The sequence below is a fragment of the Aliivibrio thorii genome (genome assembly GCF_057368585.1).
This window is the reverse complement of record NZ_CM170655.1, coordinates 115,344-173,014: the sequence shown is the minus strand read 5'-3', so window position 1 is coordinate 173,014 and position 57,671 is coordinate 115,344. Positions and strand designations below refer to the sequence as shown.

Genomic DNA, 57,671 nt, shown 5'->3' with positions numbered 1-57,671 from the left:
AGGGTCGCTAATTAACACGCTCAAAACATCATTACTTTTTTGAAGATGCTTGAGTAATGAGGTGTCTTTTTCTGTCATGCCAAGCCAGTCACTAAAGATAATAATGACACTGTCTTTGAGTTTTCTTCGATTAAGCTCATGAAGGGCGTCAGATAAAGAAATAGGGTGGGGACTATTTGTTTTTGTGCTTAATTGCTGGTTAGCGAAAGTAAGCTGTTTGAGATAATGTAATACATCAGCTTGACTGCGTTTTGGTGACATCCATTGTGTATTGTCGTCTTTAATTAGAAACAGTCCCACACGGTCACTTTCTTTAATTACACGCCATGCACATAAGCTCGCAAGCTCTGCAGCAACAACGGATTTCATGGTATTAACGGAAGAGAAAAACATGGTTGAACGCTGATCAACACAAAGAATAATATTGTGATCTTTTTCTTCTGTATACGATCTTACATGAGGTTTACCGGTTCTTAAGGTGACCTTCCAATCGAGGTTGCGAATATCATCACCGAGATTATAATGACGTAATTCTTCAAAATTTAATCCTCTCCCGCGGTAACTTGAAAGATGGCGACCAGAGAGTTGACGACTGGTTTTCAAATGTGGGTAAAGAGAGAAGCCATCAATACGGGCTCTTAGTTTTACAAGGCGAGTATATTCACAGTGGACCCTAGGATCTACTGTGCTTTGAGGTGTCTGAATAGGAGACAAATTATTCATGGTGATAGTTACCCAATCACAACACTATTTAGTAGAACTTGTACGACATCTCTAGCTGTGATGCCATCAGCAAGCGCATCGTAGCTAAGGCTAATACGGTGACCTAGCACAGAATGAGCAACCGCTCTAATATCATCGGGAAGTACATGTTCTCTTGTTTCTAGCCACGCGTGAGCTCTAGAGCATTTATCTAGTGCAATAGAGGCGCGAGGGCTTGCTCCAACCTCAATCCATCGTGCGAGTTGGGTGTGCGGGTAGCGCTCAGGATGACGAGTCGCCATGACTAAAGCGACGATATAGTTTTCTGCAATGTCAGAGACATGTATAAAAAGCAGCTCTTTACGTCCTTCTAAAATAGTTTTTGGATCAATCGTTACGGTTTCTTTTTGTAATTGATTCTCTTGCTCACTTTCTTCATAGCGAACTAAACGAATGATTTCTTTTTCGGCCTCATCATCGGGATAACTCACACTTACTTTCATCATAAAGCGATCCATTTGTGCTTCTGGTAATGGGTAAGTTCCTTCTTGCTCTACTGGGTTTTGTGTTGCGAGTACCATAAAGAGTTCAGGTAAGGTATGGGTGGTATCACTGACTGTGATAGTGCCTTCAGCCATGGCTTCGAGTAATGCTGCTTGTACCTTTGCAGGAGCACGGTTTATTTCATCCGCTAAAACGATGCTGTTAAAAATAGGGCCAGCTTGAAAATGCAGCTGAGGTTTGCCACTGATCTCTTGATAAACCTCTGTACCCGTTACATCAGAAGGCAGTAGGTCTGGAGTGAATTGAATTCGACCAAATGACGCATTTAATGCATGTGCTAGCGTTTTAATTGAGCGTGTTTTTGCCGTTCCTGGTAAGCCTTCAAGTAGGACGTGACCATTGGTTAACAAACCGATAATCAGAGATTTAACGACATGAGTTTGGCCAACAACCGATTGGTTTACATGATTAATTAATTTGGCAACCGCATCTTGAGCTTTGTGCATAATGACTCCAGAAGTATTCATATATTTATTGGTTAAGTGCGTCTTGCTGCTTTTTTAATAAAACAGATAATCCGGTAAGCATAGGGAGGCTTTCATCGAAGAAAGCGCGAATGCCACTGCACAAATAGTTCAATCCAAGTTCACCATCAGGAGATTTTATGAGTCGATTTTTAGGACATTCTCCCCAACATAAATTTAAATAAGGGCAGGCTTTACAGTAGGCAGGAAGACTGTCTCTTTTCGCCATTCCAAAACCATGCTGCCGGATTGAAAAAGCAAATTCGTTTAAGCCACGTTCGTTGATATTGCCAAGCTTATATTCAGGGTATACGTAATGATCACAGCTAAATACATCACCATTGTGTTCCATTGCTAGGCCTTTACCGCAGAACTCGGCAGTCACACATAATTGAGATTCTTTACCCATTACCTGAGCAACTGCGGTTTCAAATAAGTTAACTAACACACGACCTAAATCATTATTAACCCACTCCACAAATACGGTATTTAAAAAGGAGCCCCAGTCATCTGGATCGACAGACCAATCAGTGACGATTGACATTGGGTGTCCGGGTTTAGCTAACTCATTGCTTTTTTCTGGTGTCATTGATTCGTTCCAAAACTGAGGAGCAGTAGTGGCAAAATCTTTAGCTTCAACACAAGGAGTGAACTGAATGTAAGTAGCACCAAGCTCTTTTGTTAAGAATCGATAAACCTCGAGTGGGTGTTTTACGTTATGGCGATTTACGACAACCAGAGCGTTAAAAGGTATTTGATAAGCTTGCAGGCGCTCAACCGCCGCCATTACTAAATGAAAAGTAGGTTTACCACTACGAGTCACACGATACTTATCATGCAACTCTCTTGGACCATCAATTGATAAACCGACCAAAAATCCATGCTCTTTTAAAAATTGACACCATTCGTCATTCAATAAAATACCGTTGGTTTGTAAATCGTTTTCAATCTTCACTCCCGTAGGGCGGTGTTTTTGTTGCAACTGAACAATTTTTCTAAAGTAATCGAGACCGAGTAGAGTCGGCTCTCCACCCTGCCATGAGAAGACTATTTCATGGCCATCTTGACTCTCAATATAACTCTTTATAAAGGCTTCTAAAGTCGCATCATCCATTACGGGTTGTTTTGGTTGGTGAAGCAACTCATCCTTATGAAGATAAAAGCAATATTGGCAATCAAGGTTACATTTTGAACCACCGGGTTTAGACATTACGTGAAATCGACGTTGATAGTCTGTGTTTTTTGTTGCTGTTTTTAATGGAACAACGTCTAAGAACGTTGAATTTTTTACAGAAGAATAAGACATAGAATCACTTATATATTAAAAAGAGAGTGGCTCAGAAATGAGCCACTGCACATTACAAATCATCAATTAAAAATGATTAATCTTCTTTTGGAACAAAACTGCCGGCTTTCATACGAGGCGGGAATTTTTCAAAAGACTTATAGATCTTGCCAGCTTCACGTTTAGCGAGTGCAAGTACATAAGAGCGGTCATACATCCATTTGTCATAGCCCATACCGCCGTCACCACGTTCTAGTGGGTCGACTTTTAAATCAAAGATCAGAGGTACGCGAAGTTTTGTGAATGGGTATCTCCATACGTCTAATCCTGTCTCATGTTCTTGAATCATGAAGTGGAATTTCCAGCGATCGTAACGGATTGCGAGTAAGTCACCATCATCACTCCAGTAAGCAAACTCTTTACGAGCACTTTCTTCTGTTTTTCCAGTGATCATTGGTAATTGGTTATAACCATCTAGATGAACGTTATATTTTTTCCCTTGGATACGTTCGCCTTTTAGAAGGTCTTGTTTAACGTGATTATTACCTGCAGCTGCAAGCAGTGTTGGCATCCAATCTTCTAGTGACATCATGCCATTTATGTTTTTGCCTTTAGGGATATGGTTTGGCCATTTAACCATTGCTGGTACACGGAAACCGCCTTCCCAGCCCGTATTTTTCTCACTGCGGAATGGTGTCATTGCTGCATCTGGCCATGTTGCGATCATTGGGCCATTATCAGTGGTGTAAATAACAATCGTGTTATCTTCAATACCAAGGTCTTTGATTTGTTTTAGTACTTGGCCAACTTGTTCATCGTGTTGAACCATGCCATCGGCATAATCACCTAAACCGGTTTTGCCACGGGCTTTACCATCAATATGAGTATTGTTATGCATACGAGTGGTATTGATCCAAGTAAAGAATGGTTTATCTGCTTTTACTTGTTTTTCAATGAAGGTTTCAGCCATGCCTAAGACTTCAGTATCGATTGTTTCCATACGCTTTTTAGTTAATGGGCCCGTATCTTCGATTTTTCCATCCGCAGACGACTTAATTACGCCACGAGGACCATATTGTTTACGGAATTCAGGATCTTTAGGATAATCGACATTTTCAGGTTCTTCTTCTGCATTTAGGTGATACAGGTTACCAAAGAACTCATCAAAGCCGTGATTTGTAGGAAGCATATCATCACGGTCGCCTAAGTGGTTTTTACCAAATTGACCAGTTGCGTAACCAAGATCTTTCAATAGTGTTGCGATAGTTGGATCTTTTTCGCTAATGCCTTCTGGTGCACCAGGCATCCCAACTTTTGATAAGCCTGTTCGTTTTGGCATTTGGCCGGTGATGAAAGCTGAGCGGCCTGCAGTTGAACTTTGTTGTGCATAGAAGTTAGTAAACTTCACCCCATCTTTTGCAATACTATCGATATTTGGTGTTGAGTATCCCAGCATGTCTTGGTTGTAAGCGCTGATGTTCCAGTAACCGACATCATCGCCAAAGATAACGACGATGTTAGGTTGATCTGCAGCGTGAGCAACAGCTGAAGCTGCACCAAGTGCAAGTGTGCAAGCATTAAGCGCGAACTTCTTTGCGTTGATTTTTTTTACGTTCATAAAATCTCCATAAAATGTAGAGTACGTTTAATTAAAATGGTATTGCGATTAAAATTGGTAGTTATATTCGATACGGTGATCGCCTTTGGATATGTCGGTATATTCATTCCAATTGGCGAAGTATCGGATATTTGAACGTGGATTAATTTGGTAAGATATTGCGAATTCATGAGTTAAAATATCGCTGTTTCCTTTTCCATAGCTGTTTTCTTTATAATCGGTAGAGCCTGATAATGCCGACATGTACATTGGGTTGTAGTTAATCCAAATCTTGTCGGTTAATTGGGCTTTGGCATACATACCAATAAGGGCAAATGTGCCAGGGATGCTATATCCGTTAGCTCCGGTTTGATCGTTTTGAACAGTGACTCCTGCACCCGCAAGAGGGAAGAAGGTAAACATCCCCATTTTAGGTAAGGCTTGTATGATGCTATAAGAACTTGAGAGGGTTTCAGTCTCTACGTCATAAGTCATATCAATTTGATGTCCACTGCCATTCTTCATGTTTGCGCTAAAATTACGAAAACGAAATGAATCAATAGAATCATCAACTGATGGGTAGTCGTCTGAATTTCTTAGGTTAAGCAGCTCTCCGCCAATGCCTTTTATTTCAATTACGTTCATTGCTGTTGTGTCAGCATTACCTGTATCGTAGGTTTGACCTACTTTAAGGTTGATGCCTTTATCTGTTACTCCAAAACCTGCTTGAGTGTAAACCGCTAACGGATCAGACATATCTTGTGGAGCATCCTCAGCAACGCACGATAATGAAAATAGAGGAAGCGAAATTAGTAAAAATGTTTTTTTCATTATTTGCTCTTTTATATTTATCTTAATGAGTCAACGCACATTACTGTTATTGAGTAAGTGCGCAGTAAATATACCAGTGGTAAAGTGTAGATAAATAAGGTCAACTTATGCTGTTACCAAAATTCAATTTATGAATAGTGTTGGTTTTGGTGTTTTATTAGTCCAAAGTGAGTATTAACAAAGTAATGGATCTAAATTTAGTTCGTACGTTTATGGCGGTATACCAATGCCAGTCGTACACCAAGGCATCAGAGTTACTGGAATTAACCCAACCAGCGGTGAGTGCTGCGATTAAACGTCTTGAAACTGAGATAGATAAGCAATTATTTATTAAGAAAGGACGGGGCATAGAGGCAACGTCTAAAGCACATGCGTTAGCGAACAAATTTCAATTTGCTTTAGATACTATTAATGATGCAGTGAATGAGAAAAATACATTATCAGTTTATTGTGCGGAAATTATTCTTCATGCATTAGTAGGAATGGAACAAATCGATTTCTCCGAATCTCCTCGAAGCCAATCAATGATGTTTGAACACCTTAGAGAACAAAAAGTAGATTTGGTATTAGACGTTGTCACTATAAAAGATTCAGCGTTCATTATTGAAGATGTATACACCGAACCCTTAGTTGTTGTCTGTGCAAAAGATCATCCTCGAATTCAAGAACAATTAACGAAAGAAGATTATTATCGTGAATCACATGTGATTTATTCAGGACGTTGGCAGGGGCTTAGTGGGTTTGAACAAATTTCGCAAGAGCCAGTAAAAGAACGGAAAATAGCACTTAGTGTTTCTTCATTATCAAGCGTAATAATGTTCGTCTCTCATGGTGAATCGCTAGGTTTAGTTTCTCAATCATTTGCAAAACGTTGGCAACAACAGCTAGATTTAGCGATTTATCCTTGTCCTGTAAAGTTGCACTTAGCAGATTATAAATTTATTTATCATAAGCGTTATATTAATGACCCCCAGCATAAGAAAGTGAGGCAGCAGATTATTGATAAGTTGAGTAAGAATAAGCCATTAATGGAATGGATGGGGCTCTAAAAAGCCCCTCCGCTCGAGAGAGTTGAGCAGAAGGGCAAAGTGGAAGTATTTATAGCGAATAGAAGAAGTAAATTTGTGATTTCATTCGAATGATAATGCCGCGAATTACATCTAGAAAGGCCATGAAGCCAATTGGTTTTTCACCTGATATCCACGCTAAACCAACCGAGCCAACAGGAATATCATAGCCTTCGCCCTCTTCGAGTTTTAAACGCACAAAGTGGTGCTTATTATTAACGTTTAATCCTGTCGTTTGGCGAACGTTCGTTTCTCTACCCAAGAGGTTTGCTTGTGCCTCTCCTGTGGCTTCAACAATGCCTTCTACCTCCGCAATAAAGACTTTTCCAGGATATACAGCACTTGAAAACTCCGCAGGGCGACCCACTTTGACATTACGAATGGCTTGGTGGTTAACTCGCATTAAAACGTATTTCTCGTTGGTGTACATCTGCATTCGAGGAACCGCGCCAACGTATTGCCCTTCACGAAGAATGAAGTTGGTGACATAGCCATCTGCAGGTGCATAAACCTTGGTATTATCTAAGTTCCATTGTGCCTGAGTGACACTTTCTTGTGCGCTGGCTAGCTCACTTTCTTTTGCCTTTACGCCTAACTTGGCGTTGTCTAAATCTAAAAGGGCTTTTTCATTAGCGAGTTTTGCTTTGTCTAATTGAGCAATAGCACTGGCAACATCGATTTGCCCAATAGATACAAGTGTTCCTTGTTCATCTAATGCGCTTTGAGTAATCGTATTTTTTACTTTACGGTTTTGATCTACGTAGCGCTGTAGCGTGATCTGCTTGTATTTTAGATCTTGTTTTTTAGCTTCAATTTGTTTTTGACTAACCACAATATCACTTTCTGAAGCAGTAATAGCTTGGTGCGCTAGTTTTACATTTTGTTTAGCGACTTCAAGCGCCACTTCGCTGGCTTCTTGTGATACTTCCGCTTTGTTGAGTGCAATTTGATATAACTCATCGTCAATCTCATACACTAATTGTCCCTTTGTTACTTCTTGGTTCGGTTTTATATGAATGGCTTCCACTGTCCCTTTAATCTGAGTACTCGCAGGACGAAGTTGAATGTGTGGCGATTGAACGACAGAACCACCAGATAAGTCCATTGGGGTATAGTTTAATAAACCTGCCCATACAAATAACAACCAAGATCCGCCGCCAATGTAAGCAAAAGCCTGTGTAAATTTATTCCAAGGCATACCTACCATTCGAAGTAGATAAATAAACAGAGCCCATACGGCTAATCCCTCAAGCATTGTTGTTCTCCTCTTGAGTTGATTGCGTTGCAGTTGCTTCTGTTATTGGCGCTTGTGCCTGTAATTTTGAAGTAGGTTGATGCCAAATGTCGCGAATTTTAATTAATGCTTTTTCTGCATCAACAAAGGCACAAATCACGGCTAATACCCAAACCCAATGCCAGACAAAGCCTATCCAAGTGAGGGCGGTAATGAGTCCTATTTGTTGGTGTTGTTTGCTGTGTGCTTTGTTAATTGGTAATTCATGAAGTTTCCAAAAACCATAAGCAAGTGCAATGATACTTCCAATCATAACAACGCTTGCAACAACATGTAGCCCGAGATCCTGACCTGATCCAACAAAGGGCATACTGACTAAACTCATAAATGATTTACCTTCGAAAATAATGAAGGCTAAGCATGAGGTCTAATAGAGTATTTAGTCGATATTATAGGTTTGGTTATATCTATAATTTGCTTTTTATGATGCATTTAAACGCTTCTGTTTGGGGTAATTAACGTGCTTCTGTATTGGATGGGGGTGACGCCATACATACGCTTGAAGGCGACCGAAAACGACGCGGTATTTTTATAGCCCACACGTTGGGCTATATTGTACATTGATAAATTAGTACTCATCAGAGCGATGGCTTCATCACAAATACTATGATGAACAATATCTGTAAATGAAATACTTTGATCTTGTAGGCGACGTTGTAAAGTTAATGGACGCATGCCCATTTTGTCTGCGACAAACTTAAGCGTTGGATAACCAAAAAATAGAGAGTATTTCGTTAGCTCAAATACAATTTTTAAAATATCTTGAGGAAGAGGTATGAGCATATAACTCATGGCTTGCTCAATAGTAAACGCTTTTACTTGTGGTGTGGGTAATTCAAATTGCCTTGGGCAAGTAATGTCTTTTACGGGAAACCAGACTTGTGTATTTGGGCTGTTCCATACAATTGGGCAGTTAAAAATGGCTTCTATTTCACCTAATGTACCAATAGGGCCTCCCGCCAAATGAATGGCTATCGGCTGATAATCATCCCCATGAAATAATTGAAGTAAACGTAAGAAAGAGCCAGCAGCTAATATACTTTCATGAATACGAGCTTGCGGAATTAAGGTTGGTGTGAGTATTCGCCATTTAGCGATAGAGCCACTCAATAGCATATTTACTTGCACGCCTGATTGCAGCGCATTATGCACCGTATTCATACGCTTTATAGCCATTCCTAAATTGGTAGAGCTCGCAAGCAGTTGTATAAAAGGACCAAATATTTTCAAGCTATCTGATTTGGTTAGCTTTGCGGTATAGGTAGGGTCTTGGGTTAAGTGTTCAATCTTACAAAGTAGAGATTCTAGGTCTCTTAATGGCATCAACTTTAATTGATAATCTAGTAAATGTGGTGGGATATTAAAATCAGAATGAGTTAAGCCATAATGCTTCATAGCATGATCAATCAGTACTTTTGCGATATGAACGCGAACAAGATAAGTTGCACTGAGCTTTGCCATGAATTTCCTCAAATGATGATTTTGATAATTGAGTGTGATTATATCTAACCTTGTTGTAATTTATACTTATGTTGCTTTTTTATGTAGTGGTAAGTGAAGAAAGATAAGAAAAATCAATTTATCATGCTACTATTTTCAGTTACATATTGTGGTTGTTTCTTAAGAGGTTATCGTGTTTAAAGGTAAATGGAGTGATGATATTCAAGGGGCTGCATTACACCCTGTTATCATTGAGATCATTCAAAAAGTAAAAGAACAAACAATAGAAAATACAGAGGTAGGCAATTACCCATTACATGATGAGTCAGTCTATTTTATTGTGAATGATAAAACGGAATTGAAAAAACATCGTCGTTCAGAGATTCACCATAAATACCTAGATGTTCAATTAATTTTGGAAGGCACTGAGACGTTTGGTTACAGTGAATATCCATTACTATCGATTGAAGATGATTGCCTTGAAGAGAAAGACATCGCATTCAGTAATGATGTTCAAGATGAACAGTTTGTAACGTTAGAGGCTGGAGAATTTATTATCTTTACCCCTAAGCAACCACATCGCCCTCTAGTTGCGGTTAATGGTAAGCCAGCAGCTGTGAAGAAACTGATTATTAAAGTAAATAGTGCATTATTGGTGTAGTTAAATCAGTACTGTTTTCATAAAATAAAGCCCACGTCCTATACTAAATATAGGGCGTGGGCTTTTTTATGACGCATTATTTTGTTAGGTATTCAGACCATGTTGAGCCATCAAGAGAAACATAAGGTTTGCTGTTATATTTCATTACTGTCGTCCCTGAGTTTTGAGCAACCATTTTTGTTTTTGGTAACCCTTGAGTTAAGGCTTTAGGGTCAAACGTTTTTTGGCTATAAATATCTTGCTCTAAAATTCGACTAACTAATGTTGAAACGACTAAGTAACTTGATGCAGCATTAATATGAACCGTATCTCCTGTGCGAGTGATATTTTCACCAAAGATCTTCATACCAACAGGAGTGTGTACTATCGTAGATGATGGGATTTCACGCATACCTGCAATCTGCATTTTATCGCCGCGCATACCTGCACCATGCTCAGGAACAAGCATGACAACAACATTACGTTTTGAGGCTTTAAGCGTCTGGAAGAAATCATATAAATCATCCAATAAATTTTTCAACCTCAACTTATAACTGACTAAGCCGACTTTACCGCTGGCTCTAATAATGCGATTACCACCGTGTAATGAAATCGTATTATAAAGTGCGACAACAGAGTTATCTTGTTCCTTTTCTCGGTTCCCTAGCCAGCGAGTCAGTACTTCTTTATCCCGATAAATGGGTGAACCATCAAAGGCTGATTGATATTGCACTAATGCGGTTAGAGAGCATTGGGTACTTGATGTTAGTATGAATGAAGATGCGTGTCAGATATACAAGGATCATGGCGCAGAAAACGTATCTTGCTTGCGCCATATGAGTCTGAATATGCCCAACTAAACTCAGTATTATCGGAAAGCAGAAACGCTGCATGATGAATACTTCTATGTTAGAGGCAGTATTGAACGCTGGTTTTAATAGTATGGCTAAAAACTAAACACTCATGCGGTCGCCCTGGGTCATTTCAGTCATTGGCTTTTTTGATTTGTAATTTGAGATAAATTACTAACTATCATTTTTTAATTTCTGTTCTTGTAATAAATTTTCAATGTATTTACAAGTAAATGGTATTAAATCTGCTACTATTTTCGAAGCCAATATACTTTCAATATTCACAAGTATTTGGACATAGCGGTAACGTTTACCGAAGAGCTTTATGCCACCAAATTCAACTTCCTCGCCTTTCTTTATTACCTCAGTTGTTGTCATTTTATCATAGATATTAAATCCATCTTGATTATGGCAATTGATACAAACAGAATTAATGGAGGTGTTTTTACGTAATATATCTAGCATTGTTAATATAATAATAGAGCGGGGTTTTGGAATTATGCTGTAAGATGAAATGAAATATAGCACAATTTCTTGTTCTTGTTCTTGTTCTGGAGAGGATTCAATAAATTCACATTTATTTGGGTCTAATGAGGGCATTCCGTGTTCTACTGAAACATAACCATAGAGTAAGTGCCCTATCAATTCTTCTTTTTCACCCAGATATAAATCAACATAAACATTTTTTTTTGTAAAAAAGGCATCGTTGAGCTCTACACCAAGGTGGTGTAAATGGAATGCTTGCAACTTCTTAGATAATAAAGGCTCATTTTCTAACATATTCAATTTTATTAAATGGAAAGGTAGGTCATTATTTATATATGAATTTTTTACAGTGTTAATAATCTTATCTAAACTATTCTTTTTATTAGATGAGGGATTAGTCTCAGGATCTAAAAGGTGAGCTATATCATCATTCATTAATCGGGCGATAATAATTTGTTTTTCAAGTTTTGGTGTTGTTACTCCCCTCTCCCAACGGCTTAACGTTGTTAAGTCAAGTTTAGAAAATTGTTCATCAGAATTTATTAATAATTCTAACAGTGACTGCTGAGTTAGCTCTTGTTCGCTTCGAATTCTTTGTAAGTAGTTTGCAAACCTCATTGATTATATTCCTTTATCATCCTTTCTATTAAATATAGCTTATTAAGTTTCTTTTTCCATAGAATCTCTGGCAGGATAGTTGTTACTGTTAAAATTTAACCAGTTTGAGTAATAAAGAGCCTAGCTTTCAACCAAATCACGCATTGGTTTACTTTCTTTGGGTAGTAACCTTGTTGTCGTTTTTGCATCATCAGAGTGTTCAACATCTCCTAAAAAGTGAGCCAGAGTTATACTGGTATCGTTTTCTTGTATTGCTCGAAGCCCTGCACGCATTAACGTATGTTCAAGCTCTCGTACATTGCCTAACCACGGACTGTTCTCTAAATGAGTTAATGTACGTGGATGAATATGCAGGTTAGGTACGTTAAATTGGGTACGAACTTTATCTAATAAATAGCCTGCTAAAACAGAAATATCACCGTCACGATCACGAAGGGGAGGCACATTTATTGGGAACACATTTAAACGGTGGAATAAGTCAGCTCTAAAGCGTCCAGCTTCTACTTCTTGCTCTAAATTTCGGTTAGTTGCGGCGATGATACGCACATTCACCATTACGTTTTTATCGGAGCCAACACGTTGAACTTCACCTTGTTGAATAACACGTAATAATTTGGCTTGAATTAATAAAGGCAATTCACCGATTTCATCTAAGAAGATCGTACCGTTACCCGCTAATTCAAACTTGCCCGCTCGATGGTTATTTGCACCAGTAAACGCGCCTTTTACATGACCAAATAACTCACTTTCTGCGAGAGACTCTGGTAATGCAGCACAGTTTACATAAATCATTGCTTGGTCACTTCGAGAAGATTGCTCATGGACTGAATGCGCGACCAATTCTTTCCCTGAACCCGTTTCACCACTGATGAGTACTGCATAATCAGAATGCGATACTATCTTGATATTATTACGTAATCGTTCAATTTGAGGGCTAATCCCAATCAATTCACCTTTTTGATTTCTGGCTTGTTGGATTAAGGCTTGGTTGATCGATTTCTGTTGTTGATTGCTGTTTTTAAGCGTCTCAATTAAGGCTTTATTATGTAGGGTTGCAGCGGCTAATGCTGCGAAAGTTTCAATGGTTATATTATCTATCTTTTTAAAGGCACCAACCTCTAATGCATCTAGGGTTAGTAAACCCACTAAAGTATCTTCGACATATAAGCTACAGCCTAGGCAGTCATGTACTTCAATATTGACATGTTCATCAACCAATAATAAGCCATCAAAGGGATCTGGTAGGTCTGAGTTTGATTCGAATCGAACAGGGTGCTTGCTCTCTAAAATGGCTTGCAATCTTGGGTGTACTTTTGGAGGAAAGCAACGACCTAATACGGCGGTAGATAAACCCTGAACGGCAACTGGTTTTAAGCAACCATCATGGTCTAATACAAACAATGCACTAGCATCACAGGGAAACACTTGATGAATAGAAGAGATCAAACGTTGGTAATGTAAATCACTTGATAAATTAGAACTAAGATCCAATGCGATTTGAAGTAAGACTTTTTCGATAGAAGGTTTCATTGCATACACCGATAGAAAGCAGAGAGACTAGGGTATCAGTTGATGTTAAAAACACATCATTGAAGGTTTAATCTAGATCAATGAAAGGGTAATCAGTAGATAAATGATCTTACCAGAGATCGGGATAGCCCGTTTATTTAACTCTTTAGGAGTAAGAATGTCTCCGGTGAGAGGATGAATTGTGCACGAGTAAGTCACATTTAGCACTTATATTTATGATTTTATACGACCTAAATTGAGCACGCTTAAAATAAATAATCTACGCTTATTATTATTGTTGATCCATAAGGGTTTTAGATATGAATAAGTGGTTTGTCGTTTATTTTGCTTTTTTATTTAGTGGTTTTCTTTCTGCTGAAGAATCAAATCAGTTTGAGATTGGAAAACAAAAAGCCAAAGTATGCATGACTTGTCATGGTGCTGATGGCATTGCATTGATTGACCCCTATCCAAATTTACGAGGCCAGCGTGCTTCTTACCTTGTGTCTGCACTCAAAGATTATAAATCCCGCGAGAGAACCAGTGGGTTAGCCATTCTAATGCAGCAGCAAGCAGATACTTTATCTAATCAAGACATGAAAGACATTGCCTACTATTACTCGATGTTAGGTTCTGAGTCTAAAGATAAAATGGAGTAAAGGCGATGACAGATATCAGGGATTACGATACAAAAGTTGTACGCTATTTTATTATTGCTGCGGTTATTTGGGCTGTCATTGGTATGAGCGTTGGTGTGATACTTGCCGCTCAGCTGTATTGGCCATCGCTCAATTTTGATTCTCAATATTTTCAGTTTGGTCGATTGCGCCCGTTGCATACGTCGGGGGTTATTTTTGGTTTCGTCGTTAATATTTTAATGGGGACCTCGCTCTACATTGTTCAACGAACAAGTAAGATTGAATTATTTAATAAAAGTCTGTCTTGGATGGTCTTCTGGGGTTGGCAGTTTATTTTAATCCTCGCGCTAATTACCCTGCCATTAGGATATACAACGACCAAAGAATACGCAGAGTTAGAATGGCCAATTGATATATTAATCGCCTTAGTTTGGGTGCTCTATGCGGTCTTGTTTTTCGGTACTATTGCGAAACGAACCGTCAGCCATATCTTTGTTGCCAATTGGTTTTTTGGGGCATTTATTCTTGTTATCGCAATGATTTTCATTATTAATAATTTGGCATTACCCGTGTCGATGTGGAAATCTTATTCTGTCTATGCAGGTGCGCAAGATGCCATTGTTCAGTGGTGGTGGGGTCACAATGCAGTAGGTTTCTTGTTAACTGCGGGCATTATTGCCATGAACTACTACTTCATCCCTAAAGTGTCAGAACGTCCTATTTATTCCTACCGTTTATCTATCATTCATTTTTGGGGACTCGTGGGCTTTTATACCTGGGCGGGAACGCATCATCTGATCTATTCCTCAGTACCAGAGTGGGTGCAAAATATTGGTATCGTCATGTCGCTGATTTTGTGGATCCCATCATGGGCAGGCGCATTCAATAGTGCGATGACCTTACTTTCTAACAAAGCAAAACTGAAGAAAGACTACATAATGTTGTTCTTCTTCTCTGCCATTCTTTATTACTGTCTAGCTACGTTCGAAGGCCCACTATTGGCGATCCGTTGGTTTAACATGGTTGCTCATAATACCGAATGGATCATTGGTCATGTACATTCTGCTGCCTTAGGTTGGGTGGGTATGTCTGCCATTGCGGTATTTTATTACTTCATTCCTCGCTTGTGGGGAAAAGAAGATCTGTGGTCACTCCGTTTATTAAAATGGCATTTCTGGTTCGCTCATATTGGGGTTGCTCTTTATGCTATTGCTCTATGGGTTGCAGGGATTGGTGAAGGGTACATGTGGCTTACCCAACTTGATAATGGCTCACTCGCTTACAGTTTTGTGGAGGCGATGGACTTTAAAGCGCCTTGGTTGTTTGTTCGATTCCTTGGTGGTGTGTTCTTTGTGGTCGGTTTATTGATGATGGTCTTTAATCTGTATAAAACGGTTACCTCAGATTCAGTTCCCACAACGGCAATGGAGGGTAAATCATGATCTTAAGTAAAGACTTTACCCAATCGGTTTTAATTTTAATTCTCTCAACGGTTATTGTTGCCTCTTTTTCGTTGTTAGTTTGGGTCGTTCCTAATGTGTTTATGGCCTCGGATTTGAAGAAAATATCCTTGGCTAAACCGCTTACTGCACTAGAACTTGCGGGACGAGATATTTATATCAGCGAAGGGTGTCATGTTTGTCATACCCAAATGGTGCGTCCGTTAGAAGCCGAAATACTGCGTAATGGTCGTGCCAATAAAGAAGCCGATGATATTTATGAGTTTCCAAATTTATGGGGCTCAAAACGTACTGGTCCTGATTTAACGAACATGGGACGTAAGTATTCCGATCAATGGCATGTGATTCATTTAATGAACCCTCGTAATGTGGTGCCAACTTCTATCATGCCAAGCTATCCATGGTTGTTTGAGCAAACTCTTGATGGAGAGGCTATTTCTGAAAAAATGCGAGCGCTACGTACGCTTGGTGTGCCTTATACGGATGCAGACATTGATGGTGCTCGACTTAAAGTGGTAGGGAAAACTCAAGGTGAAGCGTTAATCCGTTATTTGCAGAGCTTGGGTGTTGATACCATGCAAGATCAGGGAGAATAATTATGACTGGATTTTGGAATGTATGGGTCATTAGTCTTACTGTTATTTTCTTAGCCTTAATGGTCTATGTGGTGATTAAGTATTGGCGAACCAATCACCTTGCTGATAAAGATAAAACCATTGATTCATTTGATGACATTGATGAAAACGATGGGCCACCGCCGCGCATTATGTTCGTTGGGTATTTTGTTGCTTTTGCTTGTTCTTTGGTATTCCTAGTTTTATATCCGGGGCTGGGTAACTGGCAAGGCTTGTTAGGGTGGCAGCAAAGTGATGATACGGTGCAAGAACATAATGAATCCTTGGATGAGCAAATAGCACAATTGGGTAAAACAGATTTAACGGTACTCGCTGCCGAACCTAATATTGTGGCTTCTGGCAAAGGGCTATTTCAAACTCACTGTGCTGCTTGTCATCGAGCTAATGGGCAAGGCCAAAAACACTTCCCTAATTTAATTGATAATGTGTGGTTATATGGCGGCTCTGATGAAGCTATTTTGCATTCAATTAAAAAAGGACGTTACGGAGCAATGGCTGGGTGGATAAATATTCTTCCTAAAGAGGACATTCAGAATATTTCTTATTACTTGGCTTCTTTGCAACAGCGACCACTAAATGCACCTTCAGTCAAAATAGACCTTGGTAAAACGGCATTTATGAAAAGTTGTATTGCGTGCCACGGTGCCGATGCAAAAGGAAATCAAGCGATTGGGGCACCAAATTTATCAGATAATGTGTGGTTGCATGGAGGAAGTATTGAAGAAATACAACACACGATTAATTATGGTTTGAACAACATTATGCCTGCGTTTGAAGATCAATTAAGTGACAACGATATTTTAGCGTTAGGAGCGTTTATTACCTCTCAACGTATTGCTTACGATGAAAAGATGTCCGCTATTCCACAAGAAGAACTAACCCAAGGTGAATATCTGGCTTATGCAGGGGATTGTGTTGCTTGTCATAGCGCAGAAGGAGGAGAACCGTTTGCGGGTGGATTACCGTTTGTCACGCCATTTGGGACCGTGTATTCAACCAATATTACGCCTCATTATACCGAAGGGATTGGTGATTACAGTTATGAAGAGTTCAAAGCAGCACTTTATGATGGCAAGGGAAAACATGGCTATCTGTACCCTGCAATGCCTTATACGTCTTATCAATATGTGACAGAAGACGATGTAAAAATATTGTGGGATTACTTGCAATCAATTCCTGCGGTTTCACGTCGTAATGACGACAATAGCATGATGTTTCCGTCAAATATTCGCTTAGGACTATTAGGGTGGAATATCGTATTTATGGATAGAGAGCCGTTAGATTTAACGACTAACGCTCCAGAAGACAATGCAGATATTTGGGCCCGTGGTAAATATTTAGTGGCAGGGCTCGGACATTGTTCAGAGTGCCATACGCCACGTAATATTGCTCAGGCATTAGAAACGGATAAGATCTTCCAAGGTAATATTATTGATGGTTGGAACGCGCCAGATATTTCATCTCGTGAGTTATATCAAGATCGTTGGGATGTTAAATCATTGACTGATTTCTTACATACAGGGCATTCAGATAAAGGGTCTGCCTTTGGTGGTATGGCTGATGTGGTTAAAAATAGCACCAGCTTTATGACTCGTGAAGATGTGGAGGCAATGGCGACGTATCTATTGGTGGGAGATGAAAATAATATCATTCCGCCAAGTACGAAGCAGCTGCAACCGACAGGGTTTACAGAGCAAGCGAAACAATCTGATATGTATCCTTTATTTGTTTCAACCTGTGGTGCGTGTCATGGAGAGGATGGTAAAGGGCGAGATCCTATTGCTCCGACGTTGTTAAATAACGGTATTATCATGCACAGAGACCCATACAATACTATTGCGGTGGTTATTCGAGGACTTGAACCAAGTTACCTAAATGAAGAAAGGAACTTCATGCCGATGGTGAGTTTTCAAAACATATTAACCGATGCTCAATTATCTGAATTAATCTCTTTTATTCGTAATTACTTAGGTGATCGCACAGAGGTTGTGACGATAGAAGAAGTGAAAGCGGTACGAGAGAAATTACAACAAGCGGGTTATGCGGGTAATTTCCATACCACGCCAGATATGTACGATAAACGTGACCGCAATATTAACGTCGAATAAGTAAGATTGTTGGTATATACAAACGGGTCGTTGATAGAGAATATCAACGACCCGTTTTTATTTTAATTCAGATTGTGCACAACTAAGCGGTTGCCTTCACTTCATATTTATCTTTCATTCTCAATGCCACATTAACTAATGCAATTAATACTGGCACTTCAATGAGTGGGCCAATAACGCCTGCAAATGCTTGGTCTGAATTCAAACCAAATACCGCAATAGACACCGCAATGGCTAACTCAAAGTTATTGCCAGTTGAAGTGAATGCGATAGATGCATTTTTATCATAAGGAATACCTATTTTCTTACCGATAAAGAAGCTAGAGAAGAACATTAATACAAAGTAGATCGTTAGTGGAATGGCAATGCGCACCACATCCATTGGTAGCTCAAGGATCATTTCACCTTTTAAGCTAAACATCAGAACAATCGTACCCAATAGAGCAATCAAGGTGATAGGTGAGATTTTCGGAATGAAAACCGTGTTGTACCACTCTTCCCCTTTTCTCGCGACTAAGATCTTACGGCTTAAAAATCCAGCTAAAAACGGAATACCTAAATAGATAAGTACACTGTGTGCAATATCCATCATTGAAATATCAACAACCATGCTTTCATAGCCAAAGATTGGTGGTAGAACGCTGATAAACAACCACGCCATTGCACTGTAAGTGACGATTTGGAATGCAGAGTTTATGGCAACTAATGCGGCACCATATTCTTTATTGCCACCGCCAATATCGTTCCATACTAATACCATCGCGATACAACGAGCCAAACCGATGAGAATAATACCGACCATATAACCTGGGTGGTCACCTAAGAATGTCAGCGCAAGAATGAACATCAGAATAGGCCCAATAATCCAATTCATAATAAGTGAAAGAGTGATGGCTTTTTTGTCTTTCATGACAGGACCAAGTAAGTTGTAATTCACCTTTGCCAGTGGTGGGTACATCATTAAAATCAAACCAATAGCTAAAGGAACGTTGGTTGTACCGACTGACATAGATTCATTCCACCCAGCAACTTGAGGGAATTGAACGCCAATAAGAACGCCGATGGCCATCGCTAGGAAAATCCATAATGTTAGATATCGGTCAAGAAAACTGAGCTTAGGTTGCATAAAACCTCCTTACGGTTTTATCTAGTAAATTATTCATTTAGTTAATGGTTTACACTAATCGAATATCGTCGAATTGCGATTGATGTAATTAAAAATAATCACGTTCTCATTTATACTAATTATAGGAGTAAAATAAGTAACGTGATGGTGTTTAAACTAGCAATGTTGGAATTACATTAAAATTTGATTCGTTAAGTGATCAAATTGAGTAATGCATTCACGGTTAATTCGGTAACACATTTTTGGTGGTATCGATTCAGCAGTAATAAAGCCAACTTGCTTTAATACACGTAAATGTTCAGATACGGTTGATTGCGCTAAGCCAAGTTCAGAAACTAAATCACTGTTTAAACAGCCACCTGACTTCTCTAGTGTTGATAAAATCTTCAGAATACGAACACGAGCAGGGTGAGCTAAGGCTTTAGCGAGTGCTGCAAACTCTTTCTCTTGTTTCAGATCTTGTACTGAAGTTGGAAAGGTACACTTGTTTGTCGGTTGGCATTGAGTTGTCATTATCAGCTCACTGATTAATCGTAAAAACACGATTAATATAATAGGATTAAAAAGGAAGATCAAGTAACGAAGAGTGAAAACTAAAATTTCTTGCAAAGAAAAAGTGATCAAGTTCGGAAATTGTTCGTTAAATGCTGATATTACCACAAGTTTTACACATAGCTTCCGATACATTATTTAGATGAATAGTCGTCATAAATGTTAAATGGAATCTCAACTCAATCAACGGCATATACTTACGCAAAGCCTATTGCTAGCTTGAGTTCAGTCCCTGTGTCGACCTCATCAATGAATACGATTAAGGTTCAAGATAATACGGTGTCGTTATCCAATGAAGGCAAAGCATTATTGTACGCGTTACAAGAGATAGAAAGAGATAATCAATTTAACAAACAAGAAAATTCTGACGTGACTGAGCAAGTCGAATCTTTTGCTCATGGAGCATTGGGCATGGACCATCCTGATAAAATTGAAGAGGAAAATGATACTTCTTATTCAGCAGGTCAGTATGTATCAGCAGCCTTAACGGTTGGCGGTATTTTATTGGCTTTAGCTTAATTACGATGTAGATAAGTAGTTGTATTTGTTTCTGTAGGTGTCGTAAGGTAGAGGCATAACTTATTTATGGACAATACTTATGGCGAGACTAGGAATAGCAATACAAGCCTTATTAGCGGTTTCAATTTTTTATCTAGGTTACACCATCTATTCTTTTACTTATTCAATAAATACAGTGGTTGAACGCTATCCTGAATTTATGGAAGAGGTAAATCAAACCGCGGATAAACTTGAAATAGAGCAATGGCTATTATTGGCTCAACACATTGAAGACCTGACTCCTCAAGTATTAACTTTAGTGAGTGAAGTAAAAGATACGGTTAAAGATGTAAATCAAACCGTCGTTTCGGTAGACAGTAAAATTCCTCTTATTCTTGATGAAGTAAAGTCTATTCGTACGGAGTCGTTACCTGAAGTGATTACGGTAATGAACGCTATAAATGAAAAGACAATCCCAATGGTATTGGTCGAATTAAAATATTATCGCGAGCAAGTTTTTCCTAAAGCTTTTGTTGAAAGTAAAGGGTACCGAGTAACAACCATTCCTGCTGTGATTAAAGAGTCAGAGAGATTGCGAAAAGAAGTGCCACCAATCATGGCAAAAGCCGATCAAATTATCGATAAAACGGAAGAGTTATCACAGCAAGCCACTCAAGGAGCCGTAAAAGGGGTAATAATGTCACCGTTTAATTTATTGAGAGAAGCGGGAACAGAGATTCAATCTAAAGTTCAGCAGTAGTAATATTACCTTAAACAAAAACGCCGTAGAGTATTATCTACGGCGTTTTTTTAGTTTTTATCAAAAGAGACTACAACTTACCAACGGTAGCCCAAATAGCAGATAGCGTATCTTGACCAAAGGCGATGCTTCGCTCTGGAGACCAACCATACAGTTCATCAGCGTGGCTAATGTGATCTTTAAATGGCATCTCAACAGTATAAGATAGACATTTGAATTGCTCACCAACCCAGTTAGAACCCACGGTTAAGTTTGCAGTACCTGGCTCATCTTTGTCGTAACCAATCTCGTCTTGGAACTCAGGTGTGATAGTCAATAGAGCTTGTTTAAAGGTATTCTCTAAAGCAGCAATACGCTCATTGTAAGAAGGAATACCTTCACCACCGGCAACGAAGTTGTATGGGAGCGCTTCATCGCCATGAATGTCTAAGAACATATCAACGCCTGTTGCTAGCATACGCTCACGAACAAGGAATACTTCCGGTGATCTTTCCATTGATGGTGTTTGCCATTCACGGTTTAAGTTCACGCCAATAGCATTGGTACGTAAGTGACCACGGATACTGCCATCAGGGTTCATGTTAGGGACAATATGGAAAACAGCTGTATCAAGTAGGGCACGGCCAACCGTGTCGGTTTCATCTAATAGGCGTGATAATAAGCCTTCAATGAACCATTCCGCCATTGTCTCACCCGGATGCTGACGACCAGTGATCCAGATGTTTTTCTTACCTTCGGCAGGCTCACCAATCGTTAGAATACTGATGTCGTTATTATCTAATGTCACACCAAGCGTTTCTAACTGGCAGCTGTGGTGCGTTTGTGCACCGTGAAGTAGGTCTTGGTGACGATCGTACGAGTAAGGTGCAAAGTATGCAAAATACATTGAACGGTACTCTGGCATTACATTAAAGCTAAGCGTATCGCCATCAAATTCAGCTGGAATACGGAACCACTCTTCACGGTCATAAGAAGCAACCACATCGTAATCTTGCCAACCTTCAGGATAAGCAGATTTAGCTAACCCTAAAATTTTAAATGAATGCTGCTGTTGAGGTTGGCTCTCTAAACGAAAGTGAAACCATTGAGAGATCTCAGTTTGATTATCGGCAGGAATAGTTAACTGAATATCATCAGGCGTATTCGCTGCAACGACATGGATATTACCACTTTCAAAATTACTGAATATTTTCATTTATATACCACTTAAATTATAAATTTTATGATGATTATCGTTATCGCTTCACAGAATTAGCTTAACGCTTCATTCAATACTTTCGTTAGACGACCAACGGCTTCAACTAACTCTTCTGGGTTTGCATTAGTAAAGTTTAAACGCAGTGCAGAGGGTGCGCCTTCTGGTTTTGGGTAAAATACAGGGCTTGGTACTACAGCAACACCGTTAGCAATTAACGTTTTAGCTAGAGCGAAAGTGTCGCAATCCGGTAGAGATAACCAAATAAACATGCCGCCATCAACAGGGTTTAGCACGCACGTTTCAGGTAATTGCTTTTTCAGCTCAGCGAATAAAACATCATAACGGTTTTTGTATAGCGCTTGAATTTGTTCCATGTGCAGACCAAAATCAGCGTGTTTTAATAGGCCAACCAGTAGGGCTTGCATAGGTACACTTGAGTGTAAATCAGCACCTTGTTTCACTTTAATCAGTGGTTCTAAATAGCTTTTTTTGCCTGTTACTGCACCGATGCGTAAACCCGGAGAGGCAATTTTTGAGAATGAACGCAGTACGATAGAATCCTCAGGACAGAAAGTGGAAACCATTGGCAGTGCTTCACCGGTAAAGCGTAGTTCACGATATGGCGCATCTTCAATGAAAGCGACTTTGTATTTGATACACAGTTCAGCCACTTTTTTGCGTGTTTCTAATGACCAGCATACACCCGTTGGGTTGTGGAAATCAGGCACGGCATAGAATATTTTTGGTGAATCTTGAATAAAGCATTGCTCTAATTCTTCAAGATTAGGACCAAAATCTGTTTGAGATACGGTTGCGATATTGGCTTGAACTAAACCAAAAACTTGCATTGCGCCAAGGTAACTCGGAGCTTCCATCACCACTGTATCATTTGGGTTAATGTAAGCTCGCGCAATAAGGTCTAACCCTTGTTGAGAGCCCGTACAGATCATTGGCATGTGGGTTTCTGGTAATTGGTACATTTCTGTCAGTAGTTCTAACAGAGGGCCGTAACCTGCGGTTGCACCGTATTGAAAGACTTCTGGCATATCAGACAGGCTTTCTAGTGTTGGCTTCATTAAATCAATTGGGAACGTTTTCTCATCAGGTAATCCACCTGCGAGAGAGATAACATTCTTGTCCGTTGCTGCCGCTAAGATCTCTCTGATATAAGAAGATTGGATCTGTTGCAGTGAGTGAGCTATTTCCATATGTGTTCCCATCATTATCTTATTTATTTTATTCTTTGATAGTACAAGGCGTTGCATAATTATGTTTGTCCGTTTATGCTTATAAATATGTCCATTTATGCTATTTTGAGTTTATGAGCCAACAACACATATCAAGAATTAATGATGTTCTGTTTTATATACATCAAGACATCAGTAAAGAGCTTACGGCAAAAGATCTTGCTGAGGTGGCAGCGTACTCAGAGCAGCATTTTCATCGCATCTTTAAACAAGTGGTGGGAGAGTCGATTCATCAGTATATTCGTCGAACTCGTATGGAATATGCGGCGAACCAGCTGATGTTTGATACTAAATCAACAGTATTAGACATTGCGAATACCTGTGGCTTCAGTTCTTTATCTTCATTTAGCCGTGCATTTAAATCAACCTTTGATATGTCTCCGGGTGAGTGGCGAAAACACGATTTACAGATATCAGATAAACCGTACTTAAAAGATCCTGAAATTGCGAAAGGGTATTTAAGTGTGGCTGATAGAGTGTTGCCTCAACCAAAAATCACAGAAGTTTCAGAGCTGTTGGCGGCTTATGTGAGGCATGATGGCTATAACCGTTCAATTCGAAATGCGTGGCTGATATTAAAAGCGTGGGCAGATACAGAGAATCGAGATTTCTCTACTCAGTTTGGCTTACATCATTCAAACCCTGCATGGGTTGAACTTAATAAGTGTCGTTATGTAGCGTGTATTGCGATTGATAAACCACTGAAATATCGCGGTATGGTAAATCAAATGGTGATCCCCAGAGGATTACATGCGGTGTTTCGATTGAACGGGGTTTATGGGCAATTATTACCACAAATCAGTACGGTATTAGAGAAATGGTTGCCGGCGTCAGGCTTTAAATTAAGATCGACACCAGCCTACGTGCGTTACCACAAAAACCATTTTTTAAATGAAACGGAAGAATTTGAATTGGATTTTTATCTTCCAATCAGCTTTTATTAGCAAGGCTCGGCTTATTTGGCTTCTTCATTTTTATGTTAGCAACCATGATAGAGAGAATGACCAATATCAATGCGCACTTTTGACCGCTAGAAATAGGTTCATGATAAACCCATATTGCTAATGCAAGATGCAACGTTGGCTCAATATATTGAAGTAAACTTATCTTACTGAGTGGTGTTTTGAGAATCGAAATACTCAGTAATAAAATAGGGATAAGTTGCAATGGTGCCGCTCCCATTAAAGTTGCCCAGTTAAGTGTAGAAAGTCCATCAGAGTGAGTCATGATGTACCACAAGGCAATAGGAGCAAAGATAATGTGCTCAAAGAAAATCGCCCCAAAGGTATTTAATTTTATTAGTTTTTTGATGGCAATATAACTAGCAAAAGAGAGTGAAATCGCCAAACTTAAAACAGGCAATTGCTGATCTAAATAAACATAACTCACAATGGCCAATACCATCAGAAATAGGGCCACTTTTTGTGGTGATTTTAGCTCTTCTTTAAAAAAGACAAAGCCCATAAAGAACACAAAAACAGGCGTAATATAAAAGGCTAATGATGCAGCCATGATATTATTGGTGATGGTTGCATACACAAATCCCAACCACGATAAATTCATCAAGATCCCCGCCACAAAAGCGATAGAGATATTTTTAGCTGTGCATTGTTTCTTATCTATTAAGTTGGGTTTAAAGCAAAAAACAGCAATTAGAATTACCGCTGACCAAAAGATACGGTTAGATAGAATTAATGCAGGGCTCATGTCTCCCAATTGGTGGAAATAGACAGGTACTAGTCCCCATATAACAAATGCCAAAGCCCCAAAAAATGTATACATAATGAACCTTTTAATAATCTACATCAACATGACAGTAGTGCGTTATCTGAATGGTGTCGATTCTATGCCCTTCTTTGATGTTTTGCTATTAAGGAATGCATCCCATATGATGAAAGTAATTATTTAAAAGGAATTAAATTATGCCAGATGAAAAAGCGATACTTTATTACGTCTATGATCCAATGTGTTCATGGTGTTGGGGCTATAAACCCGTATGGGAAAAGGTTAAGCAAGCGATCTCCAATGATGTGGATATTGTTTATGTTCTTGGTGGATTAGCGCTAGATTCAAAAGAACCTATGTCGCAAGAGATGCAGGTACAAATAGCATCGTATTGGCAAAAAATAGAAAATTATTTGGGTACTTCTTTCAATCATGATTTTTGGGAGAAAAATACACCGCGTCGTTCTACATATCCCTCTTGCCGTGCCATTCTTGCTGCACGAGCTCAAGGTGCTGAATTAGCAATGCTTGAGGCAATCCAAACCGCTTATTATTTAGACGCTAAGAATCCAAGTGATAATGACGTATTGCTCGACTGTGCTAGAAATATTGGCTTAGATATGACTCGCTTCGAGTTAGACTTATTATCTCCAGAGACAAACCAAGCATTGTTAGATGAAATCACATTTTCTCGCTCAATTGGTCGAAGTGGTTTTCCTTCTTTATTTTTTAAAACAGAAGATGAGCTAATTGAGTTTCCAATTGATTATGAAAAATCAGAAGGAACCGTTGCACTATTAAAAAGTCGTCTATATTAATAAGTAATCAAGTTACTCTACCTCCGAATGGATAAGGATTAATCAATGGCTGCAGAATACACACCACCACAAATTTGGGTTAATGATACTGATGGCGGTAATAAATGGGCAAATATCAATAGCCCAGAATCTGGCGCAAGGCATGAGAAAAAGCTTCCAGTAGGAGAGCATTCTCTACAGCTTTATTCTTTAGCAACGCCTAATGGTCAAAAAGTGACGATTCTATTAGAAGAGTTATTGGCACTAGGCATTAAAGAGGCTGAATACGATGCCTACTTAATCAATATTGGTGAGAGCGATCAATTTTCATCAGGCTTTGTGGATGTGAATCCAAATTCAAAAATTCCCGCTTTGGTTGATCACTCTGTTGATCCTGAAGTTCATGTTTTTGAATCGGCTTCTATCTTGGTTCATTTGGCTGAGAAATTTGGTCAGTTTTTACCAAAAGAGGGCAGTGCGAGAACTCAAACCTTTAATTGGTTATTTTGGGCACAAGGCTCAGCACCATTCTTGGGTGGTGGCTTTGGTCATTTCTATGCGTATGCTGATGAAAAGCAAGAATACCCAATTAACCGCTTTTCCATGGAAGCAAAACGCCAATTAGATGTACTTGATAAGCAACTTGCTAAAAATACTTACATTGCAGGGGAAGAATACAGTATTGCTGATATGGCGATTTGGCCGTGGTATGGCAACCTAGTATTAGGTAATTTGTATGATGCTGCGGAGTTTTTACAAGTAGACTCTTACACCAACGTGGTTCGTTGGGCAAAAATGCTTGAAGCTAGAGAAGCGGTACAGCGCGGTAAAATTGTCAATCGTGGATGGGGCGAAGAGTGGGAGCAAGTGCCAGAGCGTCATAGTGCCGCGGATATTGATATGGTATTAAGCAAGAAACCAAAATAATCACTGTTACGTAATGTAGATCAAACAAAGGCGACAGCATAATACTGTCGCTTTTTTTATTCGCATTTATCTGATCACTAACTTATTTAAGTTTGGTTATTGTTACGATCTAGCAACAAGTTACATCTCAAACAAGAAGTAGTAACCATAACCAACCACAAAGGCAGGAACTGCTGAGTAGAAGGTCGCAACCATTGCCGCTTTGGGAGCTAATGCAATCGCAGGGAAAAGTGCATCACCATCATTTGAGATTGCATTTGAAAGCTGTGCTGACATCGGCATCGCACCGGATAAATACAGGCTAGTTACTAAAATCTGAGGACCACAACCCGGAAGTAAACCAATTGCTAAGCCAATCAGCGGCATCCACATTCCATAACCTAGGAATACCGTGTGTAAATCAACGCCAGAGAAGTAAGTTGTTAATTCAAAAATTAAGAAAGCGACAATTACCCAAGCAGAAACAAAGTTAGTATCTTGTGCTGCTTTCTGAATAGGGTGAGAGCTAATGCATTTATTGTCTTCTGAAACCGTAGATTGATAATCACTGATCTCTTTGGTTAATGACCATAGCATCATGCTGCCAATTGCTAATATTGCACCAATCCACTCAATCGTGTGCTCAGGAACATGGAGTAATTGGTTAATATCAACTTGGAAAGAACCTAATACCGCAATGATGGTTGCTGGAACTAGTACCCACTTCCAAAATGCACCTTGCAGGTTAATCGCTTTTACTTGTAAGCATGGAATATCATGCTTTGGCTTTATGACTTCTTGAGTTTCAGGGCGTAAAAAATCGTCTTTATGTAATGCGTTTACAATAATGCCTGAGACAGCACCAACAACAACGCCTAATGCCATTACACCAAATCCCACTTTAGGTTGCGCTGCAATTAATAAGAACGCGGCATCGCCCATGGTAGCCGTTAATACCGCGACGACTGAGCCAAAACCTACTTTACCGCTGATGTATTGCGTAGTCACTACGATAGCGCCACCACAGCCCGGTAAGGCACCAAGTAACGAAGAGAAGACCACTTGATTGGTACGAGATTTATTATAAAGCGAAGTAATGCGGTTGGTTTTACCCATGATGTTGGATAGGTAATGGTAAATAACCAATGTGAAAGCTACGTAGGTCGATACCGCCCAAAAAGCATCAGATAAAGTCGTAACGGTGATCTCTCGTGTTGCTTCTGCACCCACTAAAGCTAATAACGTGATAGGCAGTAATAAACGTTTATGCTGCAGTGAAAACTGCGAAAACGAGAACGATTGTGAGAATGAATTAGTAGTCATCATAATAATAAAGCCATCAGTAAATGCGAATGATTATTAGTATATGCAAATGAGAATTATTATCAACTATCATTTCGATAGTTTTTATCGATGAATAAGAGATTTTTATACACATAAAATAATTAGAATAAAAATCTGCATAGTTATTTGATAACAGAGAATAGTTAATTAAAAGTCACTAAATGTTAAATAAAAGTTGTGATTGTGCGCTTATTTGATGAGATCAAATGCTGCTGACTGAGTTTAATTTGCTACTATCAGCCCAATAAATAGATTAAGCCAAAGAGCTTAGTTAGCGATTAAGAGAACAGTTATGAGGGAACATATGAAAGCAGTTGAAGCTAATTTTGATGGTCTTGTTGGGCCAACGCATAACTACAGCGGTTTATCGGTAGGGAACATCGCCTCTAAAAATAATAAATCTGGTGCATCGAACCCAAAACAAGCAGTAAAGCAAGGCCTAGAAAAAATGAAGGCTCTGCATGATATGGGCTTTACTCAAGGGGTATTAGCGCCACAAGAGCGTCCAGACATTCATACTCTGCGTCGTTTAGGTTTTTCAGGCTCAGACGCTGAAGTGTTACAAAAATCTCATCAATATTCACCACAATTACTTGCTGCATGTAGCTCAGCCTCAAGTATGTGGACAGCAAACGCAGGTACTGTCTCTCCAAGTGCCGATACCTCTGATGGCAAGGTGCATTTTACTCCTGCTAACTTAATTAATAAGTTTCACCGCTCAATTGAAGATGAAGTCACTGGCAATATTTTAAAAGCAACATTTGCAGATGAAAAACACTTCGCTCATCATGAGGCCTTACCACACAGTGATTACTTTGGCGATGAAGGAGCAGCAAACCATACGCGTTTTTGTAATGAATATGGAGAGCAAGGTGTAGAGTTCTTTGTGTTTGGTAAAAGTGCGTTTGATGAAAGCTATTTAGCACCGAAAAAGTACCCAGCACGACAGACATTAGAAGCCAGCGAAGCAATTGCACGAACGCATGGTTTACGTGATAAGTTTACGGTGTTTGCACAGCAGAATCCTGATGTTATTGACCAAGGTGTATTCCATAATGATGTTATTGCTGTCGGTAATAAGAACACCTTATTTTGTCATCAACAAGCATTTTTGAATCAAGAACAAGTGAAGTTAGATCTAAGTGCTACTTATGGTTCTGACTTTAATGTTATTGAAGTGCCTACAGATCAAGTGTCGGTGCAAGATGCGGTCGAAACTTACCTGTTTAACAGTCAGCTAATCACTAAGTCGGATGGAACTACCTTGATCATTCTTCCACAGCATTGTCGTGAGAATCCAAGAGTATGGGCATATCTAAATGAGTTAGTAGAGCAAAAACGCGGCATTGATGAGTTGCATACCTTTGATTTAAAACAGAGCATGCAAAATGGCGGTGGGCCAGCGTGTTTACGTCTCCGTGTGGTGTTAAATGAAGCAGAGCAAAAAGCAGTTAATCAACATACCTTGATGAACGATCAGCTATTTACAACGTTAAATCTGTGGGCTGATAAGCATTACCGTGATCGTATTGAAGACAAAGATCTTGCGGATCCACAGTTATTATTAGAATCACGAGCAGCGCTGGATGAGTTAACACAAATCATGCAGCTTGGTTCTGTGTATCCTTTTCAAAGATAAGGATCTATATATTAAGAAAAAGCCAGAGTGAGAGCTCTGGCTTTTATCTTTTACATTGTAAATTGTAGCTATACGGTGCTTTAACGCCAATACTGTTACTTCATTTAATCCAATGACTTCTTAAATCGCTTTGAAGCAACAAATAAACCAATGATGGTGAAAATGATCATCCAAACCGTATCTCGCCACAAATCAATTTTAACTTCACTGCCCTCTTTGATAGGTAGGGCTCGGATAATTTCATTTGAAGTCGCTGAGAAAGTGACTCGGTCTCGCTCTAAGGTTCCTAATGCTTCATCATGTTTATCTGAGCCGCAACCCTGTAATAGCACGGCACATACAAATCCGAAGAATAGCTGTTTCATTTTTAAATCTCCTGATATCGATTACTTATAGCCTAATCAGGATTTCGTGATAGCTTAAAGTAATATCAATTGCTTATTAGGTACTTAAAGAAACTATACTCGGTGTAATGATAAGCGCAAATTATTTAATTCAATTTAAAATACGCTTTCGTTTAATTATATTTCTGAATTAAATTTAATTATCAAAATAGTATTATCAGTTTGCATCTCAAAAAGATAATCCTGATTTATCATATTGATGGGTTTCATTTAAAAATTTAATAATTTCAATATCTTAAAGGTATGGCATGAGTTGTGCTCTCTTTTAATTTTACGTGAGTATTTAATGAAGGACCATTATGAACAAACTTAAGCTATTTTCTTGTATAGCAATATTTAGTCTCACTGTCGGTGCTCAAGTACAAGCTGCTATTCCATTTGCTTCCTGTCCAGGGCAGGCTTTTATGATACAAAACCCTTCTGGAACACCGGTGGCTTATGGCATTAATTTGGATGTAGGTAGCTATAGCACTTTATCTTGGGAAGTTGGAAGCGGAAAAATTAATGCTATTGGCTATAGCGTTCATGATGATTATATTTATGGGTGGGATTATGGAGCGAAAACCTTAACTAAAATTGGTTCCGATTTCGTATCAACGCCATTATCGGTCTCTAACCTAAATGTTGGACCTACTTCAATTTATGTTGGTGATGTATCGACCATTGAAAATGCTTGGTATGGCTACAGAGTTAATCAAGGACTTTTTAGAATTGGCTTGGATAACTTGATTATGACTAAAGTTGCCGACTCTGGCACTATTGGTAATATTCGTATACTTGATATGGCTTTTCATCCAGACGATGGACTTATCTACAGTGTTGATAATTCAGGTTATCTTTATAAAATTGATCCAAATACAGGGGTAAGTACCCAATTAAACAAAGTTATCAGCAGTGATAATGTTGGTCATAGTTTAGCTTTTGGTGCTCAATATTTTGATGTCGATGGTAATCTTTATCTCAGTAATAATGGGAATGGGTATATATACCTTATTAATATTGATGATGTAAATTCAACTTCAGCCTTTTTTGCTTATGGACCATCGAGTAATTCAAATGATGGTGCCCGCTGTGCATTTGCTGCGGTGGGACAAAATGATAATAGTGATTACGGCGATGCTCCCGATACTTACGGTACTTTATATGATTCATTTGGTGCTCGTCACGGTATTTCTGATTTAAAACTAGGTCTGATCGTTGATGGAGAAAGTGAAGCTTATGTGTACCCGCTTTCAGATGACACATCAGATTCAAGTAATGATGATGATGGTATTTCATTTCCTGTACCACTTGAAATTAAGGAAACAAGCTTCATTTATGCCGATGTTGAAGGTGCAGAGGGAGAAGGGGTACTTAGTGCTTGGATTGATTGGGACCAAGACGGGGTGTTTAATGATGATGAAATGATTCTTAACAGTGAATGGGTAGATGATGGCCAGAACCAACTCTATTTTGAAGTACCAAGCTGGGCTCTAGCAGGAGATACTTGGGCTCGTTTTCGTTTAAGCCATACTTATGATGTTGGTCCAAATGGAGGGGTAAGTGCAGGTGAAGTTGAAGATTATCAAGTTACTGTTACAGACCAAGGTGTATCCGTTGAGCTTTACCCTGTAGGATCTGACTACACCACTTTCGCTTATGAAGACCAATTTCCTAAAGTCGGTGACTACGATATGAATGACGTCCTTATGAACGTCAAGTACACTGAATTTAGTCATAATAACCAAGTGATTCAACTTAAAATTGAAGGGCAAGTTGCAGCTCTTGGTGGTACTTATCACTCTGGTTTTGCTATACGTTTGCCTAATATTAGTCCAGATAAAATAAAGGCTGATTCAGTTAAATTATTCATTGATGGAGAATTACAAAATACAACAGTGTTAGAGAGTGGCACTTTAGATGCCGTTTTGATTATTCATGAAGATCTTTGGTCTCTTACCGAGTCCGGCGAGGCTGACGGTTGTAATATGTTCCGAACTGAACCTGGTTGTGGGACTCAATATCGTCCTAACTGGTCACTTACCGTTCCGTTTGAATATCCTATTTCTCAAGGACAAATGCCAGCCTTGCCTTATGACCCATTCATTTTTGCGACTCCAGGTTATTACTACGGGGAGAATGGCTTACAAGTGAGTGGTGGCCATCCTGGACGTAATTTAGAAGTACACCTGAAAAACAAAAAACCGACCTCTAAGTTTGATTATGGCTATATTGGTCGAAGTGATGATACAACCAATACCGCGAACAGTACTTACTTCCAGACAGATAACGGGCTTCCATGGGCAATTGAAATTCCGCTTAATTGGGAGCATCCAAATGAGTCAGTCAGCATTCTTGAAGCGTATCCTCAATTTGCAGATTTTTCTCAGGATGCAACAGGACAAACAGCTTCAGATTGGTATGTAACTCCTAGTGCGGGAAAAACTTATATAGATTAAGGAGAGATCTTATGAATAGTATCGTGAATAAAATGAATCTATTACTTTTTGTTGCTAGCTTTAGTCTGCTTACTGCTTGTAATAGTGATAGTAGCAGTTCTAGTGGATCAAATGATTCGGCTTCTGAGTCAGAAGTCCCCACGAGTAGTAAGCAATCGATTTTAGATTTAAAAATTAGTGCTGAGAACAATCTTGATTCTGTCTATAACATTGATATAAATGTTGATATTTCAGAAAGATCGAGCAAACGAGCATTTATTTCAATATGCGATAATAGCCAAGCGCAAGGGGATTTATCAAAAGTCGATTTTGATATGTGTTTACTTAAAGGAAGTTTAGAGCAAGGTGTTGGTAAATTTGACCTTCGAGTGGCTAATCACTGCGAAGAACTAATTACGATTATTTGGATTATGGAAAAAGATCGGGAGCCTCTTATTTACACTTTGGTACACAATAATCAAAAAGAGAGTTATTGGTTAATTAAATAGCAAATAAGCCGCCTTCGAAATAGAGGGCGGATATACATATTATTTAACGCATACACTCATTAGATCATCAACAAAATGATTCAATGCACGCTCTTCAATAGTTCTAATTTTTAGCTGCTGAGAGTCACTTAGCATGTGGTACATACTCGCGGCACCAAAGTCGCCAAAAATCATATTAGCGTCTTCATCAAATAAGGTGTTATGTGCGTATAAATCGCCATGGCATACTTGGTTATCATGCAGGTGTTCAAAGACATTACGCATTTCTGCCACCATTTTATTGATGTGATCTAATGATAAACGAAACCCTTCAGGGAAAGTATCACGCGTACAGCTTTCTAAACTTGGTGGAAATCCAAGATTTTTGTAATGAGCAGGGATTAAGTTCATTATTAATGCTAAGTAGTTATCTTCACTTACTTGCGCTAATGACTGTACTAAACTGGGGTGGTTTCCGACTTTTAAGCATGCTTGCAGTTCATCTTCAGGGTAGCCATCACTAGTGACTTCACCTTTAAATACTTTAACTGCAATTTCTTGTGGAAAATCCGTTTGTTCTTTATTCCAACGCGCTTTAGAAATTACACCTGATGCACCTTGCCCTAATACATTTTCTAATGTGTAGTCAGAAGACGATATGCTTGGTACTGATTTTACTTTTAGGTCCGATTTACAAAAAGGGTTACCCGCAAAGGCAAACCATGCCAGCTTTGGTAAATCTAGTAGTTGTTCAGGACATTCAGTTAATTGGTTGGCAGAGATCCGTAATAACTCAAGGTTATGTAACTGAGATAAATTCTTTGGCAGTTCTGTTAGTTTATTTCCTGCTAACGCCAGTTTTTGCATTAAATGGCAATTACCTAAAGAGTTTGGTAATACGTTCACTTGGTTATCCGTTAAGATCAGCCAGCGTAGTTTTTCAGGAAATGCATTCTCAGGGACATGCTGGATTTGGCATGATTTAAAACCAATCATTTCAAGGCTTTTACACAAGGCGAGTGTGTTTGGGAAGACAGTAAATGGATTATTAGAAGCAAAGAAAACTTTTAGCTTAGTCAGTTTAGTAATCTCAATAGGCAGGTCAGTCAATTGATTATTAGACAAATCTAAGATCTCTAATGAATCAGCAAGAGATAGAATCTCAAGTGGAAACGAAGTGAGTGTTTCACTTAATTGAAGTCGAGTGATACCTTGTAATTCACCGGATTTTAGTTGCGCTAATGTATGCAAATCGATCTACCTATTGTCGTTTATATGATGCTGATTAAAAAGTGTCATTTGGAATGAACAGCCTAAAATTTAGCGTTAATTGTACGGCGTTTAATACTAGAAATCTAATATAACGATTTGGTTATAATCTATATAACTTTGGGGCCATTTGCTCGAAACTAAGCATCGCGTATCGTCACTTACTAATGATAAAAATATTTATAACTGACGTGGAGTAAATGGATGTACTTCAAATTGCGTGGAGAAGTACGATGGATATGTGGAATAAAAAAACAGTAATAGTGTTAGGAGCACTGACTTTTAGCTCAACGGCAATGGCTGAAGAAAACAATGATGATGTACAAGATATGTCAGATCCATTGGCGGTATATACACAAGCAGGTGCTGGCTATACCGATAAAGGATTAAACCTTAAAATGGGGCAAACTTATGATACTGGTAGTGATACTACTATGGGTATGAACATTATTGAGGTGAAAGGCATTGCTGGTGAAGCGATTGGTTGGAATGGAGAAGCAAGAGAAAATAATGATGATAGTATTGACTCACTGCGTTTTCGAAACTTTAGTGTTGATTTAACCAATGGACGCGGTGCTCAGGTTGATGTCGATTGGAATTTTAATAATAACCAAGGCTCTGCGTCTTATAGTTTTATACAAGCGCTTCCAAAAATGGGGCCTGTAAGTTTATATCCTTTAGCGGGATTAGGTTTAGCAGCGGGTGAAGCATACGATCCTCAAGATAAAGGGGCTGCACAAGCACAAGATCGTTATGATTTGCATGGCTCGTTTTATGTGGCTGGCCTTTACAGTAAAATCGAAATTACCGATAAGATCTGGGTTAACTATAATCCAATGTATTTAGGTACCATTTCTGGTTCTGAAGAATATAAAGATAATGCTTATGGCATTGATAATGATGCCATTCTAACTCATGAAGCAGCGATTAGTTATCAAATAACTCAGCGTTCAAATGTTCGTTATTTTGCAAACTGGACAGAAGATACTCATTATTCCGATGGTGACCATAGAATTGAATTTAACTATCAATTTTAATTCTTACGTATAATTTTAAATGGCTTACATGTTTGGTTGGCTATTTTTTATTCGTTCTATTTTAGTTAGTGTTCGTTTTTACTCATAATGTATTAAAACGAGCATTTTTGTTTGTATTAAATATTATTGAGTGTTGTAAAATCACTTCAAAGCCACAATCCTATTCATTTATCGGCTCTTCACGCATTTAGGCTGAAATTATTACTTTCAATATTCTCATTATCTTCTCTTTTCACTTTGTCTTAAATAAGATAACACACCTGGTCACACCTGTTCGTTTGCTTGTTTTATGCTCTAGATCTTCTTTTTGATATTCTAACACGCATTTATTGTGCTCGAATGCTCATTTTGAGTCTGTTGACATATCAATTATTAATAAAAAGAGTACATTTCTCACTGCTTAACGTGAATGCTGTAAACCTACTTTAATAATAAATAACGAAACAAAGGAATGAATCATGGCGAATAATGAACAACATACATTACTTGGACAATGCATCGCTGAATTTATCGGTGCCGGTTTATTGATCTTTTTTGGTGTTGGCTGTGTTGCGGCATTAGTATTAACTGGCGCAGAATTTGGCCAGTGGGAAGTCAGTATTATATGGGGCATAGGTGTTGCGATTGCTATCTATTGTACTGCGGGTGTTTCTGGTGCTCATCTAAACCCTGCAGTAACCATTGCATTGGCGGCGTTTCATGGATTTGATAAAGCAAAAATAATTCCTTATATCATTGCTCAAGTATTAGGGGCTTTCTGCTCAGCGGCATTGGTCTATGCTTTATACAGTAACTTATTTTCTGATTATGAAATTGCAAATGGTTTCCTACGTAGCAGCAAAGAAGCACTATCTACAGCCGGTATCTTTTCAACTTATCCACATCCCTCTTTATCGATGCTAGGCGCATTTGCGGTTGAATTTGTCATTACTGCGGTTCTTATGTTTGGAATTCTAGCTCTAGGCGATGAGCACAATGGAGCTGCTCGCGGTGCAATGAATCCACTTCTTATTGGTTTATTAATTGCTGTTATTGGTGGATCTCTTGGTCCCTTAACTGGCTTTGCAATGAACCCTGCTCGTGATTTTGGTCCAAAGCTATTTGCTTATTTAGCAGGCTGGGATTATGCATTAACGGGTGCAAAAGAGATTCCTTACTTTATCGTTCCAATTTTAGCGCCAATTGCTGGTGCATGTTTCGGTGGTTGGGCGTATCCAAAAATGATTGGTGCTTATCTGCCAAAAGCAGGTCATGGTTGTACGATTCCCAATCAGTGTGATGTGGAAGAAGACACTAAAACTGCTGAAGTTTAATAAAATAACAATTATCTCCCTACGAATTTTATATACAAAAGGACTCCATCATGACTGAGCAAAAATACATTGTTGCACTTGACCAAGGAACTACCAGCTCTCGTGCCGTCATTCTTGACCACGATGCCAATATTGTCAGTGTTTCTCAGCGTGAATTTACTCAGATTTATCCTCAAGCAGGATGGGTTGAGCATGATCCACTTGAAATCTATGCAACACAAAGTTCGACGTTAGTTGAAACCTTAGCGAAAACGGGTATTCGAAGTGATCAAATTGCTGCAATTGGTATTACGAACCAACGTGAAACAACCATTGTTTGGAATAAAGAAACGGGTAAGCCTGTCTATAACGCTATTGTTTGGCAATGTCGTCGTACAGCAGATACGTGTGAAGAACTGAAGGAAGCTGGCTTAGAAGAGTACATTCGTGAAAATACAGGTTTAGTTGTTGACCCATATTTCTCTGGTACAAAAATTAAGTGGATTCTTGATAATGTAGAAGGCGCTCGTGAAGACGCTGAGGCCGGTAAATTACTGTTTGGTACGGTTGATACGTGGCTTGTTTGGAAGATGACGCAAGGACGTGTTCACGTTACGGATTACACCAATGCTTCTCGTACCATGGTGTTTAATATCAATACGCTTCAGTGGGATGAAAAACTACTGAAAGAGCTAGATATTCCACTTTCAATGATGCCTGAAGTGAAATCATCATCAGAAGTGTATGGTGAAACAAACATTGGTGGTAAAGGCGGGACACGTATTCCAATTGCAGGTATTGCAGGAGACCAACAAGCCGCACTTTATGGCCAAATGTGTGTTGAACAAGGTCAAGCTAAGAATACCTACGGCACGGGTTGTTTCCTGTTAATGAATACAGGCAAAGAGAAAGTAACGTCTCGCAATGGCCTATTAACAACACTAGCATGTGGTCCACGGGGTGAAGCCTCTTACGCACTTGAAGGTGCGGTATTTATGGGCGGAGCATCAATTCAATGGTTGCGTGATGAAATGAAACTGTTGGCAGATGCGAAGGATTCAGAATACTTTGCAACTAAAGTTGATTCATCAAATGGTGTTTATGTTGTTCCTGCCTTTACTGGTCTTGGCGCTCCATATTGGGATGCGTATGCTCGCGGCACGATTGTTGGATTAACGCGCGGCTGTGGCTCAAATCATATTATTCGTGCAACGCTAGAGAGTATTGCTTACCAAACGCGTGATGTTATTGATGCTATGCAAGCGGATTCAGGCATTAAGTTATCAGCACTTCGAGTTGATGGTGGGGCGGTAGCCAATAACTTCCTAATGCAATTCCAATCAGATGTATTAGATGTTGCTGTGCATCGTCCACAAGTGACTGAAGTAACGGCATTAGGGGCAGCTTACCTTGCTGGCTTAGCGGTTGGCTTCTGGGGTGGTCTTGATGAATTAGCGGGTAAAGCAGTAATTGACCGTTCGTTTGAACCTCATCATGACGAAGATAAGCGTAACCAACGCTACCGTGGTTGGAAACGCGCGGTAAAATGTGCACAATCATGGGCTGAGTTACATGATGAAGATTAATTAGTCATAATCTGATGATTAAATAAGCTAAAGGAGTGCATTTATTGCGCTCCTTTTTCTTTTCCGAACTTTATTTGATATACATCACGCATATTCATCGCAATTATTTCCAATTTCATAAGCTTCTTTGTACACTAATTTCAGATAAAAATATAAGTCTTTGATTGATCGAAATTAGGGGAGTAATTCGTGAAGCAATTATCAAGACACCAAGAAATCGTAAACCTAGTACAGCAACATGGATATGTCAGTACCGAAGATTTAGTGGAGCAATTCAAAGTCAGTCCACAAACCATTCGTCGTGATTTAAATGAACTTGCTGATGAGAATAAAATCCGCCGTCATCATGGTGGCGCGACTATTCCATTAAGCTCGGTAAACACTGCGTATACAACACGAAAAGTGATGCAGCTAAATGAAAAAGACACGATAGCAGAAGCGCTTGCCAAACATATACCAGATGGCGCGACATTGTTTATCGACATTGGTACAACGCCAGAGTCAGTTGCAAAAGCACTGGTAAAAAACCATAAAGATTTACGTGTGGTTACCAATAACATCAACGTAGCTATGATCTTAATGGCTAACCCTGACTTTAAGGTTATTCTCGCTGGTGGTGAAGTTCGTAATCGTGATGGTGGTATTGTGGGCGAAGCAACGCTCGATTTCATTAAGCAATTTCGTTTAGATTTTGGTATTTTAGGGATCAGTGGTATTGATTACGATGGTTCATTACTGGATTTTGACTATCACGAAGTTCGTGTGAAAAAAGCAATTATAGAGAACAGTCGAAGCGTTTATCTTGCTGTTGACCATACAAAATTTGGTCGTAATGCGATGGTTAATTTAGGTAGTATTACTGAGTTACAAATGATCATTACGGATCAAGAGCCACCAGAAGAGATCGTGGTTATTTTAAAAGATAATGACATTCCTTATGAGGTAATTTCTAAGTAGCTCTCACTTTTTACCGGTAAACGATCCCTGTTCTTGATTAAGATCAGGGATTTTTTTTATCTTCATCACACAAAATGTTCGAAATCGAAAATATAAAGTGACTCAAAACGAAAGTTAAGTTATCGTGATTTTATCGTAATTAATGTTCGTTCGCTCATTATGAGTATTTGAGGTCGCTACTATGAATAATGGAAACCAAACACACACAACCTGCGCTGTTTTAGATTTAATCGTAGTTGGTGGTGGTATTAATGGTGCTGGAATCGCTGCTGATGCCGCTGGTCGCGGTTTAACTGTCGGTTTATATGAGGCATCTGATTTTGCTTCTGCAACGTCATCAGCAAGCTCAAAATTGATCCATGGTGGTTTGCGTTATTTAGAGCATTATGAATTTCGTTTAGTGTCTGAAGCGCTTGCAGAGCGTGAAGTCTTGTTAGCAAAGGCACCACATATTGCTAAACCAATGCGTTTTCGTTTACCTCATCGTCCATTTTTACGCCCTGCATGGATGATTCGTGCTGGTCTTTTCCTTTACGATAATTTAGGCAAGCGTACGACTCTTCCTGCAAGTCACTCTGTTAATTTAGCTGCTTCTGGTTTACTGAAACCGGAAATGAGAAAAGGATTCGAATATTCTGATTGTTGGGTTGATGATGCGCGTTTAGTGATTTTAAATGCGATGTCTGCAGAGAAAAATGGCGCAGAAGTAAAAAATTATTGTCGTGTTGAGAAAGCAACACGCGTTGATAACATTTGGCATGTTACTATTTTTGATGAACAAAAGAACACACATTTTGAGCGTAAAACTAAAGCGTTAGTGAATGCTGCTGGTCCATGGGTAAAACAATTTTTTGATGATAGCTTAGAGGATGAATCACCACGAAATATTCGTTTGGTTAAAGGTTCCCATATTGTCGTACCAAAAATTCATAATGAAGAGCAGGCTTATATTCTACAAAATAAAGATAATCGTATTGTTTTTGTTATTCCTTACATGGAAGACTTCTCTATCATAGGAACTACGGATGTTGAATATAAAGGTGATCCGAGGAAAGTAGAAATATCAGAAGATGAAGTAAATTATTTAATTGATGTAGTGAACCAGCATTTTGTTGACCAAATTCAGCGTGATGATGTTGTGTGGACTTACAGTGGCGTGCGTCCATTGTGTGATGATGAATCTGATTCTCCTCAAGCGATTACTCGTGATTACACTCTAGAGCTAGAACAAGAGTTAGACCAAGCACCGTTATTGTCTATTTTTGGTGGAAAACTAACGACATACCGAAAATTAGCAGAAACTGCAATGAAGATGCTAAGCCCATATTTTATGAAGATAGGAACGTCGTGGACCAAAAATGTAGCGCTACCGGGGGGAGATTTTGATTACCCACGTAAACAATTAGTAAATAATATTTGTACTAAGCATCAATGGTTAGCAGAAAAAACAGCAATTCGCTATGTGAATCAATTCGGTACTTTAGTTTGGACTTTATTAGAGAACATTACTTGTGAAGGTGATATGGGAATAAGATTCTCAGAAGGGGTATATCAAGCTGAAATTGATTATTTAATACAACATGAGTTCTCTCAGAAAGCAGAAGATGTACTGTGGCGTAGAACGAAATTAGGTTTGTATTTGAATGAAGAAGAGAAAAACGAATTATCTCTATATATAGAGAATAGCATCGTAAATAAAAACAATATACAACTGAAAAAAGCAGTATAAGAAAAAGCAGCCGATTATGGCTGCTTTTTTTATGAATGATAATAGCCAATATAAGAAATATTCATTTCATCATTGAAGAAATACCCTATGTTTTCAGATATAGGGTAAAAGTAACTGTAAGAGTTATGACCTATCTTTTTAAATAAACTATGATAAGCATAGGTTATGTCATCATTTTTTACTATGCCTAACTGTAATCGCCCTGAAGCCAGATCATTAATGTCTTTATTTTCAATAGAAAATTTCTCAATGTTTTTATCTTTTATCACTGTCACATGACTTTGTGATATATAACTATACCCTCCAGAATAACCAGATTCTTTGACAAATATTACTTTTTTTGTATTGTAATTAGTTTCATTTATTTTAATTATGTCAGTATTAATATATAAATTTCCTTGATATTTATCATTGAATAATGATTTTAAGTTTATTTCTGTTGATAGTGATATAGGACTATTCAATTTATTAACAGGTATCTTTTGTTTTTTATCAAACTTAACATCATTGAATATTTTTTTTATATTTAATTTTTTGTGTTTATCTTTAAAATAAATCTTATTATAAATTTTATTGCATTTGTTTTTTTGTATATTACAAGCAGATAACGCAATAAAATCATGTTGATTATTTATAAAATATTTAACGTTATTCTTCGTTTTAATTTGTGAAAGGTCTAATTTTTTTGAGGTTGATGTGATTATCACATTTTTCATTTCTTGTTTGAACTGAAATGATTGTATTTTTTCGTCCACTAAGTGGAGGCTTATTTGATCTAATGAAATTAATGATGTCACGGTAAACAGTAATAAGAGTAAGGGGAATAGGTGCTTCTTTCTTTTCTCATTATGGTAGGGTTCTGCTGCTATATAGCCTCTTCCTTTTATTGTTTTTATCGGATCAAATCCATGTGGTTTCATTTTTTTTCTAAGTAACGAGATAGCTTGGGGCACAGCTGAAGTATAGCAATTAACCTCTTTGCTCCATGCTTTATCTAGAATCTCCTCTTTTGTGAAAATTGTTTTTGGGTTTTGTATCAGAAGATAAAGAATATTTATCTCTACTGAATTCAATGTTATTTCTTTATTCCCTTTCGTAATGATTTTCTTCTCGTTGAGAAATAATGTGAAATGATGATTTTTAGTTATATTAGACATTTTTAAACCTATGTTCTATACGACTAATGATTCTCAAATATGACATTGGAAATGTCTATAATATAGTTGAATTATTTTTAGATTAAATTGGTTATATGGGGTATTTCTCATTTGATCTTTTGGTTTTTTATTTTTTTGTGTTTTTTTATTTTTCATATATTAATGTATATGCAATTATATATTTATTAAATATGTGGGGGCGATATGGAAAAAATAACGTTAATATGTAATTCAATGCAGTCATTTATGGACCTTTGTGAAAATAACCTTGTTCAATCATGCTTTGTACATTGTACTTTTATTGTTGGGAAAAGTGACTTTAGGTGGATGGAAAGGGAGTTGAAATCAAAAAATGGAAATGAATTATCAGTAAGAAAACTGATTAAAGATGGCGATTAATTAAATCGTATTTGTAAAATAGAAAATAAGTACTTGGAAAATATTTGTATAGGCGTAATATCAAAAAATTATTAATCATGAGATAGTAAAATTAAACTAAATCGTTTCATTTGATATTAAATTATCGGATTTTTTATTAAGCAGTTGTTGATCAAGCTGTAGACAAGTTTGATAATCGGGAAAGCGAGCAAGGACTGTATCGACTGGCATACCAACCAAATCGCACTCTAGATAATCTATGTGTTTTTTATTATTGTATATCGCCACACCATACTCATCTCTTAAAATGAACAGGCAATTACAGTGCTTCATTAGATTGGTCGTAAATAAGATTGATGGGCTTTTGATGCCATCAAGTAATTCTTGATACTTTGTATTAAGTGCATGGAGATCAAAATTATTATAATCGATACCTAGTAGATTATATTGAGCTAGGTTTATTCTCTAATTGTGGTTTTTTTGATTTAAAATTCTGATCAATATCAGATAAAGGTAACGGATACGAGAGGTGGTACCCCTGAGATATTACCGAACCAAAAGATTGAATTAAATTGAGTTGATTGACGTTTTCAATGCCGTTTATGATGACGGTATTACCCAGGAATTTATTTAGCTTATGGTAGAGAGAGCGTAGGAAGCAAAAAGATAAATAATCATCATTAATAGCACTAATTAAAGAACGGTCAATTTTAATATAGTCAGAATTCAATCCTAATAATGGATCTGAGCTAACGCATTCTGTGCCATAATCATCAAGCGTAAAAAGAACACCAACATGACGTAAACGTTTAATATGAGTACGTATTTTTTCTAGATCAAAGTGTTTGTTGTTGAAATTCAGTTCTAAGGTGAACCCTTTATTCAACGAAAATATGGTCTCACAGTATTCAATAAATGATTCTGACTCTAGGCTGTCTACTGATACATTAATTGAGATATGAATATGAGCTTGATTTCGTAAACTTAATTTATCTGAAATAACATGAGAAATAACTTCTTTATCAAAACTTTCTTTATTTTCAAGCATATATCCCAAGTTATAATTGGCGCTAATTTACCATGTTCAATAAATTGAACCTATCTGAAGACCTGTTCAAATTGAGATAAACTTCACATTTACAAAATGAAATAGTACTGTAAAAAGTATAATTATTGATTATGTTATCAGCTTTGAATGGGATTAAGATTTAATGTTAATACCATCTTGATTTTTATCAGAATTATTTTCCATTAAACGTGTGGCTTGTTGAATGTTGACCTCTAATAAATTGATAAGTTGTTGAATGTCATTTAATTTAGGAGTAATCCCCATTTTGGCCTCTTTTTCTATAGAAGCAGCACTTTCTACAAGGCGATGAGCGTCAAAATTTCCTGCCATTCCTTTTATCGAATGCGAATGAAGGCGGATATTATCGATGTCTTTTTTGTCGTAAGCGGTGATTAAAGACGTAATACTCTCTTCTGAGGTATCAATGAATGAAGTTAAGAAATCATTTAATACGTCAGTATCATCGCCACAAATACCCATAAGAGGTTCTAATGTTAACTCGGCTTCAGTAAGGGCTAACGTGATGATTTTATCTTTTGAGTATCGTTTTAACTCTATGATATTTGTATTTGGTTGGTGGTTGGATTTATTTCGTTCAATTTTTGTTTTGTGATGATTAATAGCATCGAGAAAGCTTTGCTCTTGAAGAGGCTTAGTTAAGATATAATTAGCACCAGCGGCAATGAAATTATCATGCGCTTCTTGGAAAACATCAGCAGTACAAGCAAAAATGACGGTTGAGATTTTTAATTTATTTCTGATAATTTGTGTTGCTGTTATTCCATCCATGATTGGCATGTGGTTATCCATGATGATCAGGTCAAACGAACTCTCTTCTAATATATCAATAGCGATCTGGCCATTTTCAGCAATGGTTACCTGATGCCCTAAGCGTTGGCAGAACATTTTCGCGACTAATGCATTTACCTTATTATCTTCAGCAATCAATATTGATAAATTGCTTGGTGTTTCGTGATCTTCAGGGGGAATTTTCGGTGAATGATCCTTATTCTCAATAGCGGCTTGTTTAATACTTGTTTCAAGCGGGATAACGATTGTAAATGTCGTCCCTTTTCCTTCTGTGCTATTAACTGAAATCTCTCCTCCCATAACATCAACGAGTTGTTTGACAATGGCTAGTCCTAATCCTGTGCCGCCATACTGCCTAGTCGTTGAAGATTCAGCTTGAATGAAAGGGTTAAAGATTTTCTCTAAACGTTCTTTTCGGATCCCGATACCACTGTCTTTGATTTGAATGGTGATACCAGTTTGTTTTTGTGTAGTTAATGTGTGGTTAAAAAATAAAGTGATTGCACCATCATGAGTAAATTTCACCGCGTTACTTATGAGATTAAAAATGATTTGTCGTATTCGAGGTTTATCACCTTTAAATATGGTGTTGGGGCCTATTTCATTGTTAATAATTAAATTAAGTCCTTTGTCTTCGCAAATTGGTATATAGGTACTGGTAATAGGGCTGATGACGTCTTTAAAATTGAAGTCGTCGCAATTTAGATCGAGTTTATTTTGTTCAATCTTAGAAAAATCAAGAATATCATTTAGTAAGGAGAGTAGGTGGTCACCAGATTCTAATAACACATTGATTTGTTTGTGTTGTTCAGGGTCTTTAATATTACTTTCTATAATTTGTGCCATGCCAAGAATACCATTTAAGGGCGTTCTCAATTCATGGCTCATTGTCGCTAGAAACGTCGATTTTGCTTTATTGGATACTTCAGCTTGTTTTGCGGCATCAGCGAGATCTATTTCAAGTGCTTTACGTTTAGTTATGTCTCTTTCAACAGCGATAAATTGCTCTAATGATCCTTTTAAATCAAAGGTAGGGGTGATCGCAATGTCTATCCAATATTCGGTTCCGTTTTTATGATAATTAATTAATTCAGATTCTATAGAAACCCCGTTTTTGATGGCTGTAGAGATCCGGTTGATGTCATCTTGTGATGTTTTTTCGCCCTGTAATATGTCTCCCGGTTTCTTTCCTAGAACTTCATTTAATTGATACCCTGATAGGGTGCAAAAGCTTTGGTTAGCCCACGTTAAAATCCCATCTTTATCGGTAATTAAGATGGCGTCATGGGCGTGTTCGGCAACGAGTGCAAGCTTAGATTTCTCTTTTTCAGAGTTAAATAGTTCTCGTTTTATAGCTAATGTTTGCTGTAAACGCTCACGTAATTGAAGATGAAAATAAGCAGCAATGGCACAGATAAAAAGTATCACGGTAATAAACATATGGTTTTTTATTGATTCTGCTTGAGATAGCCAGTAGCTGTTTTGCTGTATAAGCACTTGTTTTACATTGTTGGTAAATATGTCTTTTTCTTTATTTTTACTTTCGATTTTAATTCTCTCACGAAAAGCGATGTAATTAGATAGGCTTTTAAATTCAGATTGCTGTTCCAAGCTTCTACTAGGTGGAGAGTCTATTAAACCAGTTAAGGTAAATTGTGAGACATACAACTTATCTTCTAGAGCAGGTAAAGTCTTTAATAGTTTTTCTTCCAGTAATCGTGTTGTTAACGTTGAATATTCGTACGAGACTTTTAATCGTAGTAATGTCTCTAAATCGTTAATAAGAGTTGATACGGCAGCTTGAGTATTTTTTGCATAGTTAACCGCTTCATTGTTACTAACAAGAAGTTGGGATAGCCAATGGTTTTGATCAGTTTCTAAACGTTCAGAAAGAAAGACAGCTTTTAGATCGGCATTAACTAATTGCGATGAGTAAGTATCATAAGCTTTATTGTCTTGATGATTAAAATAGTGGAGTCTTTCTTCTGATTGAATGATGCTGTCTGTTAATGCTAAGTAAGCTCGTTGATATTGGTCGTTTAGATGGCTTTTGGTAACAATTAAAGATAAATAAACAGCTGCGCAAGTTATAAATGCAATAAGTAATAGGCTTAATTTATTTGTGTTTATTAGTCTCATTGAATTAACTCCTCTAGCGCAGTAGGTCTTGGGGCTGTTAAGGTATTTAAAAAAGCGCTGATTTCAACAACGGTCATTGGGTTCAGTTCTTGTCCTAATTGGACTCGAGCCATTATGATTATTGCTTCTTCGAGGGTTTCTGTTTTTCCATGATGGAAATAAGGGGCGGTAATCGCAACGTTGCGTAAACTAGGTACGCGAAAAACGTGACGATCATTGATGTCTCCAGTGATATCAAATCGGCCAAGGTCGTTTTTTACGGAATCTCCAAATTGTGTTTCTAATGCAGTTAGGTTGCCAAATTTTTGAAAGAGGTTTCCCCCCACATTTTGGCCTTGATGGCAAAATACACAGCCTAGTTGTTGGAATTTATCCCAGCCGTTAATAGCAACTTGAGAGATCGCTTTTTTATCTCCTTTTAAATAATTATCGAACGGAGCGTCTGGTGTATTTAACGTTATCATGAAGGTGACTAAAGCGTTTTTAATTGTCTCCTCTGTAATATCACCGTTGTATTCTTGGTTAAAGCGATTTGAATAATGTTTGGAAGTGCTCAGAAATTGAATAATATCCGTCCAATTACTGTCCATTTCTAATGGATTATGAATCGGGCCATCCAGTTGTTGTTCTAAACTTGCCGCTCTTCCATCCCAGAAAAAACGAGTATTTAAACTGATATTAAACAGTGTTGGAGAATTACGGGGTCCTTTACCATGAACCCCAATTGAGGAGGGAATTGATTCTGCACCATTAGTAAAAATATGGTGGCATGATTCACAGCTTACTTGTCCATTTGAAGATAACCTAGGATCAAGAAAAAGCTCTAAACCTAATTTAGCTTTGCTTTTCTCTTTGATTTCTACTTTATCAATAGTTGTAATCGCTTTAGAAAAAAGGTCATTATTCTCAACTGTTTTGGGGTGAGAATTAGGATCCCAAGTAGGGGCTTGAAAAGATAAGTATAGATAAATACTGCAAACACTTATTATTATAAGTGGAATAATCCAGCGAAGTGGTAAAAAATGCACGGTGATTTCCTTGTGTGTATACACTCTATAGAAAAGTATAGTACAAGGTAACTCGATTTAAAGTGCCCAGCTTAAAGCGTCTTAATGTTATTAATGTCAATAAGTTTGGGGGGAAAGGGCAAAGACGGTGGGGGAACCGATCTTTTGCCCTACATAGGTATTGTTTGTTATATTAGGGCCTCACACAATAACGAAATTGGGTGAATAGTTGTCACATTGGTATTCTCTTCAATTTGCCATTTACAGGTTTCACAATCGGTAATGGCGTAATCTGGTTTAGCGGCTTTTATTTGATCAAATACGTTTTTACCAATAGCGATAGAGGTATCGTAATTCTCTGTTTTAAAACCATAAGTGCCAGCTAAGCCACAGCATTCACTGTCTAATACTTGCACTTCTAATCCTGGAATTGCACGTAACAATTCGATGGTGTAAATATTGCCGCCACTGCGCTCTAAATGACAAGGCGTATGGTAGACAATCTTCTTATTAAGTGGTTTCATTTTAGGACCACGGCCATTCATGATTTCTTTTAATAAAAAGCGCGTCACATACTCTATTTTTTTCGCTACTTTGCTGTTATCAACATCTAATACGTGAGGGTATTCTTGTTGTAACGTAAATGAACAGGTAGAAGAGGTCGATAAAATCGGCACATCTCTACGTTCAATCGCAGCTTCTAAATTAGCAACATTAAACTCGGCATTTTTCTGTGCTTTTTTATGGAAGCCATTAGCAATAAGAGGAACACCACAGCATTTTTCTTTATCTAATAACTGCACGCCAATATGCATGTTGTTCATGACACGGATAAAGTCTTTACCTAGTTGTGGATGATTATAATTAACAAAACAGCCGTGAAAATAATGGACTTGTTGTTGGTAGATTGACTGATCAGACACTTCTTTTTTATACCAACGGCGGAAAGTACCATGAGAGTATTTTGGTAATGATTTATGGTCATGGACGCCAATGGTTTTATGCATCACTTTTTTAACTAAGGGTACGCTAGTGACGGCGTTTACAATAGGGGCAACAGGTGTTGCTACTGAACCAAATAGGTCAGTATGACTTAATACAAAGTCGCGAATTCCCTTCATGTTATAAGCGGGTTTACCGTGTTTCCCGCGAGCTACTGCGATCATGTCACCAATTTTAACTCCTGATGGGCAGGCCGTTTCACAGCGCTTACAGTTGGTGCAGAGTTTTAAGGTTTCATCATAGTATTCTGGGCTTTTAAAGCGTAAACGTTCACCATCAGGTCCACATTGTTTTGGACCGGGGTAATCAGGGTTCTCTTTAGCTACTGGACAATACACGGTACATACGGTGCATTTTAAACACTGATCAAAACTGGTATTTGCTGGTGCTCTAAAGATTAAGCTATCTTTTGCAAACTTGTCTTTTAGTAGGTTTGAATTGAATAATGGGCTGCTCATAATGCGACCTCTTGTTGTTTTTCTGTTTGGTTGGTGGATAAAAAGTCAGGTTTGATCTGCTTGATTATTGATTCAGCTGCATGAAAGCCAGAGCTAATTGCAACGCCACTTCCGCTGCCTTCTAATACAGGGTTATAACCAGATAAGATGGCACCTGCACAGTAGAAGTTATCAATAACATGACCTGATTTTATCGCTTGTAGTTGTGGTGTTGTTTTTACACCCATGCTTAAAAATGGGTGTGATTGTGGACTAAAAAAAGCAGAGCTGTACCAATCTGTACGAGAAGCCGTTTGGTCCATATCTAGGCCAAAAATAGGTTCTTCCATTGAATCTGCACTTGCTTTTAAGCCTTGACTAAAGAAACTGCCAGTGGCTAGTACAAACTGTTTTGCTTGCAGTGGGAAGTCACCATGATTTTTAGTAAATATACGGTTTAAACGATAATGTGAATGCTCAGGATCTTCTTTATCAACGTAAGAAAACTCTCCTTGGATAACATGGTCTCCATTAAGCAAAGTGCCACCTTGATTAATGAAAGCGTGTTTCATGGTTTCTTCTAATCGAATACCCAATAATGACGGCGGCATGGTTGGAACTTCACACAAGGTCAATTGAGTTAACGCTTCAATCTCCTTTAAAAGCCCCAAACCTTTGCCATTACCAAAAATAGCCGGAATTACGACAAGATCGCCGGGATTCGCGTGTTGCTGCAGTGCATGTGCAAATTCTTGTAGGTTCGCTCGTTTTGCTAATAATCGAGAAAGATCAATAGAGCGTAATTCACAGTGATTGCGTTGAATGTCATTAAAAGCAGACAAAGAGACGGTTGCTGTTGAAATTTCAACATCAGATAATTGAGTGATTTGCTTTAGGTTATCTTGCGCTAACTTTGGTTGAAAATCACGAAAGCCATCAATCGTCACCAATACTATTTTTTGCACTGTATTGCTTTCTAGTGCCATTGGGAATTGATGAACAAAAGGTTGCGATAACCACGTTGATTTCATTGTGCCTAGTGGCGTTAATCGATAATGATTATGTCCGTTTGTTTGAGAGGTTAGTGGAACACCAATACTAGATAGCGTCGCTTGGTACCAATCAATCGCACGGTTTACCGTTTCTTTTCCTAATGTGGCATAAGGGTGTTCAGGATAATGAGTCGAAAATCCATCAATTGCTGACATAGGGTCGATAACATGCGTGCCATCAGGTGTTTTTGCTAATACATCAACAGAGCCTGATGAGAAGTGTAGGGCACTTTGACCAGAGGCAATCACCGCTGTTTTTAACCCAGCTTCTAAGCAGCGAAGAGCACAGCTTAATCCTGCCATGCCGCCGCCAATGATAATGGTATCGAAATTCATAATGTTGCCTCTTGTTCTTTTTGTTGTTGAGACGTCTCTGTTTGTTCTGACGTTATCGTTGTATCAGTACTGGTGTTCGCGGTTGGTATATCGCTTGCACCAAATAATCCTTCATAAATCCAATAACTGAATTCTGCTTCACGCAATGCATCACCCCAAAAAACGGGTTTAATGCCTTTCCAGCGTTCTTCTAAGAAGTGAGTTAATAATTGGCTTGATTGATTGCCAGAGACTTGTCCACATTCTTCAAATAGCCCAGCAGCGCGATACGTACATAACTCGCCTTGGCAAGGTCCCATACCTAAACGAGTACGACGACGTAGATCGACTAAGTTGTGCACATCTAATTGATTGATGGCATAGTTAATTTCACCTTGAGTTACCATTTCACATTCACAGATAACCGCTTGATCTTTGGCATTATCAGTTAAGAAACGTTGTGCTCGTTCACCATGGCGATAAACCGCACTTTGATAAACAGGTTTTGCTAGGCTTGCGGTTTTTTTCGCTGCGATAGAAGCACTGTTTGACCCCGGGAGTGGACGGCTGTGTGTTGTGCATTGTTGGGTATTATTCAGTTTTTTAGCTACAAGATCCGTGGTCATTTCTGCCATTAAGCGTGATGTCATTAATTTACCGCCGGTAATGGTCGTTAATCCGTTCAGTCCATCTTTTTCACCATGGTCAAGCAAGACAATTCCACGGCTTATATTACGGCCAGAACCATCATCATCTACCGCGACTAAAGGACGTACACCAGCATAAGCGCGAAGTACACGAGTATTCGCCATAATAGGGGCAAGTTTGGCACCTTCGCTTAGTAGAATATCCACCTCTTTAGCGCTAACGTGAAGGTCATCTATTTTGTCATAATCAATATGCTCTGATGTGGTTCCTATTAATGAAATAGTGTCACCCGGTACTAAAATGTCGGCATCAGAAGGCTTACGGCAACGGTTTATTACTAAGTTATTAATACGATAATCTAAGATCAGTAATGAGCCTTTAGCTGGGAACATCTTGATGCTCAAATCAGCGTATTCACAAATGTTTTGCCCCCAAATACCTGCGGCATTAATGACTTCTGATGCGAATATTTCAAATTTTTGATTGGTTCTAACATCAATACATTTAACCCCAAGAACCGTATCTTGGTGGCGAATAAGAGACGTAACATGAGTATGAGTGAGCAAACGCGCACCATTTTCTTTCGCATCAAGCACATTTGCCGCACATAAACGAAAAGGGTCAAGTGTTCCATCCGGCACTTGAACCGCACCAATTAGGTTAGGGTTGACGTTTGGTTCAAGTAGTAAGGCTTCCTTAGGGGTGAGTTGTTTTGCTTCAATACCAGCAATTTGGCATGATTCAATAAACTGCTTTTGAAAATCTAAGTCATCATCAGGAAGAGAGATAAACAGGCCTTGTGTATCTTCAACACAATGCTTTGCGATGTTTTTTAATATTTTATTCTCATGAATGCATTCTTTAGCTGATTCGTTATCCGTAACGGCATAGCGAGCCCCAGAGTGAAGTAAGCCATGATTTCGGCCTGTGGTTCCAGAAGCTAAATCGTCTTTTTCAATTAAAATGCAATCGATACCGCGCAGAGCACAGTCACGCATGATCCCCGTGCCTGTCGCACCACCTCCGATGATGATCACTGACGTTTCTAATCGAGACGTTTTATCCATAATTCACTCTCTTTTTACCACTTATGATGTATGGATCTATGATGATATTTATCTTCTGCACTTTCTTTGATTTAGCGCAATTATGTTCGTTCGAGCATTCGTGTTATTTTCGTTTTGGTGTATAAGTCACATGAATTTCATTAAACGAAGGTGGACTTAGGGGTTTAACCCGATGGTAAAGAGAATAATTTGCGCGTTTTCGAATAGAAGGACGGCGGATTTGCGAGTCATATCAAATTTTATAAAGAACAGATGATATAATTGGAATAATTAGTAATAAATCTAGGGTACTGAATGATGAAAATAACTATAGATAACCAAACATTCACTATCGATGAAGAGTTAACACTTTTAGCAGCTGCAAAGGAATGCAATGTCGAGATCCCGTCACTGTGTGGAAACAACATTAATGGCGAAAAAATACCATGTGATCTGTGTGTTGTAGAAGTTGATGGTCAAGGAATTCAACGCGCTTGTGAAACTCAAGCCGTTGATGGTATGCAAGTGATCACTTCGTCTGAAGTGTTAGCAAAACGTCGTCAAAGTGCATTAAATAAAATTCTTTCTGATCATTACGCAGATTGCGAAGCGCCGTGCCAAACTGCGTGCCCAGCTGGCGTGGATATACAATCATATCTGTACCATATTTCGCAAAATGATCATCAAAAAGCGATTGAAGTCATCAAACGAACATTACCAATGCCATTGTCGATTGGCCGTGTCTGTCCTGCTTTTTGTGAAACAGAGTGTCGTCGTGGCTTGGTTGATGAGCCATTGGCTATTCGTCAACTTAAACGTCACGCCGCTGATGTGGATCTGCATGCTCAAGAATCTTACGTTCCACCGAAAAAAGCAGATAAAGGTAAATCCATTGCTGTAATTGGCAGCGGCCCTGGTGGATTAACCTGTGGCTATTACCTAACCAATGAGGGTTACAGCGTAACGGTGTTTGAGTCGATGCCTAAAGCGGGCGGTTGGCTACGTTATGGTATTCCTGAATATCGTTTACCAAAATCGATTTTAGATAAAGAAATCGAATTGATGTGTCGTAACGGTATGGAAATTCAAACCTCTGTGAAATTAGGTGAGGATTTCTCATTAACACAGTTAAGTGATGAGTATGATGCTGTCTGTTTGGCAGTCGGTGCTTCAAAAGCGGTTGAAATGCATTATCAAGGCAGTGAGCTTGGTGGTTGTTATTTAGGAGTTGATTACTTAAAAGATTACGTAACAGAATCTAAATTAACGACAGGTAAAAAAGTAGCGGTTATTGGTGGTGGCAACACGGCGATTGACTGTGCTCGTACTGCTGTACGTGATGGTGCAGATACTACACTTATTTATCGTCGTACTCGTGAAGAGATGCCCGCTGAAGATTATGAAGTGGTTGAAGCTGAGCATGAAGGCGTTAAATTCCATTTCTTAACTAACCCTGTTGAAAATATTGCCGATGAAAATGGGCGAGTGACTCAAGTTCGTTTAGAAAAAATGGCATTGGGTGAACCAGATGCGTCTGGTCGTCGTAGTCCAAAAGCAACAGGTGAATTCTTTATTGAAGACTTTGATACCGTCATTTCAGCGGTATCACAAAAACCGGATTTAAGCTTTTTAGAGAACGATACGATTGATTTGCCACTGACTCGTTGGAATACGGCTGATTCGAATAGCCTAACCATGCACAGTGGTGTGAAAAACATTTTTAGTATTGGTGATTTCCGCCGTGGTCCTGCAACGGCTATTGAAGCGGTTGCTGATGGGCGTATCGCTGCAGAAGCGATTGATCGTTTCTTTAGTGGTGATATGGAAAAGATCCCAACCAAACAGTTTAATTCTCAAAAAGAGAAGAAGACCAAGCAAGTTGATCCTAAGCATTTTGAACATATCCAAAAAGCAATGCGCGTTATTATGCCAGAGTTAACCGCAGAGCAACGTAAGCAAAGCTTTGATGAAGTTGAAACTGGCTTTGATAATCTAGATGCGATTCGTGAAGCTGAGCGTTGTTTAGAGTGTGCATGTCAGGCAAATACTAATTGTGGACTGCGTGATTACGCAACGGAATATAAAGCGGATGAAACGGATTTGAGCAACGAAAGTAAACAGAAGTTTGCTATTGATACCAGCTCTGAATTCATCGTGTTTGATGCCAACCGTTGTATTAGTTGTGGTCAATGTGTTGAAGCGTGTAACGAAAAAGGTGTGCATGGTGTATTAAGCTTCATGAAGAATGAAGACGGAACCAATGCCTCTCGTCCGGAATGTCGTGTAGGGTTTGAGCACGGTTATCAAATGGGTAATTCAAACTGTGTGCAATGTGGTGCGTGTGTTCAAGCGTGCCCTGTTGGCGCATTGGTTGATTCTCGTGATAAATCTCAAGGCCGAATCGAAGTTTTAAAACCGGTTGATACGATTTGTACATACTGCGGTGTGGGTTGTAAGTTAACCATGATGGTTGATGAATCAACAAACAAAATTAAATACGTTCAAGGCGCGAAATCGTCTCCAGTGAACGAAGGAATGCTGTGTGTTAAAGGTCGCTTTGGTTTTGATTTTGTCAGTAGTGATGAGCGCTTAAAAACACCGTTAATTCGTAAAAATGGTGAGTTAGTTCCTGCAAGTTGGGAAGAGGCGATCACATTAGTTGCTGATAAGTTCAGTACCATTAAATCTCAACATGGCGGCAATGCGCTAGCTGGATTCTCGTCGGCAAAAACCACCAATGAAGATAACTACGCATTCCAAAAATTAGTACGTCGTGAGTTTGAAACCAATAACCTTGATCATTGTGCACGCTTATGTCACTCAACGACAGTAACGGGCTTAGAAGCGTCTATTGGTAGTGGGGCAATGACCAATGATATTCCAAGTATTAAACATTCTGATCTGATCTTTATTATTGGTTCAGATACGACATCTGCTCACCCGATCATTGCTTCTCACATTAAACAAGCCATCCGTCATCACGGTGCTCGTTTGATTGTTGCGGATCCAAAGCAAGTAGATATCTCTGATCATGCAGAGCTGTATGTAGCACAACGTCCGGGTACGGATGTGATGTTACTTAACGGTATTATGCAGCAGATCATCAAAAATAACTGGCACGATCAGGCATACATCGCTGAACGTGTTGAAGGTTTTGATGAACTAAAAGCAGAAGTTATGTCAGAGGCGTATTCACCTGAGAAAATTGAGTTAATCACAGGCGTAAAAGCACAAGATGTGATTGAAATGGCACGTTACATTGGTACTGCTAAACGTACTGCTATTTATTATTCAATGGGTATTACGCAGCATACGACGGGCCATGATAACGTCCGATCTATTGCTAACTTACAAATGCTGTGTGGCAACATTGGTATTGAAGGTGGTGGTATTAATCCACTTCGTGGCCAATCAAACGTACAAGGTGCGTGTGATATGGGTGCGTTGCCAACAGATTTCCCAGGTTACCAAAAGGTCGAGAATCCTGCGGTTTATGAGAAATTTGTAAAAGCGTGGAATAAGCCAACATTGCCAAGTAAGAAAGGCTTAACATTAACAGAAATCATTGATGCAGCCTGCCATGAACAAGTAAAAGGTCTATTTGTCATGGGTGAGAACCCAGTATTGAGTGACCCTGATCAAGCACACGTTATTCACGGTTTAGAGAAATTAGATTTCCTAGTTGTACAAGATATCTTTATGACAGAAACCGCAGCGTATGCTGATGTGATTTTACCGTCGTGCTCATTTGCAGAAAAAGCGGGTCATTTTACCAATACTGAGCGTCGTGTTCAGCGTATCTCACCTGCGGTAAATCCTCCGGGTGAAGCGAAAGAAGATTGGTGGATCATTCAAGAAATAGCTAATGCAATGGGTGGTGAATGGAATTACCAATCGGTTGAAGATATTACTGAGGAAATCACTCAAGTGACGCCTCAGTACCAAGGCATGCATTGGGATGCGATTGGTAAGAATGGACTTCAATGGCCATGTAATGAAGCGAATCCGCAAGGCACTCGTATTATGCATAATCAGCAGTTCTTACGTGGTAAAGGCCAAATGGCAGCGGTTCCATTTAGATATGCGGCAGAGCTTCCAGATGAAGAGTATCCACTAGTATTAACAACGGGTCGCTTATTGGAACAGTATCATACAGGCACCATGACACGTAAAACCAAAGGGTTGAACAACCTTGCTGGTCCGCGCGCTATGATGAGTGTGGCAGATGCTGAGCGTTTAGGCATTTCAAACAGTGAGATGGTTCGAGTATCAACACGCCGTGGCACGATTGAAGCTCCTGCATTTGTGACTAAGCGTATGCAAGAAGGCGTGATATTTGTACCGTTCCATTTTGTGGAAGCGGCAGCGAATAAACTGACGACAACAGCACTCGATCCTCATGCAAAGATCCCTGAGTTTAAAGTTGCTGCAGTGAAGGTAGAAAAGGTATTACAACCAGAGCCTGAAGTCTGCGTATAAATAATGTAATAACGTAAAATAAAATGCCCGATGATTTGAGTTAATCATCGGACATTTTTTTATATGGGTAGTAATACCAATCGTAGTAAATAATTGGTCATCCTAACTGGTTAAAATGCTCGATAACTACGTTGAAATTTATGATTGTAGAATAACTACTTATCTAAAAATTTCGCCTTGTTCTCAAGCATTTTTCCTGCGCTATTTCTGATCACTTACTTACTGTGATTGGTATAAAACGTAATTATTTATTGTTGATTGCGTTCAACTCTGCAATTTTTACGATCACATTAACCGCTTGTTTCATACCATTAATCGTAATGAATTCATGAATACCGTGGAAGTTATAACCACCCGTAAAGATATTAGGGCAAGGTAATCCCATAAAGGATAAACGAGCACCATCAGTGCCGCCGCGAATAGGTTTGATATCTGGTTGAATGTCACACGCTGTCATTGCTTCTTTAGCCAGTTCAATCACGTGTGGGTAAGGTTCTACCATTTCACGCATATTAAAGTAGCTATCGGTTAAGATTAATTCAACACGGCCCTTTTCTAGTTTTGCGTTTAGCTCATCTACTTTTTGCTGCATAAAGGCTTTACGATCAGCCATACCTTCACGGCTAAAATCACGAACAATATAACCAAGTTCAGTTTTTGCTACGCCGCTTCCCATTGATTTTAAATGATAGAACCCTTCATAGCCTTCAGTGCCTTCTGGGGTTTCATCTGCTGGCATCATCATTTGAAATTGAGCCGCGATATTCATGGAGTTAACCATCTTACCTTTAGCTGTACCCGGGTGAACGTTTACACCGTGGCAAATAACATCTGCACTAGTAGCGTTAAAGTTTTCATATTCTAATTCACCCACAGGGCCACCATCGATAGTGTACGCCCACTTGGCATTGAATTTCTCAACATCAAATAGGTTTGCGCCACGGCCAATTTCTTCATCTGGAGTAAAGCCAA

General features: G+C 38.6%; 43 protein-coding genes and 5 pseudogenes (2 of these 48 cut by a window edge). 21 read left to right on the top strand and 27 right to left on the bottom strand.

All coding sequences use genetic code 11. The features are described 5' to 3' along the window. From AC2IP4_RS15005 to AC2IP4_RS14985, 5 genes are all read right to left on the bottom strand, one after another. Positions 1-723 carry the 5' portion of a DUF58 domain-containing protein gene (locus tag AC2IP4_RS15005; protein ID WP_486311026.1) on the bottom strand. The gene continues 237 nt to the left of window position 1, outside the view, so 723 of the gene's 960 nt are visible here — the first part of the coding sequence; the start codon lies at positions 721-723; its stop codon lies beyond the left edge, outside the window. An 8-nt stretch (positions 724-731) separates the two neighbouring features. Beyond that, on the bottom strand, positions 732-1,712 hold the full coding sequence (locus AC2IP4_RS15000) for an AAA family ATPase (RefSeq protein ID WP_486311025.1): 981 nt from the start codon (positions 1,710-1,712) through the stop codon (positions 732-734). A gap of 25 nt (positions 1,713-1,737) precedes the next feature. After that, complete coding sequence (locus AC2IP4_RS14995; protein ID WP_486311024.1) at positions 1,738-3,036, bottom strand: anaerobic sulfatase maturase; 1,299 nt, start codon at positions 3,034-3,036, stop codon at positions 1,738-1,740. Positions 3,037-3,112: 76 nt separating this feature from the next. After that, positions 3,113-4,633, bottom strand: coding sequence for an arylsulfatase (locus tag AC2IP4_RS14990; protein WP_486307651.1), 1,521 nt, complete (start codon positions 4,631-4,633; stop codon positions 3,113-3,115). 48 nt (positions 4,634-4,681) lie between these two features. Beyond that, positions 4,682-5,443 carry a hypothetical protein gene (locus AC2IP4_RS14985; protein ID WP_375320289.1) on the bottom strand — a complete coding sequence of 254 codons (762 nt, stop codon included), beginning with the start codon at positions 5,441-5,443 and terminating at the stop codon, positions 4,682-4,684. A 185-nt stretch (positions 5,444-5,628) separates the two neighbouring features. Here AC2IP4_RS14985 and AC2IP4_RS14980 point away from each other — a divergent pair, with 185 nt between their 5' ends. Continuing rightward, on the top strand, positions 5,629-6,492 hold the full coding sequence (locus AC2IP4_RS14980) for a LysR family transcriptional regulator (RefSeq protein ID WP_375320852.1): 864 nt from the start codon (positions 5,629-5,631) through the stop codon (positions 6,490-6,492). A 49-nt stretch (positions 6,493-6,541) separates the two neighbouring features. Here AC2IP4_RS14980 and AC2IP4_RS14975 read toward each other — a convergent pair whose 3' ends face one another. The 3 genes from AC2IP4_RS14975 to AC2IP4_RS14965 all read right to left on the bottom strand — a co-directional run bounded on the left by AC2IP4_RS14975 (position 6,542) and on the right by AC2IP4_RS14965 (position 9,265). Continuing rightward, positions 6,542-7,765 carry an HlyD family secretion protein gene (locus tag AC2IP4_RS14975; protein WP_375320290.1) on the bottom strand — a complete coding sequence of 408 codons (1,224 nt, stop codon included), beginning with the start codon at positions 7,763-7,765 and terminating at the stop codon, positions 6,542-6,544. Then, on the bottom strand, positions 7,758-8,129 hold the full coding sequence (locus tag AC2IP4_RS14970) for an MFS transporter (RefSeq protein ID WP_375320291.1): 372 nt from the start codon (positions 8,127-8,129) through the stop codon (positions 7,758-7,760). The genes AC2IP4_RS14975 and AC2IP4_RS14970 overlap by 8 nt, the downstream gene beginning before the upstream one ends. Positions 8,130-8,236: 107 nt before the next feature. Then, positions 8,237-9,265 carry a helix-turn-helix domain-containing protein gene (locus AC2IP4_RS14965; RefSeq protein WP_375320292.1) on the bottom strand — a complete coding sequence of 343 codons (1,029 nt, stop codon included), beginning with the start codon at positions 9,263-9,265 and terminating at the stop codon, positions 8,237-8,239. Between the two features lie 172 nt (positions 9,266-9,437). On the opposite strand from AC2IP4_RS14965, the gene AC2IP4_RS14960 reads away from it, so the two are divergent. Beyond that, positions 9,438-9,905: a NanQ anomerase/TabA/YiaL family protein gene (locus AC2IP4_RS14960; protein ID WP_486307650.1), complete on the top strand. Its 468-nt coding sequence runs from the start codon at positions 9,438-9,440 to the stop codon at positions 9,903-9,905. A gap of 76 nt (positions 9,906-9,981) precedes the next feature. Here the strand turns inward: AC2IP4_RS14960 and bcsG are convergent. Beyond that, positions 9,982-10,632 (bottom strand): annotated as a pseudogene (bcsG, locus tag AC2IP4_RS14955) (cellulose biosynthesis protein BcsG); the annotation flags it as partial. 1 nt (position 10,633) lies between these two features. Between bcsG and AC2IP4_RS14950 the strand changes: the two are divergent. After that, positions 10,634-10,841 (top strand): annotated as a pseudogene (locus tag AC2IP4_RS14950) (transposase); the annotation flags it as partial. A gap of 68 nt (positions 10,842-10,909) precedes the next feature. On the opposite strand, the gene AC2IP4_RS14945 reads toward AC2IP4_RS14950, so the two are convergent. After that, positions 10,910-11,839, bottom strand: a complete 930-nt coding sequence (locus tag AC2IP4_RS14945) for a helix-turn-helix domain-containing protein (protein WP_486307649.1) — start codon at positions 11,837-11,839, stop codon at positions 10,910-10,912. A gap of 123 nt (positions 11,840-11,962) precedes the next feature. Further along, positions 11,963-13,369: pseudogene (norR, locus tag AC2IP4_RS14940) on the bottom strand (nitric oxide reductase transcriptional regulator NorR); the annotation flags it as partial. 299 nt (positions 13,370-13,668) lie between these two features. On the opposite strand from norR, the gene AC2IP4_RS14935 reads away from it, so the two are divergent. The 4 genes from AC2IP4_RS14935 to ccoP are packed head-to-tail and all read left to right on the top strand — an operon-like array spanning position 13,669 to position 18,189. Next, on the top strand, positions 13,669-14,007 hold the full coding sequence (locus AC2IP4_RS14935) for a c-type cytochrome (protein ID WP_105056275.1): 339 nt from the start codon (positions 13,669-13,671) through the stop codon (positions 14,005-14,007). A gap of 5 nt (positions 14,008-14,012) precedes the next feature. Continuing rightward, entirely contained in the window at positions 14,013-15,428 is a 1,416-nt protein-coding gene (ccoN, locus tag AC2IP4_RS14930; RefSeq protein WP_486311023.1) for a cytochrome-c oxidase, cbb3-type subunit I, read from the top strand. Beyond that, positions 15,428-16,042: a cytochrome-c oxidase, cbb3-type subunit II gene (gene ccoO / locus AC2IP4_RS14925; protein WP_105056583.1), complete on the top strand. Its 615-nt coding sequence runs from the start codon at positions 15,428-15,430 to the stop codon at positions 16,040-16,042. The genes ccoN and ccoO overlap by 1 nt, the downstream gene beginning before the upstream one ends. Before the next feature lie 2 nt (positions 16,043-16,044). Next, positions 16,045-18,189, top strand: coding sequence for a cytochrome-c oxidase, cbb3-type subunit III (ccoP, locus tag AC2IP4_RS14920; RefSeq protein ID WP_486311022.1), 2,145 nt, complete (start codon positions 16,045-16,047; stop codon positions 18,187-18,189). Positions 18,190-18,271: 82 nt separating this feature from the next. On the opposite strand, the gene arsB is transcribed toward ccoP, so the two are convergent. Further along, positions 18,272-19,315, bottom strand: coding sequence for an ACR3 family arsenite efflux transporter (gene arsB / locus AC2IP4_RS14915; protein WP_375320296.1), 1,044 nt, complete (start codon positions 19,313-19,315; stop codon positions 18,272-18,274). A gap of 171 nt (positions 19,316-19,486) precedes the next feature. Then, on the bottom strand, positions 19,487-19,828 hold the full coding sequence (locus tag AC2IP4_RS14910; RefSeq protein ID WP_486311021.1) for an ArsR/SmtB family transcription factor: 342 nt from the start codon (positions 19,826-19,828) through the stop codon (positions 19,487-19,489). Between the two features lie 198 nt (positions 19,829-20,026). Between AC2IP4_RS14910 and AC2IP4_RS14905 the strand changes: the two genes are divergently transcribed. Continuing rightward, complete coding sequence (locus tag AC2IP4_RS14905) at positions 20,027-20,386, top strand: hypothetical protein (RefSeq protein WP_486311020.1); 360 nt, start codon at positions 20,027-20,029, stop codon at positions 20,384-20,386. A 79-nt stretch (positions 20,387-20,465) separates the two neighbouring features. Then, positions 20,466-21,125 (top strand): hypothetical protein, encoded by a 660-nt coding sequence (locus tag AC2IP4_RS14900; RefSeq protein WP_486311019.1) that lies wholly within the window; start codon positions 20,466-20,468, stop codon positions 21,123-21,125. 70 nt (positions 21,126-21,195) lie between these two features. Here the strand turns inward: AC2IP4_RS14900 and AC2IP4_RS14895 are convergent, their stop codons facing one another. Continuing rightward, complete coding sequence (locus AC2IP4_RS14895) at positions 21,196-22,320, bottom strand: M14 family metallopeptidase (protein ID WP_486311018.1); 1,125 nt, start codon at positions 22,318-22,320, stop codon at positions 21,196-21,198. A 56-nt stretch (positions 22,321-22,376) separates the two neighbouring features. Further along, positions 22,377-23,531: an aminotransferase-like domain-containing protein gene (locus AC2IP4_RS14890; protein ID WP_486311017.1), complete on the bottom strand. Its 1,155-nt coding sequence runs from the start codon at positions 23,529-23,531 to the stop codon at positions 22,377-22,379. A gap of 113 nt (positions 23,532-23,644) precedes the next feature. Between AC2IP4_RS14890 and AC2IP4_RS14885 the strand changes: the two genes are divergently transcribed. Beyond that, on the top strand, positions 23,645-24,514 hold the full coding sequence (locus AC2IP4_RS14885; RefSeq protein ID WP_486311016.1) for an AraC family transcriptional regulator: 870 nt from the start codon (positions 23,645-23,647) through the stop codon (positions 24,512-24,514). Here AC2IP4_RS14885 and AC2IP4_RS14880 read toward each other — a convergent pair. Further along, positions 24,501-25,352, bottom strand: a complete 852-nt coding sequence (locus tag AC2IP4_RS14880; protein ID WP_486311015.1) for an EamA family transporter — start codon at positions 25,350-25,352, stop codon at positions 24,501-24,503. The genes AC2IP4_RS14885 and AC2IP4_RS14880 overlap by 14 nt on opposite strands. A 140-nt stretch (positions 25,353-25,492) precedes the next feature. Here AC2IP4_RS14880 and AC2IP4_RS14875 point away from each other — a divergent pair, with 140 nt between their 5' ends. Beyond that, complete coding sequence (locus AC2IP4_RS14875; protein ID WP_486311014.1) at positions 25,493-26,113, top strand: DsbA family protein; 621 nt, start codon at positions 25,493-25,495, stop codon at positions 26,111-26,113. Between the two features lie 45 nt (positions 26,114-26,158). Then, positions 26,159-27,019: a glutathione-dependent disulfide-bond oxidoreductase gene (gene yghU / locus AC2IP4_RS14870; RefSeq protein ID WP_486311013.1), complete on the top strand. Its 861-nt coding sequence runs from the start codon at positions 26,159-26,161 to the stop codon at positions 27,017-27,019. A gap of 120 nt (positions 27,020-27,139) precedes the next feature. On the opposite strand, the gene AC2IP4_RS14865 is transcribed toward yghU, so the two are convergent. Further along, entirely contained in the window at positions 27,140-28,324 is a 1,185-nt protein-coding gene (locus tag AC2IP4_RS14865) for a putative manganese transporter (RefSeq protein ID WP_486311012.1), read from the bottom strand. Positions 28,325-28,646: 322 nt separating this feature from the next. On the opposite strand from AC2IP4_RS14865, the gene astB reads away from it, so the two are divergent. Continuing rightward, complete coding sequence (astB, locus tag AC2IP4_RS14860; protein WP_486311203.1) at positions 28,647-29,981, top strand: N-succinylarginine dihydrolase; 1,335 nt, start codon at positions 28,647-28,649, stop codon at positions 29,979-29,981. Between the two features lie 104 nt (positions 29,982-30,085). Here astB and AC2IP4_RS14855 read toward each other — a convergent pair. Beyond that, positions 30,086-30,178: pseudogene (locus tag AC2IP4_RS14855) on the bottom strand (ABC transporter permease); the annotation flags it as partial. A gap of 506 nt (positions 30,179-30,684) precedes the next feature. On the opposite strand from AC2IP4_RS14855, the gene AC2IP4_RS14850 reads away from it, so the two are divergent. Together AC2IP4_RS14850 and AC2IP4_RS14845 are read left to right on the top strand one after the other, a co-directional pair. Beyond that, positions 30,685-32,823 (top strand): LruC domain-containing protein, encoded by a 2,139-nt coding sequence (locus AC2IP4_RS14850; RefSeq protein ID WP_486311011.1) that lies wholly within the window; start codon positions 30,685-30,687, stop codon positions 32,821-32,823. 11 nt (positions 32,824-32,834) lie between these two features. Then, entirely contained in the window at positions 32,835-33,311 is a 477-nt protein-coding gene (locus tag AC2IP4_RS14845) for a hypothetical protein (RefSeq protein WP_486311010.1), read from the top strand. Between the two features lie 39 nt (positions 33,312-33,350). Here AC2IP4_RS14845 and AC2IP4_RS14840 read toward each other — a convergent pair whose 3' ends face one another. After that, a complete protein-coding gene (locus AC2IP4_RS14840) occupies positions 33,351-34,541 on the bottom strand; it encodes a leucine-rich repeat-containing protein kinase family protein (RefSeq protein WP_486311009.1) in 1,191 nt (396 codons plus the stop codon). 257 nt (positions 34,542-34,798) lie between these two features. Here AC2IP4_RS14840 and AC2IP4_RS14835 point away from each other — a divergent pair, with 257 nt between their 5' ends. The 5 genes from AC2IP4_RS14835 (at position 34,799) to glpD (ending at position 41,160) form a co-directional block, all read left to right on the top strand. Next, on the top strand, positions 34,799-35,596 hold the full coding sequence (locus tag AC2IP4_RS14835) for a hypothetical protein (RefSeq protein WP_486311202.1): 798 nt from the start codon (positions 34,799-34,801) through the stop codon (positions 35,594-35,596). A gap of 458 nt (positions 35,597-36,054) precedes the next feature. After that, positions 36,055-36,909, top strand: coding sequence for an MIP/aquaporin family protein (locus AC2IP4_RS14830; RefSeq protein WP_105056258.1), 855 nt, complete (start codon positions 36,055-36,057; stop codon positions 36,907-36,909). Between the two features lie 50 nt (positions 36,910-36,959). Continuing rightward, positions 36,960-38,474: a glycerol kinase GlpK gene (gene glpK, locus AC2IP4_RS14825; RefSeq protein ID WP_105056257.1), complete on the top strand. Its 1,515-nt coding sequence runs from the start codon at positions 36,960-36,962 to the stop codon at positions 38,472-38,474. A 189-nt stretch (positions 38,475-38,663) separates the two neighbouring features. Next, positions 38,664-39,431 carry a DeoR/GlpR family transcriptional regulator gene (locus AC2IP4_RS14820; RefSeq protein ID WP_105056256.1) on the top strand — a complete coding sequence of 256 codons (768 nt, stop codon included), beginning with the start codon at positions 38,664-38,666 and terminating at the stop codon, positions 39,429-39,431. A gap of 181 nt (positions 39,432-39,612) precedes the next feature. Further along, complete coding sequence (gene glpD, locus AC2IP4_RS14815; RefSeq protein WP_486311008.1) at positions 39,613-41,160, top strand: glycerol-3-phosphate dehydrogenase; 1,548 nt, start codon at positions 39,613-39,615, stop codon at positions 41,158-41,160. A gap of 29 nt (positions 41,161-41,189) precedes the next feature. On the opposite strand, the gene AC2IP4_RS14810 is transcribed toward glpD, so the two are convergent. The 7 genes and pseudogenes from AC2IP4_RS14810 to glpA all read right to left on the bottom strand — a co-directional run bounded on the left by AC2IP4_RS14810 (position 41,190) and on the right by glpA (position 52,241). Then, positions 41,190-42,317 carry a winged helix-turn-helix domain-containing protein gene (locus AC2IP4_RS14810; RefSeq protein ID WP_486311007.1) on the bottom strand — a complete coding sequence of 376 codons (1,128 nt, stop codon included), beginning with the start codon at positions 42,315-42,317 and terminating at the stop codon, positions 41,190-41,192. A 498-nt stretch (positions 42,318-42,815) separates the two neighbouring features. After that, positions 42,816-43,740: pseudogene (locus tag AC2IP4_RS14805) on the bottom strand (EAL domain-containing protein); the annotation flags it as partial. 156 nt (positions 43,741-43,896) lie between these two features. Next, complete coding sequence (locus tag AC2IP4_RS14800) at positions 43,897-46,713, bottom strand: PAS domain-containing hybrid sensor histidine kinase/response regulator (RefSeq protein WP_486311006.1); 2,817 nt, start codon at positions 46,711-46,713, stop codon at positions 43,897-43,899. Continuing rightward, positions 46,710-47,741, bottom strand: coding sequence for a cytochrome-c peroxidase (locus AC2IP4_RS14795; protein ID WP_486311005.1), 1,032 nt, complete (start codon positions 47,739-47,741; stop codon positions 46,710-46,712). Before AC2IP4_RS14795 ends, AC2IP4_RS14800 begins: the two co-directional genes overlap by 4 nt. Before the next feature lie 167 nt (positions 47,742-47,908). Then, positions 47,909-49,180 (bottom strand): anaerobic glycerol-3-phosphate dehydrogenase subunit GlpC, encoded by a 1,272-nt coding sequence (glpC, locus tag AC2IP4_RS14790; protein WP_486311004.1) that lies wholly within the window; start codon positions 49,178-49,180, stop codon positions 47,909-47,911. Then, positions 49,177-50,547, bottom strand: coding sequence for a glycerol-3-phosphate dehydrogenase subunit GlpB (gene glpB / locus AC2IP4_RS14785; RefSeq protein WP_486311003.1), 1,371 nt, complete (start codon positions 50,545-50,547; stop codon positions 49,177-49,179). Before glpB ends, glpC begins: the two co-directional genes overlap by 4 nt. Further along, complete coding sequence (gene glpA / locus AC2IP4_RS14780; protein WP_486311002.1) at positions 50,544-52,241, bottom strand: anaerobic glycerol-3-phosphate dehydrogenase subunit A; 1,698 nt, start codon at positions 52,239-52,241, stop codon at positions 50,544-50,546. The genes glpB and glpA overlap by 4 nt, the downstream gene beginning before the upstream one ends. Before the next feature lie 294 nt (positions 52,242-52,535). On the opposite strand from glpA, the gene fdhF reads away from it, so the two are divergent. Next, on the top strand, positions 52,536-56,699 hold the full coding sequence (gene fdhF / locus AC2IP4_RS14775; RefSeq protein WP_486311001.1) for a formate dehydrogenase subunit alpha: 4,164 nt from the start codon (positions 52,536-52,538) through the stop codon (positions 56,697-56,699). A 244-nt stretch (positions 56,700-56,943) separates the two neighbouring features. Here the strand turns inward: fdhF and pepT are convergent, their stop codons facing one another. Further along, a protein-coding gene (gene pepT, locus AC2IP4_RS14770; RefSeq protein WP_486311000.1) for a peptidase T crosses the window boundary here: on the bottom strand, positions 56,944-57,671 show its 3' portion. It continues 502 nt past the right edge of the window; the window shows 728 of its 1,230 coding nt (coding positions 503-1,230); its start codon lies beyond the right edge, outside the window; its stop codon occupies positions 56,944-56,946.

Excerpts from the sequence above, each read along its gene's own strand:
- AC2IP4_RS14910 (WP_486311021.1), bottom strand. The coding sequence starts at position 19,828 with ATGACAACTCAATGCCAACCGACAAACAAGTGTACCTTTCCAACTTCA.
- AC2IP4_RS14845 (WP_486311010.1), top strand. The coding sequence starts at position 32,835 with ATGAATAGTATCGTGAATAAAATGAATCTATTACTTTTTGTTGCTAGC.
- yghU (WP_486311013.1), top strand. The coding sequence starts at position 26,159 with ATGGCTGCAGAATACACACCACCACAAATTTGGGTTAATGATACTGAT.
- AC2IP4_RS14830 (WP_105056258.1), top strand. The coding sequence starts at position 36,055 with ATGGCGAATAATGAACAACATACATTACTTGGACAATGCATCGCTGAA.
- AC2IP4_RS14875 (WP_486311014.1), top strand. The coding sequence starts at position 25,493 with ATGCCAGATGAAAAAGCGATACTTTATTACGTCTATGATCCAATGTGT.
- AC2IP4_RS14975 (WP_375320290.1), bottom strand. The coding sequence starts at position 7,765 with ATGCTTGAGGGATTAGCCGTATGGGCTCTGTTTATTTATCTACTTCGA.
- AC2IP4_RS14905 (WP_486311020.1), top strand. The coding sequence starts at position 20,027 with ATGTTAAATGGAATCTCAACTCAATCAACGGCATATACTTACGCAAAG.
- AC2IP4_RS14850 (WP_486311011.1), top strand. The coding sequence starts at position 30,685 with ATGAACAAACTTAAGCTATTTTCTTGTATAGCAATATTTAGTCTCACT.
- astB (WP_486311203.1), top strand. The coding sequence starts at position 28,647 with ATGAAAGCAGTTGAAGCTAATTTTGATGGTCTTGTTGGGCCAACGCAT.
- AC2IP4_RS14880 (WP_486311015.1), bottom strand. The coding sequence starts at position 25,352 with ATGTATACATTTTTTGGGGCTTTGGCATTTGTTATATGGGGACTAGTA.
- glpA (WP_486311002.1), bottom strand. The coding sequence starts at position 52,241 with ATGGATAAAACGTCTCGATTAGAAACGTCAGTGATCATCATCGGAGGT.
- AC2IP4_RS14800 (WP_486311006.1), bottom strand. The coding sequence starts at position 46,713 with ATGAGACTAATAAACACAAATAAATTAAGCCTATTACTTATTGCATTT.
- AC2IP4_RS14980 (WP_375320852.1), top strand. The coding sequence starts at position 5,629 with ATGGATCTAAATTTAGTTCGTACGTTTATGGCGGTATACCAATGCCAG.
- AC2IP4_RS14900 (WP_486311019.1), top strand. The coding sequence starts at position 20,466 with ATGGCGAGACTAGGAATAGCAATACAAGCCTTATTAGCGGTTTCAATT.
- glpC (WP_486311004.1), bottom strand. The coding sequence starts at position 49,180 with ATGAGCAGCCCATTATTCAATTCAAACCTACTAAAAGACAAGTTTGCA.
- ccoN (WP_486311023.1), top strand. The coding sequence starts at position 14,013 with ATGACAGATATCAGGGATTACGATACAAAAGTTGTACGCTATTTTATT.
- AC2IP4_RS14990 (WP_486307651.1), bottom strand. The coding sequence starts at position 4,633 with ATGAACGTAAAAAAAATCAACGCAAAGAAGTTCGCGCTTAATGCTTGC.
- ccoP (WP_486311022.1), top strand. The coding sequence starts at position 16,045 with ATGACTGGATTTTGGAATGTATGGGTCATTAGTCTTACTGTTATTTTC.
- glpB (WP_486311003.1), bottom strand. The coding sequence starts at position 50,547 with ATGAATTTCGATACCATTATCATTGGCGGCGGCATGGCAGGATTAAGC.
- AC2IP4_RS14935 (WP_105056275.1), top strand. The coding sequence starts at position 13,669 with ATGAATAAGTGGTTTGTCGTTTATTTTGCTTTTTTATTTAGTGGTTTT.
- AC2IP4_RS15000 (WP_486311025.1), bottom strand. The coding sequence starts at position 1,712 with ATGCACAAAGCTCAAGATGCGGTTGCCAAATTAATTAATCATGTAAAC.
- glpD (WP_486311008.1), top strand. The coding sequence starts at position 39,613 with ATGAATAATGGAAACCAAACACACACAACCTGCGCTGTTTTAGATTTA.
- arsB (WP_375320296.1), bottom strand. The coding sequence starts at position 19,315 with ATGCAACCTAAGCTCAGTTTTCTTGACCGATATCTAACATTATGGATT.
- AC2IP4_RS14895 (WP_486311018.1), bottom strand. The coding sequence starts at position 22,320 with ATGAAAATATTCAGTAATTTTGAAAGTGGTAATATCCATGTCGTTGCA.
- AC2IP4_RS14865 (WP_486311012.1), bottom strand. The coding sequence starts at position 28,324 with ATGATGACTACTAATTCATTCTCACAATCGTTCTCGTTTTCGCAGTTT.
- glpK (WP_105056257.1), top strand. The coding sequence starts at position 36,960 with ATGACTGAGCAAAAATACATTGTTGCACTTGACCAAGGAACTACCAGC.
- AC2IP4_RS14885 (WP_486311016.1), top strand. The coding sequence starts at position 23,645 with ATGAGCCAACAACACATATCAAGAATTAATGATGTTCTGTTTTATATA.
- AC2IP4_RS14970 (WP_375320291.1), bottom strand. The coding sequence starts at position 8,129 with ATGAGTTTAGTCAGTATGCCCTTTGTTGGATCAGGTCAGGATCTCGGG.
- AC2IP4_RS14965 (WP_375320292.1), bottom strand. The coding sequence starts at position 9,265 with ATGGCAAAGCTCAGTGCAACTTATCTTGTTCGCGTTCATATCGCAAAA.
- AC2IP4_RS14945 (WP_486307649.1), bottom strand. The coding sequence starts at position 11,839 with ATGAGGTTTGCAAACTACTTACAAAGAATTCGAAGCGAACAAGAGCTA.
- AC2IP4_RS14810 (WP_486311007.1), bottom strand. The coding sequence starts at position 42,317 with ATGTCTAATATAACTAAAAATCATCATTTCACATTATTTCTCAACGAG.
- AC2IP4_RS14995 (WP_486311024.1), bottom strand. The coding sequence starts at position 3,036 with ATGTCTTATTCTTCTGTAAAAAATTCAACGTTCTTAGACGTTGTTCCA.
- AC2IP4_RS14835 (WP_486311202.1), top strand. The coding sequence starts at position 34,799 with ATGTGGAATAAAAAAACAGTAATAGTGTTAGGAGCACTGACTTTTAGC.
- AC2IP4_RS14890 (WP_486311017.1), bottom strand. The coding sequence starts at position 23,531 with ATGGAAATAGCTCACTCACTGCAACAGATCCAATCTTCTTATATCAGA.
- AC2IP4_RS14985 (WP_375320289.1), bottom strand. The coding sequence starts at position 5,443 with ATGAAAAAAACATTTTTACTAATTTCGCTTCCTCTATTTTCATTATCG.
- fdhF (WP_486311001.1), top strand. The coding sequence starts at position 52,536 with ATGATGAAAATAACTATAGATAACCAAACATTCACTATCGATGAAGAG.